At 72.6% G+C, this 56990-nt stretch carries 48 protein-coding genes, 1 tRNA gene and 4 pseudogenes (2 of these 53 cut by a window edge); 20 read left to right on the plus strand and 33 right to left on the minus strand.

Going from position 1 to position 56990, the window contains the following annotated elements; translation table 11 throughout:
- Positions 1 to 1393, plus strand: partial view of a trehalose-phosphatase gene (otsB, locus tag ACFYWL_RS18915; protein ID WP_386974312.1) — the 3' portion only. 1214 nt of this gene lie to the left of the window's left edge; the window shows 1393 of its 2607 coding nt (coding positions 1215-2607); its start codon lies beyond the left edge, outside the window; the stop codon is at positions 1391 to 1393.
- 115 nt (positions 1394 to 1508) lie between these two features.
- On the opposite strand, the gene cobA is transcribed toward otsB, so the two are convergent.
- The 3 genes from cobA to cobC are packed head-to-tail and all read right to left on the minus strand — an operon-like array spanning position 1509 to position 5079.
- Complete coding sequence (gene cobA, locus ACFYWL_RS18920; protein ID WP_386974315.1) at positions 1509 to 2771, minus strand: uroporphyrinogen-III C-methyltransferase; 1263 nt, start codon at positions 2769 to 2771, stop codon at positions 1509 to 1511.
- Complete coding sequence (cobT, locus tag ACFYWL_RS18925) at positions 2768 to 3877, minus strand: nicotinate-nucleotide--dimethylbenzimidazole phosphoribosyltransferase (RefSeq protein ID WP_386974648.1); 1110 nt, start codon at positions 3875 to 3877, stop codon at positions 2768 to 2770. The genes cobA and cobT overlap by 4 nt, the downstream gene beginning before the upstream one ends.
- Positions 3877 to 5079, minus strand: coding sequence for an Rv2231c family pyridoxal phosphate-dependent protein CobC (cobC, locus tag ACFYWL_RS18930; protein WP_386974317.1), 1203 nt, complete (start codon positions 5077 to 5079; stop codon positions 3877 to 3879). Before cobC ends, cobT begins: the two co-directional genes overlap by 1 nt.
- A 121-nt stretch (positions 5080 to 5200) precedes the next feature.
- Between cobC and ACFYWL_RS18935 the strand changes: the two genes are divergently transcribed.
- Positions 5201 to 7333 carry a transglycosylase domain-containing protein gene (locus ACFYWL_RS18935; RefSeq protein WP_386974320.1) on the plus strand — a complete coding sequence of 711 codons (2133 nt, stop codon included), beginning with the start codon at positions 5201 to 5203 and terminating at the stop codon, positions 7331 to 7333.
- Between the two features lie 47 nt (positions 7334 to 7380).
- On the opposite strand, the gene ACFYWL_RS18940 is transcribed toward ACFYWL_RS18935, so the two are convergent.
- On the minus strand, positions 7381 to 8790 hold the full coding sequence (locus ACFYWL_RS18940) for a cobyrinate a,c-diamide synthase (RefSeq protein ID WP_386974323.1): 1410 nt from the start codon (positions 8788 to 8790) through the stop codon (positions 7381 to 7383).
- Positions 8791 to 9023: 233 nt separating this feature from the next.
- Between ACFYWL_RS18940 and ACFYWL_RS18945 the strand changes: the two genes are divergently transcribed.
- Entirely contained in the window at positions 9024 to 9845 is an 822-nt protein-coding gene (locus ACFYWL_RS18945; protein ID WP_386974325.1) for an SURF1 family protein, read from the plus strand.
- A gap of 297 nt (positions 9846 to 10142) precedes the next feature.
- Positions 10143 to 10826: a hypothetical protein gene (locus ACFYWL_RS18950; protein ID WP_386974328.1), complete on the plus strand. Its 684-nt coding sequence runs from the start codon at positions 10143 to 10145 to the stop codon at positions 10824 to 10826.
- Positions 10827 to 10885: 59 nt separating this feature from the next.
- Here ACFYWL_RS18950 and ACFYWL_RS18955 read toward each other — a convergent pair whose 3' ends face one another.
- The 4 genes and pseudogenes from ACFYWL_RS18955 to ACFYWL_RS18970 form a co-directional block, all read right to left on the minus strand.
- Positions 10886 to 12529: an ATP-dependent DNA ligase gene (locus ACFYWL_RS18955; protein WP_386974331.1), complete on the minus strand. Its 1644-nt coding sequence runs from the start codon at positions 12527 to 12529 to the stop codon at positions 10886 to 10888.
- 289 nt (positions 12530 to 12818) lie between these two features.
- On the minus strand, positions 12819 to 13025 hold the full coding sequence (locus tag ACFYWL_RS18960) for a hypothetical protein (RefSeq protein ID WP_386974334.1): 207 nt from the start codon (positions 13023 to 13025) through the stop codon (positions 12819 to 12821).
- 102 nt (positions 13026 to 13127) lie between these two features.
- Positions 13128 to 14489, minus strand: coding sequence for a dipeptidase (locus ACFYWL_RS18965; protein WP_386974650.1), 1362 nt, complete (start codon positions 14487 to 14489; stop codon positions 13128 to 13130).
- Positions 14482 to 15155: pseudogene (locus ACFYWL_RS18970) on the minus strand (uridine kinase); the annotation flags it as partial. The gene ACFYWL_RS18965 and the pseudogene ACFYWL_RS18970, both read right to left, overlap by 8 nt.
- A 125-nt stretch (positions 15156 to 15280) precedes the next feature.
- Between ACFYWL_RS18970 and ACFYWL_RS18975 the strand changes: the two are divergent.
- Positions 15281 to 15682 (plus strand): rhodanese-like domain-containing protein, encoded by a 402-nt coding sequence (locus ACFYWL_RS18975; protein WP_386974652.1) that lies wholly within the window; start codon positions 15281 to 15283, stop codon positions 15680 to 15682.
- A gap of 94 nt (positions 15683 to 15776) precedes the next feature.
- Here ACFYWL_RS18975 and ACFYWL_RS18980 read toward each other — a convergent pair whose 3' ends face one another.
- The 4 genes and pseudogenes from ACFYWL_RS18980 to ssb form a co-directional block, all read right to left on the minus strand.
- Positions 15777 to 16838: a hypothetical protein gene (locus tag ACFYWL_RS18980; RefSeq protein ID WP_386974337.1), complete on the minus strand. Its 1062-nt coding sequence runs from the start codon at positions 16836 to 16838 to the stop codon at positions 15777 to 15779.
- Positions 16839 to 16847: 9 nt separating this feature from the next.
- Positions 16848 to 18557 (minus strand): annotated as a pseudogene (locus tag ACFYWL_RS18985) (cobyric acid synthase).
- The gene (locus tag ACFYWL_RS18990) at positions 18554 to 19645 is read right to left on the minus strand and encodes a cobalamin biosynthesis protein (RefSeq protein ID WP_386974340.1); all 1092 of its coding nucleotides are present in this window, start codon (positions 19643 to 19645) and stop codon (positions 18554 to 18556) included. The pseudogene ACFYWL_RS18985 and the gene ACFYWL_RS18990 overlap by 4 nt, the downstream one beginning before the upstream one ends.
- 489 nt (positions 19646 to 20134) lie before the next feature.
- Positions 20135 to 20824: pseudogene (gene ssb, locus ACFYWL_RS18995) on the minus strand (single-stranded DNA-binding protein); the annotation flags it as partial.
- A 340-nt stretch (positions 20825 to 21164) separates the two neighbouring features.
- Between ssb and ACFYWL_RS19000 the strand changes: the two are divergent.
- The 9 genes and pseudogenes from ACFYWL_RS19000 (at position 21165) to ACFYWL_RS19040 (ending at position 31803) form a co-directional block, all read left to right on the plus strand.
- On the plus strand, positions 21165 to 21611 hold the full coding sequence (locus tag ACFYWL_RS19000; RefSeq protein ID WP_386974342.1) for an HPF/RaiA family ribosome-associated protein: 447 nt from the start codon (positions 21165 to 21167) through the stop codon (positions 21609 to 21611).
- A 97-nt stretch (positions 21612 to 21708) separates the two neighbouring features.
- Complete coding sequence (locus tag ACFYWL_RS19005) at positions 21709 to 22818, plus strand: alpha/beta fold hydrolase (RefSeq protein WP_386974344.1); 1110 nt, start codon at positions 21709 to 21711, stop codon at positions 22816 to 22818.
- A 126-nt stretch (positions 22819 to 22944) separates the two neighbouring features.
- Positions 22945 to 23017: transfer RNA gene (locus tag ACFYWL_RS19010), tRNA-Arg, on the plus strand.
- Between the two features lie 41 nt (positions 23018 to 23058).
- Positions 23059 to 24549, plus strand: coding sequence for a tyrosine-type recombinase/integrase (locus tag ACFYWL_RS19015; RefSeq protein WP_386974346.1), 1491 nt, complete (start codon positions 23059 to 23061; stop codon positions 24547 to 24549).
- A 240-nt stretch (positions 24550 to 24789) separates the two neighbouring features.
- Positions 24790 to 25338 carry a hypothetical protein gene (locus tag ACFYWL_RS19020; RefSeq protein ID WP_386974348.1) on the plus strand — a complete coding sequence of 183 codons (549 nt, stop codon included), beginning with the start codon at positions 24790 to 24792 and terminating at the stop codon, positions 25336 to 25338.
- A 567-nt stretch (positions 25339 to 25905) separates the two neighbouring features.
- Complete coding sequence (locus ACFYWL_RS19025) at positions 25906 to 26583, plus strand: hypothetical protein (RefSeq protein WP_386974350.1); 678 nt, start codon at positions 25906 to 25908, stop codon at positions 26581 to 26583.
- Positions 26584 to 26747: 164 nt separating this feature from the next.
- Positions 26748 to 27782 (plus strand): annotated as a pseudogene (locus ACFYWL_RS19030) (NAD-dependent epimerase/dehydratase family protein).
- 1118 nt (positions 27783 to 28900) lie between these two features.
- Positions 28901 to 30463: an ATP-dependent endonuclease gene (locus tag ACFYWL_RS19035; RefSeq protein WP_386974352.1), complete on the plus strand. Its 1563-nt coding sequence runs from the start codon at positions 28901 to 28903 to the stop codon at positions 30461 to 30463.
- 776 nt (positions 30464 to 31239) lie between these two features.
- Positions 31240 to 31803: a dihydrofolate reductase family protein gene (locus tag ACFYWL_RS19040; RefSeq protein ID WP_386974354.1), complete on the plus strand. Its 564-nt coding sequence runs from the start codon at positions 31240 to 31242 to the stop codon at positions 31801 to 31803.
- Positions 31804 to 31944: 141 nt separating this feature from the next.
- On the opposite strand, the gene ACFYWL_RS19045 is transcribed toward ACFYWL_RS19040, so the two are convergent.
- From ACFYWL_RS19045 to ACFYWL_RS19075, 7 genes are all read right to left on the minus strand, one after another.
- A complete protein-coding gene (locus ACFYWL_RS19045) occupies positions 31945 to 32790 on the minus strand; it encodes an ABC transporter ATP-binding protein (RefSeq protein ID WP_386974357.1) in 846 nt (281 codons plus the stop codon).
- Positions 32791 to 32883: 93 nt separating this feature from the next.
- Positions 32884 to 33729, minus strand: coding sequence for an ABC transporter permease (locus tag ACFYWL_RS19050; RefSeq protein ID WP_386974359.1), 846 nt, complete (start codon positions 33727 to 33729; stop codon positions 32884 to 32886).
- Positions 33726 to 34580 (minus strand): ABC transporter permease, encoded by an 855-nt coding sequence (locus ACFYWL_RS19055; protein WP_386974361.1) that lies wholly within the window; start codon positions 34578 to 34580, stop codon positions 33726 to 33728. The genes ACFYWL_RS19050 and ACFYWL_RS19055 overlap by 4 nt, the downstream gene beginning before the upstream one ends.
- A gap of 40 nt (positions 34581 to 34620) precedes the next feature.
- On the minus strand, positions 34621 to 35586 hold the full coding sequence (locus tag ACFYWL_RS19060) for an ABC transporter substrate-binding protein (protein ID WP_386974364.1): 966 nt from the start codon (positions 35584 to 35586) through the stop codon (positions 34621 to 34623).
- Between the two features lie 1197 nt (positions 35587 to 36783).
- Positions 36784 to 37575 carry an inositol monophosphatase family protein gene (locus ACFYWL_RS19065; protein ID WP_386974368.1) on the minus strand — a complete coding sequence of 264 codons (792 nt, stop codon included), beginning with the start codon at positions 37573 to 37575 and terminating at the stop codon, positions 36784 to 36786.
- Positions 37576 to 37806: 231 nt separating this feature from the next.
- On the minus strand, positions 37807 to 38115 hold the full coding sequence (locus ACFYWL_RS19070; RefSeq protein WP_386974654.1) for a hypothetical protein: 309 nt from the start codon (positions 38113 to 38115) through the stop codon (positions 37807 to 37809).
- A 35-nt stretch (positions 38116 to 38150) separates the two neighbouring features.
- Entirely contained in the window at positions 38151 to 38447 is a 297-nt protein-coding gene (locus ACFYWL_RS19075; RefSeq protein WP_386974371.1) for a hypothetical protein, read from the minus strand.
- Between the two features lie 261 nt (positions 38448 to 38708).
- Between ACFYWL_RS19075 and ACFYWL_RS19080 the strand changes: the two genes are divergently transcribed.
- Together ACFYWL_RS19080 and ACFYWL_RS19085 are read left to right on the plus strand one after the other, a co-directional pair.
- Positions 38709 to 39593 carry a helix-turn-helix domain-containing protein gene (locus tag ACFYWL_RS19080; protein ID WP_386974374.1) on the plus strand — a complete coding sequence of 295 codons (885 nt, stop codon included), beginning with the start codon at positions 38709 to 38711 and terminating at the stop codon, positions 39591 to 39593.
- Positions 39590 to 39787 carry a DUF397 domain-containing protein gene (locus tag ACFYWL_RS19085; protein ID WP_386974377.1) on the plus strand — a complete coding sequence of 66 codons (198 nt, stop codon included), beginning with the start codon at positions 39590 to 39592 and terminating at the stop codon, positions 39785 to 39787. The genes ACFYWL_RS19080 and ACFYWL_RS19085 overlap by 4 nt, the downstream gene beginning before the upstream one ends.
- Before the next feature lie 148 nt (positions 39788 to 39935).
- Here ACFYWL_RS19085 and ACFYWL_RS19090 read toward each other — a convergent pair whose 3' ends face one another.
- Positions 39936 to 41366, minus strand: coding sequence for a glycoside hydrolase (locus ACFYWL_RS19090; RefSeq protein WP_386974380.1), 1431 nt, complete (start codon positions 41364 to 41366; stop codon positions 39936 to 39938).
- A gap of 96 nt (positions 41367 to 41462) precedes the next feature.
- On the opposite strand from ACFYWL_RS19090, the gene ACFYWL_RS19095 reads away from it, so the two are divergent.
- Complete coding sequence (locus tag ACFYWL_RS19095) at positions 41463 to 41963, plus strand: hypothetical protein (protein ID WP_386974382.1); 501 nt, start codon at positions 41463 to 41465, stop codon at positions 41961 to 41963.
- A 356-nt stretch (positions 41964 to 42319) separates the two neighbouring features.
- Here ACFYWL_RS19095 and ACFYWL_RS19100 read toward each other — a convergent pair whose 3' ends face one another.
- The 11 genes from ACFYWL_RS19100 to ACFYWL_RS19150 all read right to left on the minus strand — a co-directional run bounded on the left by ACFYWL_RS19100 (position 42320) and on the right by ACFYWL_RS19150 (position 53656).
- Positions 42320 to 43024: a dihydrofolate reductase family protein gene (locus ACFYWL_RS19100; protein ID WP_386974384.1), complete on the minus strand. Its 705-nt coding sequence runs from the start codon at positions 43022 to 43024 to the stop codon at positions 42320 to 42322.
- Between the two features lie 258 nt (positions 43025 to 43282).
- Positions 43283 to 44428: a hypothetical protein gene (locus ACFYWL_RS19105; RefSeq protein ID WP_386974387.1), complete on the minus strand. Its 1146-nt coding sequence runs from the start codon at positions 44426 to 44428 to the stop codon at positions 43283 to 43285.
- Positions 44429 to 44485: 57 nt separating this feature from the next.
- The gene (locus ACFYWL_RS19110) at positions 44486 to 45235 is read right to left on the minus strand and encodes a lysophospholipid acyltransferase family protein (RefSeq protein WP_386974389.1); all 750 of its coding nucleotides are present in this window, start codon (positions 45233 to 45235) and stop codon (positions 44486 to 44488) included.
- A gap of 85 nt (positions 45236 to 45320) precedes the next feature.
- A complete protein-coding gene (locus tag ACFYWL_RS19115) occupies positions 45321 to 47381 on the minus strand; it encodes a glycogen debranching N-terminal domain-containing protein (protein ID WP_386974391.1) in 2061 nt (686 codons plus the stop codon).
- Positions 47381 to 47752, minus strand: coding sequence for an SCP2 sterol-binding domain-containing protein (locus ACFYWL_RS19120; protein WP_386974393.1), 372 nt, complete (start codon positions 47750 to 47752; stop codon positions 47381 to 47383). The genes ACFYWL_RS19115 and ACFYWL_RS19120 overlap by 1 nt, the downstream gene beginning before the upstream one ends.
- Before the next feature lie 160 nt (positions 47753 to 47912).
- Positions 47913 to 48329, minus strand: a complete 417-nt coding sequence (locus tag ACFYWL_RS19125) for a CBS domain-containing protein (protein WP_386974395.1) — start codon at positions 48327 to 48329, stop codon at positions 47913 to 47915.
- A gap of 87 nt (positions 48330 to 48416) precedes the next feature.
- Positions 48417 to 49442, minus strand: coding sequence for an aspartate-semialdehyde dehydrogenase (locus ACFYWL_RS19130; protein WP_386974398.1), 1026 nt, complete (start codon positions 49440 to 49442; stop codon positions 48417 to 48419).
- Between the two features lie 78 nt (positions 49443 to 49520).
- A complete protein-coding gene (locus ACFYWL_RS19135) occupies positions 49521 to 50867 on the minus strand; it encodes a M16 family metallopeptidase (RefSeq protein ID WP_386974401.1) in 1347 nt (448 codons plus the stop codon).
- On the minus strand, positions 50864 to 52156 hold the full coding sequence (locus tag ACFYWL_RS19140) for a M16 family metallopeptidase (protein WP_386974403.1): 1293 nt from the start codon (positions 52154 to 52156) through the stop codon (positions 50864 to 50866). The genes ACFYWL_RS19135 and ACFYWL_RS19140 overlap by 4 nt, the downstream gene beginning before the upstream one ends.
- A 103-nt stretch (positions 52157 to 52259) precedes the next feature.
- Positions 52260 to 52475 carry a hypothetical protein gene (locus tag ACFYWL_RS19145; RefSeq protein WP_386974406.1) on the minus strand — a complete coding sequence of 72 codons (216 nt, stop codon included), beginning with the start codon at positions 52473 to 52475 and terminating at the stop codon, positions 52260 to 52262.
- A gap of 26 nt (positions 52476 to 52501) precedes the next feature.
- Complete coding sequence (locus ACFYWL_RS19150; protein WP_386974409.1) at positions 52502 to 53656, minus strand: alkaline phosphatase PhoX; 1155 nt, start codon at positions 53654 to 53656, stop codon at positions 52502 to 52504.
- Between the two features lie 312 nt (positions 53657 to 53968).
- Between ACFYWL_RS19150 and ACFYWL_RS19155 the strand changes: the two genes are divergently transcribed.
- From ACFYWL_RS19155 to ACFYWL_RS19165, 3 genes are all read left to right on the plus strand, one after another.
- Positions 53969 to 55078: a 3-deoxy-7-phosphoheptulonate synthase gene (locus ACFYWL_RS19155; protein ID WP_386974411.1), complete on the plus strand. Its 1110-nt coding sequence runs from the start codon at positions 53969 to 53971 to the stop codon at positions 55076 to 55078.
- Positions 55079 to 55736: 658 nt separating this feature from the next.
- Positions 55737 to 55991: a hypothetical protein gene (locus ACFYWL_RS19160; RefSeq protein WP_386974656.1), complete on the plus strand. Its 255-nt coding sequence runs from the start codon at positions 55737 to 55739 to the stop codon at positions 55989 to 55991.
- A gap of 33 nt (positions 55992 to 56024) precedes the next feature.
- A complete protein-coding gene (locus ACFYWL_RS19165; RefSeq protein WP_386974413.1) occupies positions 56025 to 56222 on the plus strand; it encodes a hypothetical protein in 198 nt (65 codons plus the stop codon).
- Between the two features lie 87 nt (positions 56223 to 56309).
- On the opposite strand, the gene ACFYWL_RS19170 is transcribed toward ACFYWL_RS19165, so the two are convergent.
- Together ACFYWL_RS19170 and ACFYWL_RS19175 are read right to left on the minus strand one after the other, a co-directional pair.
- Positions 56310 to 56846: a DUF1360 domain-containing protein gene (locus ACFYWL_RS19170; protein ID WP_386974415.1), complete on the minus strand. Its 537-nt coding sequence runs from the start codon at positions 56844 to 56846 to the stop codon at positions 56310 to 56312.
- 83 nt (positions 56847 to 56929) lie between these two features.
- Positions 56930 to 56990 carry the 3' portion of a hypothetical protein gene (locus ACFYWL_RS19175; RefSeq protein WP_386974418.1) on the minus strand. 275 nt of this gene lie beyond the right edge of the window, so the window shows 61 of its 336 coding nt (coding positions 276-336); its start codon lies beyond the right edge, outside the window; the stop codon is at positions 56930 to 56932.

Below are 56990 nucleotides of genomic sequence, written 5' to 3' on the forward strand. Positions count from 1 at the left end.
CCAGCCGGTCGGCGACGGGCTGCTGGTGCTCGGCTCCAACGAGCCGATCGCGCTCTACTCCCCGGGCGTGGAGTGGCAGGTCGACAACGACGGCGGGTACGAGACGGCCAAGGCCGTCGTCGACCTGTCCGCCGCCGGCGGGCAGGTGGTGCTGGAGCTGCGCTTCGGCACGCACAGCCTGGAGCACCACCGGCTGACGGTCCACGAGCGGCAGGCCGCCGCCGAGCAGCCGTGGAAGGACTGGGTGGCCTCGCTGCGGCTGCCCACCACCGCCCGGGACCTGGTCGCCCGCAGCGCGCTGACCCTGCGCGGCCTCTGCCACGAGGCCACCGGCTCGATCCTCGCCGCGGCGACCACGTCGCTGCCCGAGGAGCTGGGCGGCGTGCGCAACTGGGACTACCGCTACTGCTGGCTGCGCGACGCGGCGATGACCGCGCGGGCGCTGGTCGACCTCGGCTCCACCGAGGAGGCCGAGGCGCTGCTGCGCTGGGTGGACGGCTGCATCGAACGCACCGGCGGGCACCCCGAGCGGCTGCACCCGCTCTACACCGTCGACGGGTACGAGCTGGGCGCCGAGGCGGTCATCGACACCCTGCCCGGCTACGCCGGCTCCCGGCCGGTGCGGGTCGGCAACCTCGCCAACCACCAACTCCAGCTCGACGTGTTCGGCCCGATCGCCGACCTCATCGCCGCCGTCGCCGATGCCCGGGGCACCGTCCGCGAGGACGAGTGGCGGGTGCTGGAGAACATGGTCGAGGCGGTCCGCCGCCGCTGGCACGAGCCCGACCACGGCATCTGGGAGGCCCGCCTCCCCCCTCGGCACCACATCTTCTCGAAGGTGATGTGCTGGATGACCGTCGACCGGGCGCTGCACGTGGTGCGGCAGCACGGCGGCGAGGACCGGCCCGAGTGGGTGGAGCTGCGCGACCGGATCGGCGCCAACGTGCTGGAGTACGGCTGGCACGAAGCCGTGGAGGCATACAGCGTCGCGTACGGCGACGAGGACATGGACGCGTCCTCGCTGTGGATCGGCCTGTCGGGCCTGCTCCCCGGCGACGACCCGCGCTTCCTGTCCACCGTGCTGCGCATCGAGGCCGACCTGCGCAGCGGCCCGGTCGTCTACCGCTACCACTGGGACGACGGCCTGCCCGGGCGCGAGGGCGGCTTCCACATCTGCACGGCGTGGCTGATCGAGGCGTACCTGCGCACCGGCCGCCGCACCGACGCGGAGGAGCTGTTCGCCCAGATGGTCGACACGGCGGGCCCGACGGGGCTGCTCCCCGAGCAGTACGACCCGCTGGCCGAGCGCGGGCTGGGCAACCACCCGCAGGCGTACAGCCACCTCGGCCTGATCCGCTGCGCCCTGCTGCTGGACAACATGCTCAAGCAGTGACCGAGGTGTAAGGAAGGGCCCCCTGTTAACGCATTCTGCATAGCAGGGGGCCCTTCTTAACGCCCGCGCCCGATCCGGGGGGGGCCGGCGCGGGCGGGCCGGCGCGGGGCCAGCCTCAGGCGTCGGGCGGGAGCCAGCCGTCCAGCGCGTCCACCACGTCGCCGACGACCACGACCGCCGGGGGCCGCAGGCCCGCCTCGGCCACGTCGGCGGCCACCGCCCCGAGCGTCGAGCGCAGGCTCCGCTGGTCGCCGGTCGTGCCCTCCTGCACCACCGCGACCGGCGTGTCCGCCGGCCGCCCGTGCCCGATCAGCGCCCCGGCGATCGCGGCGAGGTTCTTCAGCCCCATCATGATCACCAGCGTGCCGCGCAGCCCCGCGAGGGCGTCCCAGCGCACCAGGGAGGCCGGCGAGTCGGGCGCGACGTGCCCGGAGACCACGGTGAACTCGTGCGCCACCGCCCGGTGGGTGACCGGAACGCCCGCCGCCGCCGGGGCGGCGATCGAGCTGGTCACCCCGGGCACCACGGTCACCGGCACCCCGGCCGCCGCGCAGGCCAGCAGTTCCTCGCCGCCCCGGCCGAAGACGTACGGGTCGCCGCCCTTGAGCCGCACCACGAACGCCCCGGCCAGGGCCCGGTCGACGAGGATCCGGTTGATCTCGTCCTGGGCCCGCGACGGCCCGTAGGGGATCTTCGAGGCGTCCACCAGCTCGACGTCCGGGCGCAGCTCGTCGAGCAGCAGCCCTGGCACGAGGCGGTCGGCGACCACCACGTCGGCCTCGGTGAGCAGCCGCCATCCCTTCACGGTGATCAGCTCCGGGTCGCCCGGCCCGGCCCCGACGAGCGCCACCCGCCCGCGCCCGGCCCCGGCGTTGTTAACAGGGGGCCCTTCCTCTACCGAATCCGTTAACAGGGGGCCCTTCCTTGCACCCAGGAGGGCGCGGATGGCGTCGCGGACCGTCATGGCGCGGCGGGGGTCGCCGCCGCCGAGGACGGCGACCGTGACCGGGCCGTGCCGGGTGACGGCCGGCGTCCACGCGGTGGCGGCGGCCCGGTCGTCGGCCCGGACGCAGAAGATCCGCCGCTCGGCGGCGGCGGCGCTGACCGCCGCGGCGGCCACCGGGTCGTCGATCGCCGCCTGGACCAGCCAGGCCCCGTCCAGGTCGGCGGGCTCGAAGCGGCGCGGCTCCCAGCGCAGCCGCCCGGCGTCGACGTGGGCGCGCAGCGCGGGGGTCAGCTCCGGCGAGACCAGCAGCACGTCCGCGCCGGCGTCGAGCAGCGCCGGCACCCGCCGGGTGGCGACCGCTCCCCCGCCCACCACGACCACCCGCCGGCCCGCCAGGCGCAGACCCAGGGGGTACGGGTTCGAGGCGCTCACTTCTCGGCCACCCCCGCCGAGTCGAACGTGGCCACCTCGTGCAGCACCCGGACCGCGCCGGTGACCACGGGCAGGGCCAGCAGCGCGCCGGTGCCCTCGCCGAGGCGCAGCCCCAGGTCGACAAGCGGGTCGAGCCCGAGGTGGCGCAGCCCCACCGTGGCCCCCGGCTCGGCGGAGCGGTGCCCGGCGACCAGCGCGCCGACCGCGTCCGGGGCGAACGCGACGGCGGCGAGCGCAGCGCTGACCGCGATCACCCCGTCGAGCAGCACCGGCACCCGGCGGGCGGCGGCGCCGAGGATCAGCCCGGCCAGGGCGGCGTGCTCCAGGCCGCCGACGGCGGCGAGGACGCCCAGCGGGTCGGTCGGGTCGGGGGCGTGCCGGGCCAGCGCCGCCCGCACCACCCCGATCTTGCGGGCGTACGTGGGGTCGTCCACTCCGGTGCCCCGGCCGGTCGCCTCGGCGGCGTCGACGCCGGTGAACGCGGCGACCAGGGCGGCGGCGGGGGTGGTGTTGCCGATGCCCATGTCCCCGGTGAGCAGGATGCCCGCCCCGGCGTCGATCAGCTCGCGGGCGATGCGGATGCCGGTCTCCACGGCGGCGAGCGCCTCGTCGCGGGTGAGGGCGGCGGTGACGGCGAGGTCGCGGGTGCCGGGGCGCACGTTCGCCGCCACGAGGCGGGGCGTCCTGGTGGCGGGGTGCCCGTCCGCGTCGCCGGGCGGGCCGTCGGCCTGGGCGGGGACGGCCGGCGGCAGCGGGGTGGCGACGCCGACGTCGACGACGGTGACCGAGGCCCCGGCCTGCCGGGCGAACGCGTTGACCACCGCCCCGCCGGCCAGGAAGTTGCCGATCATCTGCGCGGTGACCTCCTGCGGCCAGGGGGTCACCCCCTGGGCGTGCACGCCGTGGTCGCCCGCGAAGATCGCCACGGCGGCCGGCTCGGGCAGCGGCGGCGGGCAGGTGCGGGCCAGGCCGGCGAGCCGCACCGAGAGCTCCTCCAGGACGCCGAGCGAGCCGGCCGGCTTGGTGAGCCGGCCGTGCAGCTCACCGGCGGCGACCATCGCCGGCTCGTCGAGCGGCCGGATCGCCGCGATGGTGGTGTGCAGCATCATGCCTCCAGAATCTCCGCCAGCACCTGCGCGAAGGCGTCGGTGGTGGCCCGGTCGCGCACGGCCACCCGCAGCCAGTCTGCGCCGAGGCCGGGGAACGTGTCGCCCCGGCGTACCGCCCAGCCGCGCTCGCGCAGCCGCTGCCGCACCCCGGCCGCGCCGGGCAGGTGGACCAGCACGAACGCGCTGGCCGGGCGGCCCGCGACGCGTACGCCGGGCAGGGCCGACAGGCGGGTCACCAGGTGGTCGCGGTCGGCGGCCAGCTCGGCGGCGATGGCGCGCTCGGCCGCGACGGCGGCCGGGGACGCGCAGGCGGTGGCGGCGGCGAGCGCCGGGGTGGACACCGCCCACAGCGGCTGGGCGGCGGCGAGGCGGGCCAGCAGCGGGGCCTCGCCGAGCAGGTAGCCGATCCGCAGCCCGGCCAGCCCCCAGGTCTTGGTGAGGCTGCGCACGACGACCAGGCCGGGCAGGTCCCGCCGGGCGGCAAGCGACTCGGGCTCGCCGGCGACGCCGGGCGCGGCGGTGGTGTCGGCGAACGCCTCGTCGACGACGAGGACGCGGCCGGGGCGGGCCAGCGCGGCGAGGGCGGCGGCCGGGTGCAGCACGGACGTCGGGTTGGTGGGGTTGCCGACCATGACGAGGTCGGCGTCGGCGGGCACCCGGGCCGGGTCGAGGCGGAAGCCGTCGGCGGGATCGAGCAGCACCCGCTCGACGGGGTGCCCGGCGGCCCGCAGCGCGGCCTCCGGCTCGGTGAACTGGGGGTGCACGACCACCGGCCGGCGCGCGCCGGTGAGGGCGCGGGCGAGCAGCACGAAGCCCTCGGCGGCCCCGGCGGTGAGCAGCGCCTCCTCCGGGGGGCGGCCGTGCCGGGCGGCGACGGCCGCGCGGGCGGGCCGGGGGTCCGGGTACGCGGCCAGCTCGCCCAGGGCGGCGGTGATCGGGTCGGCCAGCCAGTCCGGCATCGGGGCCCGGCGGACGTTGACGGCGAGGTCGACCAGGCCGTCGCCGACCTCGGCGTCCCCGTGGTGCCCGAGGTCGGGGCCGTCGGGGCCGGCCTGGCCGGGGCCCGATCCGTCGGGACCGGGGTGGCCGGGGCCCGATCCGTCGGGGCCGGGGTGGCCGGGGGCGGGACCGGGGTCCGCCTCGACGGTGGCGTCCGGCTCGTCCCGGGTGGGTGGTGGCGGCGCCAGGTGAGCACGCATGTCCGCGATCCTGCCGGGAAGCCGCCGCGCGGGACAGCGCATCCCGGCGTGGGCCGCGTCACCCGCTGCCGGTTTATGAATTGTTCTCACGGACGAATCGGAAATGTCATAACTTGACCCCGTGAGTAACCGACCCCTTGCCTCAGTTGGTCGTCTCGTCCCTCTCCTGCGCGCCGGGCTGATCGCCGGCATCGTGATCGCCGGCGCGCTCTACCCGCTGGCCGCCGTCACCGGCCTCGGCGCCAAGGCCACCGCGCACGCCGGGGAGCACAAGGCCGACATCCTGCGCACCGCGCTGCCCGCCGAGACCTCCTACGTGTACGCGCCGGACGGCCACACGGTGCTGACGATGTTCTACGAGGAGTACCGCCGCTACACGAAGCTGTCCGACATGTCCCCGAACATCCAGCAGGCCATCGTGGCCGCCGAGGACAGCCGCTTCTACCAGCACCGGGGCGTCGACCCGAAGGGCGCCGCCCGTGCCTTCGTGGCCAACTCCCGCTCCGGCGGGGTGTCCCAGGGCGCGTCGACCCTGACCATGCAGTTCGTCCGGATGACCCTGCGGGACAGCGCCAAGACCCCGAAGGAGGTCCAGGAGGCCACCCAGCAGACCAGCCTGCGCAAGGTCAAGGAGATGCGGATGGCGATGGACGTCGAGAAGGAGCTGACCAAGGAGCAGATCCTGGAGCGCTACCTCAACTCGGCGTACTTCGGCCACCGGGCGTACGGCATCTTCGCCGCCGCGCAGATCTTCTTCTCCAAGACGCCGGCCACCCTCACCCCGGCCGAGGCGGCCACCCTCGCCGGCCTGGTCAAGTCGCCCTCCGAGTACGACCCGGCCACCTCCGACCAGAAGGACGCCACCGGCCGGCGCAACTACGTGCTGGACCGGATGGCGCAGCTCGGCTACCTCAGCCCGGACGCCGCCGCCGCGGCGAAGGGCGAACCGATCCGGCTCCAGCTCACCGACCCGCCCAACGACTGCGCCTCGCTGCCGGCGACGTACCAGACCTGGGGCTTCGCCTGCGACTACCTGAAGAACTGGTGGAGCGCCCAGCCCGCGTTCGGGGAGAACCGGCTGGAACGGATGGACAAGCTGCGCCGCGGCGGCTACCGGATCGTGCTCAGCATCGACCCGAAGATCCAGGCCGCGGCCGAGAACAACGTGGGGGCCAAGGAGAACACCGGCAGCCCGTTCGCCAACGGCATCGTCGTCGCCGAACCGGGCACCGGGCGGATCAAGGCGATGGCGGTGAACCGCAACTACTCGCTGGACGTCAGCGAGAACGGGCCCAGCTCCAACCCGGAGGCGTCGCCGAAGGTGAAGGCCAACTATCCGAACACCGTGGCGCCCCTGCTCGGCGGCGGCGACCTGCCCGGCTACCAGGCCGGATCGACGTTCAAGATGTTCCCGATGCTGGCCGCGCTCAACGCCGGGATGCCGCTGTCCACCACGTACGACTCGCCGTACCGGTACCAGTCCGCCGTGTACGACGGATGGGCCCCGTCCAACGCCAGCGCCGCGATGACCGGCCGGCAGACGATGTGGTCTGGGTTCGGAAAGTCGGTGAACACCTACTTCGTCCAACTGGAGGAGAAGGTCGGCGCGGACGCCGCCGTGCGGCTCGCCGAGCAGCTCGGGCTGCGCTGGCGCACCGACGTCGACCGGGAGCAGGCGTCGCCGGGCAAGGCCGAGAAGTGGGGCGCGTTCACCCTGGGCGTCTCCGACGCCACCCCGCTGGAGATGGCGAACGCCTACGCCGCGATCGCCGCCGACGGGCGGTACTGCGAGGCGATGCCCGTCCGGTCCATCAGCAAGCGGGACGGCACCCCGGCCACGTACACGACGGCCGGCGGGATCGAGCGGGAGGTCGCCAAGCCGCGCTGCCGGCAGGTGGTCAGCGCCGACGCGGCCCGCGCCGCCACCGACGCGGCCCGCTGCCCGACCGGCGACTCCCCGGCGAAGGGGAGCTGCGGCGGCTGGTCGACCGCCGACAGCGTCCGGGGCACGGTGGGGCGGCCGGTGGCCGGCAAGACGGGTACGACCGACAGCACCCGGTCGGCCTGGTTCGTCGGCTACACGCCGGAGCTGGCGGCGGCTAGCTTTATCGCGGACCCGGACAACCCGTTCAACGCCGTCGGCGACGGGCAGTCCGAGGTCCCGATCGCGGCGGTGGCGAACACCCTGCGCGACGGCCTGAAGGGCCAGCCGACCCGCGAGTTCACCCCGCCCTCCGACGCCATCGTCGGCTGACGCCGTCGCCGACTCACCCGGTGCCGCCGCCGGGTGAGCGGCGGCGGTCAGGCGGGGGCAGGGGCATCGAGCGCCGCGTGACCGGCCCGGGCCGCCGCGACGACCCGGGCCCCGATCCCCGGCTGCCCGGCCCAGTGCACCATCAGCTGCGAGGCGTGCACGCCCCGCCAGACGAACCCCTCGGGCGCGCCGCCGTCCCAGATCCACGCCGGGGCCTGCCCGGCCCGGGGGGTGAGCACCGCCCGGTGCTCCTTGTGGCCGACCACCGTCGCCCCGGCCGGGGCGAGCACGCTGTCGGTGCGGGCGGTCGCCGACCGGTAGCCGACCACCACGCCGTCGCGGCTGACACCCACCGCGTCGAGCACGCCGCACATCGGCAGCCCGTCCAGCTCCCGGGCCAGCCAGAGCAGGCCGGCACCCTCGGCGAGCACCGGCCGCCCGGTGCGGGCCAGCTCCGCCACCGCGATGCAGAGCCGGCGGTTGGCGGAAAGCTGCTCCGCGTACGACTCGGGGAGGCCGCCGCCGACGACCAGCGCGGCCGACCCGGCGGGCAGCGACTCGTCGCGCAGCGGGTCGAAGCGGACCACCTCGGCGCCGGCCGCGCGCAGCAGCTCGGCCGTCTCGGCGGGGCCGTAGTCGCCGCCCGGCCCGCCGGCCACCGCGATCACCGGGGACGCGCCGGCCGGCACGGGCCCCGACGGGTCCGCCGGACCGGCCGGCTCGGCCGGCTCCGGCGACCAGGGCTCGCCGGGCACCGGCGGGGCCGACCGGGCCAACGTCAGCAGCCGGTCCAGGTCGAGCGTGGCGGCCACCGCCTCGCCGAGCCGGCGGACCGCCCGCAGCGCGTCGGCGTCGCGGCCGACCACCGGGGCCAGGCCGTGCCGCCGGGCCGGCAGCACCGGGGGCAGCTCGTGGCGGCGCACCGCGCCGTAGACCGGCACGCCGACGTCGTCGAGCGCCTCGCGCAGCATCGCCTCGTGCCGGGGCGAGGCCACCCGGTTGAGGATCACCCCGCCCAGCCAGAGCTGCTCATCGTACGCCCGGAAGCCGTGCACCAGGGCGGCCACCGACTGCCCCATCGCCGCCACGTCGACCACCAGCACCACCGGGCTGCGCAGCGCGATCGCCACGGCGGCGGTGGACTCCGTCTCCGGCTGGCCGGCGACCGAGTCGTACAGCCCCATGGTGCCCTGCACCACGGCGAGCCCGGCACCGGCGGCACCGTGCCCGAACAGGGCCGGGACGCGGCCCGGCCCGACCAGCCGGGCGTCGAGGGTGCGCCCCGGGCGGCCGGCGGCGAGGCCCAGGTAGCCGGCGTCGACCTGGTCCGGCCCGACCTTGAACCCGGCGACGTCGAGGCCCCGCTCGGCGAAGGCGGCGAGCAGCCCGAGCGCCACCGCGCTCGTGCCGTGGCCCGAGGACGGCGCGCTGAGCACGAGGCGCGGCACGACGGTCATCAGCGACTCCTCCGGCGAGGGTGGTACGCGGCGGCGGTCGGCCCCCCGATCCGCCCGCGTGACGATACCCGTCCGGACGGGCCGCCCCGCCGCCCGCCGCACCGTCGCCCGGTCTCGCCGGCACCGTCGCCGGGTATCGCCGTACCGTCGCAACGGTCTGGCCGTACCGCCCGCCCGGCGGCGGGTCGGGGCCGGTCGCCGGCTGGTGGCGGTCCTGCGGGTAGCCTCGACGCGTGTACCGGTTCCTCCTGACGCCACGCTGGCTGGGCATCCTCGCGCTGACCCTGGTCGCCGCGGCCGTGATGGTGCTGCTCGGCAACTGGCAGCTGGACCGCTACCGGGGCCGCACCGCGATCAACGAGCGGATCGACGCCGGCAGCCGGATGACGCCGGTGCCGCTACGCGACGCCGTGCCCGCCCCCACCGGGGGCGGCGGCACGGCCGGCCCGGCCCCCGCCGACGAGGCCACCTGGTCGCGGGTCACCGTGACCGGGCGGTACGACACGGCGAACATCATCCTGGTCCGGGGCCGCACGGTCGACAACCGCGTCGGCTTCGAGGTGGTCACCCCGCTGGTCCTCGCCGACGGCACGGCCGTGCTCGTGGACCAGGGCTGGGTGCCGCCCGCCCCCGGCGGGGCCCTGGCGCAGCCGCAGTTGCCGCCGGTGCCGCAGGGCGAGGTGACCGTGGTGGGCCGGGTGCACCCGACCGAGAGCGGCGCGGGGGCCGTCAACCGGCGCGACGGCCGGCTGGAGACCCGGCGGGTCGGTGTCCCCCGGCTGGCCCGGGAGCTGCCGTACCCGGTCTACGGCGCGTACGTCCTGCTCGACGAGCAGACGCCGGCCGCCGACCCGGTCTTCCAGGCGGTGCCGATCGGGCACACCAACAACTGGCAGAACTTCGGGTACGTCGTGCAGTGGTGGCTCTTCGCCGCCATGACGCTCTTCGGCTACGGCTGGGTGGCACGGCGGGAGGCCCGCCGGGCAGCCGGGCTGGACGGGCCGGGCGAGCCGCTCGACCGGGCCGCCGAGCCGTCGCCGAGCGCCCCCGCCTGACCGTCGCCGGGCCCTCCCCGGTGCGGAAACCGGACACTCGGCGGGTCGCCGGGGCGCGACGGAAAGTTGTAGTGTCCGCCGGGTGATCGCCTACCGTGGGGGGTCGCGGTGACCCCTGATCCCACGCCGCCGCCACACCCGCCGGAGCCGCCCTCCTCGGGTCCGCCCTCCCCGAATCCGGTCCCAGGGCCGCCCTCACCGGAGGAGCCGGCTTCTCCGCAGGGACCGGCTCTCCCGCAAGGGCCGGCTTTCCCACAGGGGCCGGCTTTCCCCCAGGGGGCGGCTTTCCCGGAGCCGGTGACGGCGACGCATCCGTCGACCGACCCGTGGGCGGTCACGCCGCGCTCGACGACGTACTCGACCCCGCCGGCGGGCTTCCCGGCCACGGCTGACCCGTTCGCCCCGCCGCCGGCCACCGCGCCGTTCCCGGTGCCGCCGGCCGCCGCGCCGTACTCGGCGCCGCCGGGCACCGGCCCGTACTCCGCGCCACCCGCCACGGGCCCGTACTCCGCGCCGCCCGCCGCCGGCCCGTTCTCCGCGCCGCCGGGCCCCGGCCCGTACCCGGCGCCGCCCGCCGGGCCGTACCCGCCGGCGCTGGCGGCCCCGCTCGGGGGCCCGCAGTACGGTGCGCCCTCCGGGGTGGCGGTGCAGATCGGCGAGATCATGGTCGCCCCGCCGGAGATCCGCACCCCGGCCGGCGTGCTGCCCCTGGCCGGGACGCAGTGGCACGTCGCCGACTACTGGCAGACGGAGCAGAAGGTCGCCACCTGGGCGATCGTCTGCGCCGTGCTCGGGTTCTTCTGCCTCACGATCTTCAGCCTGCTCTTCCTGCTGATCAAGGAGACCCGGCACTACGGCACCGTGCAGGTGACGGTCAGCAACGGCCCCCGCCAGTACGTGGCCCGCATCCCCGTCACCGACCAGGGGCAGGTCATGCACATCAACAACCAGGTGAACTACGCCCGGTCGCTGTCCGCCTGACCGGCCGTGTCGGGCAGGTGGCGGCATCCGCAGCTCGGGATGCCGCCACCCGCCCGGCCTCATCCCGACGGGTGGCCGGCGTGGATGGCCCGGACGGCGTCGATCGTGTCCGCCTCGGCGGCGGTCTTGTCGCTGCGGTAGCGGACCACGCGGGCGAAGCGCAGCGCCATCCCGCCCGGGTAGCGGGAGCTGGCCTGCACCCCGTCGAACGCGATCTCGACCACCTGCTCGGGGCGGACCCGCACCACCCAGTCGCCGCGCTCCACGGCAAGGGCGAGGAACCGCTCGGTCTGCCAGCGCAGCACCTCGTCGGTGAGCCCCTTGAACGTCTTGCCGAGCATGACGAACTCGCCGGTAGCCGGGTCCCGCGCGCCGAGGTGCAGGTTGGACAGCCAGCCGCTGCGCCGGCCGCTGCCCCACTCCACCGCGGTCACCACCAGGTCGAGGGTGTGCCGCGGCTTCACCTTCACCCAGGCCGCGCCGCGCCGGCCGGCGTCGTAGGGCGCGTCGGGGTTCTTGACCACCACGCCCTCCTGCCCGGCGTCCAGCGCCGCGGCGAAGGCCGCCCCGGCCGCGTCGGTGTCGTCGACCGTCATCCGGCCGACCAGCAGCGCCGGGCCGACCGCGTCGGCCAGCGCCGCCCACCGCTCGTGGCCGGGCCGGTCGATCAGGTCGTCGCCGTCGAGGTGCAGCAAGTCAAAGAAGTACGGTGTCAGCACCGCCTCGCCCGTGCTCTCGGCGGCGGCGCGCACGGCCGGGGCGACCGAGGCGGTGCCGTCGGCGACGGGCGCCGACGCGGACGCGGGCGGGTCGCCGGCCGCGCTGCCCCCGGCGACCGCTGTGGCGCGGCGGGCCGCCCGGCTGGAGGTCTGCTGGAACGGCAGCGGCCGGCCGGTGGCGTCCAGGCCGATGGCCTCGCCGTCGAGCACCAACTCCCGGGCGGGCAGCGCCCGCACGGCGGCGACCACCTCGGGCACCCGGGCGGTGATCTCGTCCAGGCTGCGGGTGAAGACCGCGATGTCGGAGCCGCGGCGGTGCACCTGGATGCGGATGCCGTCGAGCTTCACGTCGACCACGGCGGGGACGCCGGTCGCGGCCAGCGCGTCGTCGACCGTGGGGGCGCTGGACGCCAGCATGGGGGCGAGCGGCCGGCCGACCCGGAGCCGGAACTCGGCCAGCGCCGCCGCGCCGCCGCCCAGGGCGGCCACCGCCACCGCCCGCAGGTCGCCGGCGAGCAGCAGCGCCCGGCGTACGGCGGCCAGCGGCACGTCGGCGGCGCGGGCGACCGCGTCGGCGAGCAGCCCGGCCTGGGCGCCCTGGCGCAGCTCGCCGCTGAACAGGCCGCGCAGCATCCGCTGCTCGTCGGCGGTGGCGGCGGCGAAGAGGGCGTGCAGCAGCTCCCGGCGGCGGGCCTGCGAGCCGGGGCCGGCCACCGACGCGATGTCGTCGATCGCGGCGTCGACCGCGCGGACGGTCAGGGTCGGCTCGGCGGCAGGCGGCGGCAGGTCACGCAGCCCGGCCCAGCCGACGCCGGTCTGCCGCTGCCGCAGCTCACCGGCGAGCCAGCCGGAGCCTGCCGGGACCTCGGCCGGATCGAGCGCCCGCAGCGCCGCCGCGAGCAGCTCCACCTTGGCCCGCCGGCCGGTGGTCGCGCCCACGGCGGCGGAGGTGGCCGCCAGGTCGAGGAACCGCACGCACCTCATCCTGCCAGCCACCCCCGACACCGCTGGGGATACGCGGAACGCCACCGGAAGTTGCCGCTTCCGGAAGCCGCCGCGTCACCCCGGCCCAGCACCCGTGCCGGATGCCTGGGCCGCCCGGCCCCCGACGCCCCCCAGCGTGCGGGGACCGGTGTCTCGGCGGAGCCCGGTCCGCGCCGACCGCGACCGGCCGGCGAGCCGCGACCGCGAACGGACGATCAGGCCGCAACCGCGGACGACCGGTCAGGCCGCGACCGCGGACGGCGAGCCGCGACCCGGATCAACCGTACGGTCATGCCGCCACGGGCTCCTCGATGCGCAGGCCGCGGGCGCGCACCTCGTCGGCGACGCGGGAGAGCAGCGTGTCGAGCGTCACCAGGGCGGTGGAGAGGTCACCGAGATGTTCCTTGAGCGTGTCCTCGGACCACGCGGAGACGTCCACGTCCCCCAGAGCGCTGACGGCGGCGTCGAGCCGCGCCATCACCTCGTTCGTACTCATGTTCGAAAGGCTATACCAGGATGTCCCGCGACACGCCGAAAACACCCCGATGAACTGGGACGTTACGATTCCGTCACCTGACTCCGGTTCGTGCCGGCGGCGTCACCTGAGCCTCACCGGCCCCGCTGCCACGGCGGCCACCTTCGCCAGCAGCAGCGCCTCGGCCACGCAGACCCGGGCGAACTCGCCCAGGTGCAGGCTCTCGTTCGGGCCGTGCGCCCGGGCGTGCGGGTCCTCGACCCCGGTCACCAGGATCGCCGCCTGCGGGAACATCTCCTGGAACGTGGCGATGAACGGGATCGAGCCGCCGATGCCGATGTCCACCGGGTCGGTGCCGTCCCAGGCCGTACGGAAGGCGTCGCGGGCCGCGTCGAACATCGGGCCGGACGCGTCGATGACGCACGGGGCCCCGTCGTGTTCCAGCGTCACCGTCACCCGGGCGCCCCACGGGGCGTGCTTCGTCAGGTGCTCGCGCACCGCCGCGTACGCCCGCTGCGGGTCGTCGCCCGGCGCGAGCCGCACGCTCAGCTTGGCCTTCGCCGCCGGAACCAGGGCGTTCGGGGCCTCGCCGGTGGCCGGGGCGTCGATGCCGAGCACGGCGAGCGCCGGCTTGGTCCAGATCCGGTCGGTGATCCGGCCGGTGCCGATGAGCGACACGCCGTCGACCAGCCCGGCCTCGGACCGGAACCGGTCCTGCGGGTAGTCCACGGTCGCGCCCGCCCGGCCGGCCAGCCCGGCGACCGCCACGTCCCCGGCGTCGTCGTGCAGCGTGGCCAGCAACCGGACCAGCGTCGTCAGCGCGTCGGGCACCGCGCCGCCGAACATGCCGCTGTGCACGGCGTGGTCCAGGGTGCGGACCTCCACGAAGCAGTTGACGATGCCGCGCAGCGAGGTGGTCAGCGCCGGCACGCCGACGTCCCAGTTGGCCGAGTCGGCGATCACGATCACGTCCGAGGCGAGCGCGTGGCGGTGCTCGGCGAGCAGCCGCTCCAGCGAGTCCGAGCCGTACTCCTCCTCGCCCTCGACGAAGATCACCACGCCGACGGGGAGCCGGTCGCCGAACGCGCGCAGCGCCGCGACGTGCGCCATGATCCCGGCCTTGTCGTCGGCCGCGCCCCGGCCGTAGAGGCGGCCGTCCCGCTCGACGGGCTCGAACGGGTCGGACTCCCACAGCGACAGGTCGCCCACGGGCTGCACGTCGTGGTGGGCGTAGAGCAGCACGGTCGGCGCGCCGGGCGGGGCGGCCCGCGTCCCGATCACCGCCGGCTGCCCGCCGGACCGCACGATCTTCACGTCGAGGCCGCAGCCGCGCAGCAGCTCCGCCACCGCCTCGGCGGACCGCTCGACGTGCGAATGGTCGAAGCCGTCGAAGGCGATGCCGGGAATGCGGACGAGTCGTTCCAGGTCGGCGCGGACGCCGGGCAGTTCCCGCGCAACGGCGGCCCGCACCTCGGCGTCGGACATGATCGGTGAGGTCATGACCGGCATCGTATGCCGGCCTTACCGAGGCCGGCGGCGGACGTACTCGGCGCCGGGGTCGTGCGGCACGCCCGGCGCGCCGTCGACGACCAGGTCGACCGCGTCGGCCGTGCCGTCGGCGGCGAAGTGCGCCCGCTCGCCGACGTGCCAGCGGCGCAGCTCGGGCAGGATCCCCGGCCCGTCCCGGGCGACGGCCCGGGTCAGCCGCAGCTCGGCGGGCGCGGTGACCAGCACCGACAGGGTCAGCTCGGGCCGGACGGCCGCCCGCGCCGCCGACACCCCCTCGACGATCACGACGGGGGCGGGCGGGACGGGCAGCTCGCCGGGCAGGAACCGACGCCGCACCCAGCTGTACCGCCGGTAGGACCCCGGCCGTCCGGCCCGCAGCGGGGCGAGCACCCAGCGCTCCAGCCGGGGCCAGAAGGTGAGCTGGTCGGCCCAGCCGTCGAGCAGGTCGTCGGTGTGCACCACCGGTGGCCGCCCGCCGCCGGGCAACGCCGCCAGGGCGTCCGCGAGGCGCGCCGCGAAGAGGCTCTTGCCCGCGCCGCTCGGCCCGTCGACCGCCACGAGTCGGGTACGCCCCAACCGCGCCGGCCCGGCCAGCACCCGCCGGCCCAGCCCGGCGTACGTCTCGACGACCGGCACCCCCACGGCCCCGACGCTAGCGGTCCGCCCCGGCGGGCACGTCGGCCGTACGTCGTCCGGTCGAACGGAGGCCGTTTCGTTGCGCGGAGTCCCGGGGCCGCAGGCATGATCGTGCCGTGCGCCACAACGTGATGAGCCCGGGCGTCGACGCCCTGCTGGAACAGGCCCGTTCGGGGGTCCGCCGGCTGACCCCGCACGAGACGGTCGAGGCGGTACGCCTCGGCGCGCTGCTCGTGGACACCCGCACCGACGTGCAGCGCCGGGAACAGGGCGACCTGCCCGGCGCGATCGTCATCGACCGGACGGTGCTGGAGTGGCGGCTCGATCCGGCCAGCGAGTGGCGCATCCCCGAGGCCACCGGGTACGACCGGGAGATCGTCGTGGTGTGCCGGCAGGGCTACAGCTCCAGCCTGGCCGTGGCGAGCCTGCGGACGCTCGGCCTGCACCGCGCGACCGATTTGATCGGCGGCGTCGAGGCGTGGCGGGAGGCGGGGCTGCCCATGTCGGACCGCCCCGCCGACATCCGCTACTGACCACCGGGCGGCGGTGCCACAGGCCGGGCGGCGGTGCCGGGGGCCGGGCGGCGGTGCCGGGGGCCGGGCGGCGGTGCCGGGGGCCGGGCGGCGGTCAGGCCGGCTCGGCCACCCGGCCCAGCCAGTCCGCGGCCTCGGCCTCGGTGAGCGCCCCGTCGACCGTCAGGGCCGCCGACATCAGCGGGAACCGCCGGATGTTGTTCCAGCTCCGCTGGTACGGCGGCGGGTCGAGGACCACGACGCGGGCGCCCTCGAAGAGGGGGATGTCCGCCGGGGCGCCCTCGTTCCAGATCCACTTGCCGTGCCCGTCGACCAGGTTGAAGCTGCCCACGACGGTGCCGCCGAACCGGTCCTCGGGCGCGTCGGTGGCCACCTCCACCCAGGCCGGGTCGACCGTCAGCCCCTCGATCAGCCCCCGCTCGGCCGGCCCGGCGAGCGCCCCGGCCAGCAGGGTGTGCAGCTGGAAGTTGTCGGCCACCCCGTCGATGGTGACCCGCCAGCCCCGGCCCGTGGCCCGGTGCAGCACCAGCAGCCGCTCGCCGTCGAGCACCCGCAGCAGCCCCAGGACGCACTCCAGGTCGGACCGCTCGCCGGCCAGCCCCGCCCCCACCTCCAGCAGCCGCTCCCGGTGCGGGAACGCGGCGCGCACCGACGCGGACTGCTGCAACAGGGTGATCACGGGCATCGCCCAGGTGCCGGCCGCGTACCAGCCCTGGACCGCGTCGAAGGCGGCGGCCTCGTCGTCGTACGACTGGGTCAGGGCGGCGAGCGCGTCGTCCATCGTGGCGGGATCGTCGGGGTCGGGCGGCGCGTCGTCGCCGCGTACCCGCTGCCAGCCGGAGCGGAAGCGGTGCGCGCCGGCCAGCGCGGCGGCGAGCCCGTCGGCCGCCGGGGCGACCAGTTCGTCGGGGCGGGCGCCCAACTCGACCAGCGCGCCGCAGAGGACGGAGAACTGGCCGCCCGCGCCGGTGCCGAGCTGCGGCAGCAGCGCCACGCACCGGGGCAGCACCGCGTCCAGCTCCGCGACGGACGCCTGCTGCGCCGCCTGCCAGACCCGCGCCACGGCCCTGGTCATGGCGTCGCCGTCACGCCCGCGCACAGCCGCCTCGACGTCGGCGACCCGGTCCGCCAGCTTCCCCCTGCGATTGAAGATCATCGGCGCAGCCTAGCGAGCGCACCGGCCCCCGCACGGCCACGGCCGGGACCGTGGCGACCCGGATTCCGGCTCGCGGTCGCCGACCTGCGCGTGTCCGGACATGTGCGACACATCACTGCCGGCGCACGACGGGACCCGGGTCGGCGCGACGCCCGCCGGGTGGGCGGCGCCGGGTCAGCGCGGGGCTCCGGGTGGCACGAACGGCAGCCCGACGGGCGGGCCGGACTCGACCAGCCGCCACAGGGCCGCCGTGTCCAGGTGCTCCTCGACCAGGTCGCCGAGCAGGTCCAGGGAGCGCTCGCGGGCGGCGGCGAAGCTGGTGTCCGGGGCGACCCGAAATCCGGTACGCCCGGCGAGGCGGGCCGCCTCGGTGAGGAACCGACGGCGGAACACGTCGGACTCGAAGGCCCCGTGCCAGTGGGTGCCGCACACCGCGCCGAGCACGGCCCCCTCGCCGGTGCCGTCGTCGTACGCCAGCAGGGGCGGCAGCCCCGGGTCGGCCGACGAGACGTGCCCGTGGTGGATCTCGTACCCCCGGACCGGGACGCCCGGGTCGGCGGCGGCGGTGCCGGCGGCCTGCCGGACGGTCTTGCGCGCGGCGAAGGTGACCTCGACCGGCAGCAGGCCCAGCCCCGCGACGCTGCCCGCGCGGCTCTCCACCTCGTCGTGCACGGCCCGGCCGAGCATCTGGAACCCGCCGCAGATGCCCAGCAGCGGCTTGCCGGCCGCCGCGTGCGCCGCCACGGCGTCGGCCAGCCCGGTCTGCCGCAGCCAGGCCAGGTCGGCCACGGTGGACTTGGAGCCGGGCAGCACGACCAGGTCGGCGGCGGCCAGCTCGGCCGGCTCCACGGTCAGCCGGACCCGGACGCCGGGCTCGGTGGCCAGCGCCTCCACGTCGGTGGCGTTGCTGATCCGGGGCAGCCGGACGACCGCCACGTCCAGCCAGTCCGTGCCGCGCGGGGCCGCGGGCCGGCCGAGCACCCGGCCGTACGCGAGCGAGTCCTCCGCGTCCAGCCACAGGTCCAGGTGCCAGGGCAGCACCCCGTACGTGGGGCGGCCGGTGACCCGGGCCAGCATGTCCAGCCCCGGCCGGAGCAGCCCGAGGTCCCCCCGGAACTTGTTGATCACGAAGCCCGCGACCAGCGCCTGGTCGGCCGGGTCCAGCAGGGCGACCGTGCCGAACATCGAGGCGAACACCCCGCCCCGGTCGATGTCGCCCACCACGATCGTGGGCAGCCCGGCGTGCCGGGCCAAGCCCATGTTCACGTAGTCGCCGGCCCGCAAGTTGATCTCCGCCGGGCTGCCGGCCCCCTCGCACACCACCACCTCGTACGCCTCCCGCAGCTCGGCGAACGCGCCGAACGCCGCCTCGGCCAGCCGGGGCCGCAGGGCGTGGTAGTTGCCGGCGGTGACCGTGTCGACGGCCTCGCCGAGCAGCACCACCTGGCTGGACCGGTCGCTGCCCGGCTTGAGCAGCACCGGGTTGAACCGCAGGTCGGGGGCGACGCCGCAGGCCGCCGCCTGCATCGCCTGGGCCCGGCCGATCTCCCCGCCCCGACCGTCCGGGCCGACCACCACGGCCGAGTTGTTCGACATGTTCTGCGCCTTGAACGGGGCGACCTTCACCCCGCGCCGGTGCAGCCAGCGGCAGATCCCGGCGGTGAGCACGCTCTTGCCCGCGTCGGAGGTGGTGCCGGCCACCAGCAGCCCCCCGCTCACCGGCCGCCCCCGCCGCTCCGGCCCACCCGCGCCGCCGCGGTCCCCGCGAAGGCCGCCACGGTCCCCGCGAAACTGGCCCCCGCCGGTTTGGTCCCCGCCGACCTGGCCCCCGCCAGCGCGGTCCTCGCCAGCGCGCCGACCGCTCGGCCGACCGTCACCGGGTACGCCGCGGCCAGCCCGAGCGCGGCCAGCCCCACCGCCGCGGAGATCCGCGCCGCGCGCTTCAGGTGCCGCGCCTCCGGGCGCGGCCCGTCGCCGAGGTACGGCCGCACCTCCGACCGCCCGAAGTAGACGTTGCGCCCGCCCAGCCGCACGCCGAGCGCGCCCGCCATCGCCGCCTCGCACTGCCCGGCGTTGGGGCTGGGATGGTCGTCGCGGTCACGCAGCCACACCCGCCAGGCCCGCCCCCGGTCGCCGTGCGCCGTCGGGGCCACGGCGACGGTAAGCAGGCCGGTCAGCCGGGACGGCACGAGGTTGAGCAGGTCGTCGAGGCGGGCGGACGCGGTGCCGAAGCGGGCGTACCGGGGCGACCGGTGGCCGACCATCGCGTCGAGCGTGTTCGCCGCCCGGTAGCCGAGCAGGCCGGGCAGCCCGGCGACCGCCCCCCACAGCAACGGGGCGACCACCGCGTCGGAGGTGTTCTCGGCGACAGACTCGACGGTGGCGCGCGCCAGCTCGGGCTCGTCCAGCGTCGACGGGTCCCGCCCGCACAGGTGCCCCAACCTGCGGCGGGCCGCCGGCACGTCCCCGCCGCGCAGCGCGCGGCCCATTGCCTTCGCCTCGTGGCGCAGGGTGCGCCCGCCGAGCACCGTCCAGGTCGCGGCGGCCATCAGCACGGCCCGGCCGACGGGCCGGTGCCGGGTGCCCAGCGTCGCCGCCGCCCCGACCAGCACCGGCACGCCCACGGCGAGCGCCGTGAACGCCGCGCCGGCCGCCCGCTCCGGCCGGTAGACGTGCCGCTCCAGCGCCCCGGCCGCCCGGCCGAACCCGGCCACGGGATGCCAGCGGCGCGGGTCACCGAGGAGGGAGTCCAGCGCGTACCCCGCCACCAGCCCTGCCGCGTTGGCCACGGCGATCGACTGCCGCACCTGGCACCACCTCCGGCCGGCAGCCTAGCCGCCGCTCCCCACCGCGTCGGCCAGAGCCGGGGCGCGGCCATGTCGGCGACATGGGGGTATCCCGGCGCCAGGACACCGCCATATCCCCGACATGATCACTCTTCCACCGGGACCCGCCCCGTGTCGGGCCGCCGGTCGTCAGGCCGGTACGCCGACCCGGCCCCGGCCCCGCCGACCGCGCCGGGGCGGGGTCACCCCGCCGGCCTCCTCGCCGGACGGCGCGGAGCCGTCGGATCCGGCCCCGGCGGACAGCTCGCCGTGCCCGGGCACGTCCCCGGCGGACAACTCGTCGTGCCCGGGCACGCCCCGCGGGCTACCCGACGGGGACGGGCCAGCATTGGCCACGCCCGCCTCGGTCAGCTCCTCGTCGTCACCGAACGCGCCGAACGCACCGAATGCACCACCCGCGCCGGAGTCGTCGCCGAGCCCGCCGTCCTCACCGAGCCCGCTCTTGCCGCCGAGCCCGTCGCTGCCATCGAACCCGTCTTTGCCATCGAACAACCCGTCGTCCTCACCGAGCCCGTCGTCCTTACCGAGCCCGTCGTCGTCACCGGAGCCGTCGTCCAGATCGTTCCGTTCGTCGAGTTCGTCCAGGCGCTGCGGGTCGAAGGAGGCGTGGGCCGGAACGAAGTCGTCCGGCTCGAAGTCCTCGTCGAAGGGGCGGCCCTCCGGCCCGGTGGGGGGCGGCCCGCTGGGCGCCTGCCCGCGCGGGACCCGCTCGGTCGGCTCGCCGTGCACCCGGCTCTCCGCCTCGGCGTCCTCGACCGTGCTGGTGGCCACGTTCGGCCGGTTGCGCAGGAACCGCCCCCGCCCCCGGGACAGGTCGTGGCCGACGGCGACCGCCTCCAACTCGTACACCGTGCGGTGGTTGCCGGCGTCGTCGGTCCAGTCGCGGGTGTAGAGCCGGCCGGCGACCACCACCGGGTCGCCGACCATCACGGAGGCGGCCACCCCCTCGGCCAGCTTCCGCCAGCAGTTGACGCGGACGCGGAGGCTGTTGCCGTCGACCCACCGGCCGCTGCCCCGGTCGAGGCGGCGGGCGGTGGAGGCCACCTTGAAGTTGGCCACGAGCGTGCCGCTCTGGGTGGTACGCCGCCACTCCGGCGCCGTCAGAACATTGCCGACGATCGTTACGTGCGTGTCAAACATCGTCCCTCCAGGGAAGAGATCGGAGCTTGCCGTGGTGAGTCGACTCGCCCACCGACACTGGCCGCTCCGACCCGCCCTCCGCCATCACGAGGCCGCCACCTGTGGACAACCAGGCGGCCTGTGGACAAGGACCTGATCAAGCCCGGATGTGCTAGACCCCGGCCAGGGAAGCGGCAGGGGCGACCCGCCGGAGGCGTTTCCGGACGGCCCGTGCCTGGGTACAGCTTTGATCAACCGAGCACCACCGACGGCACGCCGTCCGATCAGAAAGGCCACGGGACATGACTTCCTGCCGACCCCGTACGACCGGTTCCGTCCGCACGGACGGCGAGGCGCAGCGATGAGCGCCGTGGCGAACCCCGCGACCGTGGCCGAGTGCCTGCGCGTCGGGGCTGGTTTCTCCCAGGGTGACCGGAACTGGATCGCCGAGCAGTTCGCCACCCTCGACGCCCGGCTGGCCGGCTTCCACGCCGACGCCACCGAGCTGGAGGTGTCGGTGAAGGACCGGGAGGCCCGGGGGCAGAAGGTCACCCTGGAATGCTGGATCGCCGGCCGGCAGAAGATCGTCACCACCTCCGCCGAGGAGGACCTGCACGCCGCGCTCAACGACGTCCGCGACGACCTGCGCCGACGGCTCAACGACGCCAAGACCCGGCAGGAGCCGCGCAACAACAAGCGGCTGCGCGACACCGGCCAACCCGAGGCGGGCCAGCCCGAAACGGAGCTGGACGACACCGACACCGACACCGGCCGCGACGCGCCCCGGGCCGACGCCGAGACCGCCTGACCCGACCCCCGCGTGGGGAGGTGGCGTCCGCCACGGCGGTCCGCCATCTCCCCGGCGGGGCTGCCTTCGGGTAGCTTGCGGGCGTACCGTCGCGGTCGTGGAACCGGATGTGCTGGGGCCGCCGTACGAGCGGCAGACGATCGACCTGGGCACCGACGACGAGGGCCCGGTCGTCGCGACCCTGGTCCGCCGCCGGGCCGACCGGCCGACCCGCCGCGCGGTGCTCTACGTGCACGGCTACGTCGACTACTTCTTCCAGACCCACGTGGCCGACTTCTTCGCCGAGCGGGGCTGGGACTTCTACGCCCTCGACCTGCGAAAATACGGCCGCAGCCTGCTTGCGCACCAGACCCCCAACTTCTGCCGCGACCTGGGCGACTACTTCCCCGAGCTGGACGCCGCCGCAAAGATCATCCGCACCGACGACGGCCACGACACGCTGCTCGTCATGGGCCACTCCACCGGCGGCCTCCTCATCTCCCTCTGGGCGCACGCCCGACGCGACGCCGGCATCGTCGACGGGCTCGTCCTCAACAGCCCCTTCTTCGACATCAACGCACCCTGGGTGGTCCGCAGACCCCTCGCAGCCGCCGTCTCGCGCCTGGGCCGCAGCGCGCCGCGCCGCCGCCTCCCCTTCGGCCTCGGCACCGTGTACGGCGAGAGCCTGCACGCCGAGCACCGGGGCGAGTGGACGTACGACCTGGCGTGGAAGCCGCTCGCCGGCTTCCCGGTCCGGGCCGGCTGGCTGAACGCCGTGCGCGCCGGTCAGCGGCAGCTCCGCGCCGGCCTCGACATCCCGGTGCCGGTGCTGCTGGCCTGCTCGACCCGCACCTTCCGGGGCACGAAGTGGCACGACTCGGCGGCCCTCGCCGACGCCGTCCTGGACGTGGAGCACATGGTCCGCTGGGCGCCCCGCCTCGGCCGGCACGTGACCCTGGCCCGCTTCGACGGCGGCATGCACGACCTGACCCTCTCGGGTCCCGCCGTGCGGGAGAGGGTCTTCGTCGAGGTGGGCCGGTGGGCGGAGGCGTTCCTCGCCGCCGGCCCGACGCCTGAGGAGCCGACGCCTGGGGAGCCGACCTCTGGGGAGCCGGGCGGCGCACCGTCGGCCGAGGAGTGGACCGACCAGCCGACGCCAGAGGTGCCGGCCAGCCGGCCGCCTGCGGAGGCGACCACGCCGAGCGCGGAGGCCGCCGCAGCGAGCTGACCGGGCGAAACAGGGGTGCCCGCCGGCGGCAGGCCGTGCGACGCTGAACGCGCGTCGACGGGCCGCCCCGTCGCGCCGGGCACCCTCGGCGCGGCGGTACCCTCTTGGCGCGAGACCCACCAGCGCGCGCCCGTAGCTCAGCGGATAGAGCAGGGGACTTCTAATCCCAAGGCCGCAGGTTCGAATCCTGCCGGGCGCACAGCACTTCCTCTCAGCCGACCGGCTCGCGTAGAGCTATTCGTGGAGCCATCGACCTACCGTCGGCTCTGTGGCAGGCATGAAGCGACAGCGCAGCGAGATCATAGAGCTCCCCAGCGGTCACTCCGCGTAAGGATCTATGCGGGTGTCGACCCGCTCACCGGCAAGCGGCACTACCTCACCGAGACCGTCCCGGCAGGCCGGAACACCGAGCGCGAGGCCGAGAAGGTGCGGACCCGCTTCCTCAACGAGGTTGACGAGAAGCGCAACCCGCGCACCCGAGCGATGCTGAACCAACTGCTCAACAAGTGGTTGGACGTCGCCGACATCGAGCCGACCACCCGCATGGGCTACGTGAACAAGCTCAACAAGCATGTCCGGCCGGTGCTCGGCAAGCTGGCACTGACCCGACTCGACGCCGAGACGTTGGAGTCGTTCTACGCGAGCCTGCGTCGCTGCCGCGACTGGTGCGGCGGCAAGGCGTACGTGAAGCACCGGGTAGAGGGTGAGCACGCCTGTACGGCGAAGTGTCGGCCGCACGTCTGCAAGCCGCTCAGCGCGTCGTCAGTGCGCCAGATTCACTGGATTCTCAGTGGTGCCCTCAGCCGTGCCGTCCGGTGGCGTTGGATCGCCGTCAACCCCGCCGGGCAAGCCGACCCGCCAGCGCCGCCGCACCCCGACCCACAACCGCCTCACCCGACCGACGCCGCCCGCATCATCACCGAGTCATGGCGCGACCCGGACTGGGGCGCGCTGGTCTGGCTCGCCATGACCACCGGCGCACGGCGGGGCGAACTGGCCGCGCTGCGTTGGCACCACCTCGACCTGGCCGCCCTCCGGCGCAGCGCCTACCTCGACGCAGACGGCACGCTACAGGAGATGGACACCAAGACCCACCAGCAACGCCGGGTCGCCCTCGACCCCGAGACGGTCGCCGTACTCACCGAGCTGCACGCCCGGTACGTCGACCGCCTGGCGCAGCTCGACGCGACGGCCGACCCAGCCGACTACGTCTTCTCCCCCGAGCCGGACAACAGCCGCGGCTACCGCCCCGACACCATCACCCAGCGGTACGGGCGACTCGCCAAGCGACTCGGCATCGACAGCCACATCCACGCCCTGCGGCACTACTCCGCAACCGAGCTGATCAATGCAGGTGTGGACGTACGGACCGTTGCCGGCCGGCTCGGCCACGGTGGTGGCGGTACCACCACGCTCAGGGTCTACGCCGCGTGGCTGTCGGAGTCCGACCAGCGGGCCGCCGTCACCCTCGCCGCCCGGATGCCGACCCGCCCGACGTCGCCCACCCCGCCGAGCAGCCCGTACCGGGTCATTGCCGAGGAACTTCGCGAGCAGATCCGCACAGGAAGTCTAAAGCCAGGCGACCCGCTTCCTACGGTCACCGAGTTGGCTGCGGCGTATGGAGCCTCAGTCGGTACCGCTCACCGCGCAGTGGCTCTCCTGGCAGCAGCCGGCCTGGTCAACGTTGCCCGAGGCCGCCGGGCGACTGTTGCAGGATGGCACCACGAGTAGCGGCCGGACGAGACGGCCAGCGATCCGACAAATGTGGTCCAAATTTCCATATCGCTGCGATCTCGCTCCAACCGGTGCCGTCTGATGTCGCCGTATAAGTCAGGGCACCCGCCTGGGGGTCAGATGCAGCCCCTTTATCGACTTCTCGCTAACGCTGCGACCGGCTAGCATCCAGGATGCCTCCAGCGGGGCAGGTCAGTCTCCGGCCTATACCCGCTAAACGAACAAGCCGGAGCAAGAGTGACTCTTTGGATCCCCCCGAACGCCGATCTTGGAGAACTGGCAGGCCCAAGCCCAGACCCCCGGATGAAGAACTTCATCGGTGGGTTCGACGCTCAGGGACAGGTCCTTCCAATGACATACATGCGGATGCGGGCTGCCGCTGAGAAGTGGGTCATTACGAAAGCCACGCCCGAGGGGCCTGCGACGCTACTCAAATCCTCCCGCGACATGTTTTGCTTGGGCTACTACTCCTACGAGTTGGTAGCCTGCTCTAACTCATGGTCACTCTTTGCCGTCGAGGCGGCATTGAAGCTGCGGTTCAACGCCTCTAAGGGAACCTCCTTTAACCAGCTAATCAAGGCTGCTCACGATCAGGCTCTCATCAGCGACTACCTGGCAGACATCCTAGACACCGGCCGACAGCTCAGAAACCGCTTCGTTCACGAGGGCAAGCAACCAGTCTGGACATTAGGCATGACAGGCAAGGTCATCGGTGCATCATTCAGGATCGTGGCCGATCTTTACCCGGAGGATGAGGATGTGTCGGAATCGGTCGTCGCCGGCTAGCCAGGCAACCGCCATGCGGCACGCCGCCATGGCACTCGATGACTCCGCTCGATCAAGTTCGAGGGGAAGTACCGCACTCCATTAGATGCAAGCCTCTAGAGCGTCGGTCGCATCTCAAACGGCAGCCGAAAACCGGTAACGTGTTGATGTAGTTGATGTAAGAGCAATGGCGGTGTGACTAGCATGGAACATCCACTGCTCGCGCCAGACTGGAGGCGGGCCCCTTGTCTCGGTTGTGGCGAACTGGTGAAGCGCAACCGTGGGTCGTGGGTTGAGGTTGTAGGGCACCCCGACGGGCGCTGGCTCTGCGCCTTTCCGATTGAAGCCGGCCGGGGGCTTGCAACGGACAGTGAACGCTTCCCGATCAGTGACGTATTTCTTCTCGGCGCAGCACACCGTAGGTGCCTGGATGCGTCTTTCCGGCGCATCATCGCCGGCCAGATTCGGTTCCACGCTGGGCTTACCATGGTACGCATTGATTCGCCTCCTCGCGAGGAAATGCCCCCGCTATGGCTGCCGTCCAGAGATGGCGACTGCCCCTTCTGCGAGCGGCTGAGCGGTGCACCGATGACGGACGAACACGTCTGGCCGGAGTGGCTGCAGCGCGAACTCGTATCACTTGGAGCCCGCTTTCCGCAGTACGGCCCAGGACGCGAGAAATCACCCTTAGGTCCGACGGTGCCCGCCTGCGCCGAATGCAACAATCGCTGGTTGAGCATTCTAGATAATGACGTCAAGCCAGTCATTCTAGACATGTGGAAGCACCGTCGCATGCTGGATCCAGAAGAGCAGGAGCTAGTAGCGACGTGGGCGACTGGACGTGCCGTTGTGATGGATGCTCTCCAACCACAGCCAATCTTGCCGCGCTTCTTCGCACATGAGCTGCGCGTAAGCCGAAAACCAGCGGAGGGCACGTGGGTATGGGCCACGGGTTTCGTCGGACCAGAAAAATTTCTCCACACCTGGCATCGACCTCTACGGCTACAGCCACGCGGCGAAAGAATTCCAGATGAGCCAAACGGCCTGTGCGTCACGTTTACCGTATTTCGCGTGGCATTTCAGGTCGTATTCTCATTCTGGCGGGGCATATACGATACCACCCTGAACTATGACGTAGGTGAGCAGCTTACCCAGCTTTGGCCGATGGATGGTGCCGCACATCTGTGGCCCGTTGGCGGCTTCGACTTCGAGGCAATAGAAGACGTCGCGGAGCGGTTTCCGGACGACCTTACCGACGTCGCGTAGGCATGATCGCTACGCCGATCCAGGCCCGTTATAACCCGCTACCCCGATGCTCCTATTAGATCAATGGGTTAGAGCAACGGATGCATCAAACAGACAGAACCGGCTGCACACACCGAGGGACACCTCCTTGCATCCCTGGTGCGTCTTTTCGGCATGATGGTCCAATGAGCTTGCTGGTGCTTGGCGGAACCTGGTTCGTTGGCCACGCGATCGTCACGGCCGCCCTAGAAGCCGGATAGGACGTAACGACGTTCAACCGCGGCACTTTCGGGCCAGACATCGACGGTATTCGCGTGCTCCGAGGTGACCGGACGCGTCCAGCCGACGTCGCCGCCCTGGCCGCTGCCGGGCCGTGGGATGTCGTCGTGGACACCTCCGGCTATGTACCGAGGAACACCCTCGACGTGGCTCGCGCGCTCTCCCCCGTCGCAGGTCGATACGTCTTCATGTCGACGGTGAGCGTCTACCGGGACTGGCCGGTGAAGCCGCTCAGCGAGGAATCCGAGGTGCTCTACTGCCCACCGGACGCCGGGCCGGACTACGGCACCGACACCGAAGACGGGCCGACGCAGTACGGCTACCAGAAGTCAGGGTGCGAAGCTGCCGCGCTGGCCGCGTTCGGCCCGGATCGGACGACGGTCCTGCGGCCCGGTGTGGTGCTCGGCCCACGCGAGTACGTCGGCCGGCTGCCCTGGTGGCTACGCCGGGTTGCTACCGGTGGGACGGTTCTCGCGCCGGGGTCGCCGGATCGGTCGATTCAGCCCGTTGACGTTCGGGACCTGGCCGCGTTCGTCTTGCGCACCGCCGCCGAGGGCATCTCGGGTGCGTTCAACGTCTGCGCCCCAACCGACGGGGCTACGTTCGGGGAGCTGCTTGCCGCGTGCGCCGACGCGACCGGTGCCGCACCGCGGTTCGAGTGGGTGCCGGATGACGTGCTTCTCGACCAAGGCGTGAGGCAGTGGTCGGAGCTGCAGCTGTGGCGCACGTTTGAGGGCGTCTGGCGGGTCGACGCCGTCCGTGCGCATCGAGCCGGCCTGCTCTGCCGGTCGCTGGCCGAAACCGTCGCCGACACCTGGCGGTGGTTGGTCGAGACCGGGGAGGTAAGCGCCCACGACCGGGCCACCGAGATCGGGCTCAGCCGTGACAAGGAAGCGCGGGTGCTCGCCGCGTGGCGAGCGTCAGGAGAGCGGACGGGCTGACGTCTCCGCGAGCCAGACGGAGATTCGTTCGGCAAGCTGCTGCGCTTCCGAGTCCTCGCGCCACGCGGGCGTGGTCAGTAGCTGACCGACCTTCTCCAGCCGCCCGGTCAGCGACACGTTCGCTTCTGCGCCGGTAGGTCGACAACGCCTTGCAACGCTTCGGCCGCGCCGTCTCGGTCGCGCATCTGCAGGTGGGCAGCGGCCACGTCGATCTGCGTCCCGTTGATCTGCGAGTACGGCCGGCGGGACAGCGTTAGAGCTTGATAGACCTGCAACGCCTCACGGGCGTACTTCGCCGCCTGCTCGCCGTTACGCAGATCCAGCCAGGCCGCCGCCGCGCACGCCGCCGCTCTGGCTTCCCCGAAGGCGAACTCACCGCCGACCGACGCGCTGGATACAAGCCGGTTGCCGAGATGGGCTAGTCGACCCTGAACGATCTCGGCACACGTTTCCGCAGCTCACCAGCACCTTTGCCGAGTTGCCGAGACCCCGGGATGGTTCAGCCCTCCCGCAACAACTACCGACCACCCCGCCACCACCACAGCCGAAACAGCACCAGGGCGAGCTGTCGTAAGCCCGACATGTCGCAGAAGAAGACCGCACCTTGGGGCTGAACTGCGGCTATTGGCCTGCTTGACGAGCGGGGTTGACTATGTGGCTACCAAGGGCAGAACGACCGTCCATGTTGTTCGCAGTCGATAGCAGTTGCAGCGCTTCCAAGCGACACCCGCACAGCTTACAGTGTCGGAGCACACCACTCACTGCTTAGGTCAGCATGACAAACGAATGGATAACCCGTGACCGACGATAGATTGCTAGTTCGCGCGTTTGGAATCTCCGGCTATCGAAGCTTCCTCGAACCGCAGTTTCTCCAACCCCTAGGGAAAGTCACTCTTTTGGCGGGGCAAAATAACGCCGGCAAATCAAACGTACTGAGATTCGCAAACAAACACCTAAAAAGAGAGCCAGGGGCTTTCGATTCTATCGACCGCCCAAGGCGGACACTGCCTCAAAACTGGTCCCCATCTCTCTACCTTGCCACGTCACGCCCGCCAGAGGAGCAACTACAACAGAAGATCCGACCCGTCGGCTATCGGTCCAACGACGCTATAAGCGCGGTGCAGAGATTCCTGGATCTTCTGCAAAAGATTGGCCCTGGAGACTGGCTGTGGTTTCAATACTCCCATGCCACCAACAACTCAAGATACCGCACAGCAGGCGAACCCGAGCCGTTTATCTGGCAATTTCCTAGAGAAGCTATTGAGCAGATTTCCAGCTTCTTCTCGCAGAACGACTACAGCCCTCTTCAAATCGCTGGCAATGCACTCGCTGGAACACAGTTCTCCGGCGGCAACATACTTTCGCAAGTCGTAGGACGCCTCATCGATCATTTCATACCAAAACCGGACGACTTGCCGCCCGTAAGATCAATTGAGGCTTTTAGGCAGATTCGACCAATGAAGAACGACAAAGAGGCACTTGGTGATTTCAACGGGATTGGCCTTGTCCAACGCCTTGAGCAACTAGAGCGGCCAAGCCTTGAAGATAGGGACAATCGGGAGCAGTTTAACCGCATTAACGAGTTTGTAAAGTACATTCTTGATGACAGCACCGCCGTTCTCAGCATTCCCCATGATGCCAAAACCATCCATGTTGAGCGATCCGGCGACCTACTGCCGCTGGAGAGCCTAGGCACCGGTGTGCAGCAAGTCATCATGCTGGCCGCCGCCGCTACATTGCTCGACAAGCAGTTAGTCTGCATTGAAGAACCCGAAGTTCACCTGCATCCGCTGTTACAACGAAGGCTCATCAAGTACCTCTCTGATGAAACGACAAATCAGTATCTAATCGCCACGCATTCTGCTCACTTGCTCGACTACGAGGCCGGGCAGATCTTCCACCTCACCCATGGAGCAGGAAGTGGGACCAGGATAGAGCATGCGGTGACACCACATAAGATCGCTAGCCTTTGCGCCGACTTGGGATACAGACCATCAGACCTGCTTCAAGCGAATTGCGTGATATGGGTGGAGGGCCCATCTGACCGCATCTACCTACACCGCTGGATGTCGCTACTTGCCCCCGACCTGGTGGAAGGAATCCACTACTCCATCATGTTCTATGGAGGACGACTTCTCCGGCATCTCAGCCCGAATGATCCCGCCGCCGGCGGGTTAGCTAGCTCTACACAGGAGCACGAGATAGCAGAATTCATCTCATTGAGGAGGTTGAACCGTCACCTAGTAGTGGTCATTGATAGCGACATGACCGGCGCCCGCAAGAGATTGGACGCAACCAAGAAGCGCGTTCTGGATAGCTTCAACGAATCCAAGGGCCCTGGTTTTGCTTGGATCACGAAATGCTATACCATCGAAAATTACGTTAACCCGGACATTCTAAAGCAGGCGGTTAGGGTCGTCCATCCAAAGCTACAACTTGCGTCCCCACTTGGACAGTGGGACCCACCCCTGAGGATGAGAACTGGTTCCGCGCCCGATAAGGTCGCGATCGCCCACGAGGTGTGTCGCCACTTTAAAGTGAGCAATCTGGATAGGTTTGACCTGCGAGAACAGGTCGAACGGCTAATCTCCGTTATTGACAACGCTAATGGGCGAGCGCCTCGGTTCCCCCGCCGGCTACGTGATGCGATGCGCACTAGCGACGGGGCACCGAGTTCGTGATGGGGACGCTGCGCGAGCACACGGGCAGGCCCTGACCTATCGGCAACACCGGCCCGAGGGTGGTCCCAGGGGTGCAGCAGACCCCAGAGACCCAGGGTCAAGGGCTACCCGCAGAGCCGTCGCCAGCAACGCGAGGCGCCCTTGAAACCGGAGAAGCGGCCCGGTATCCGCCGCGCCACATCGCCACCACGGCCCCGGCGTCAGTCTCCCTACGGCGAGGCGGGAGTCGGCTGTTGCGCCAGCCGACCGGTGTTCTGCGTGGCCGGCGTAAAGCAACAGCAGAGGTCCGCATGCGCCCAAGCGGCGGCGCATGCGGACCGCCAAGAGCCGCTCTTGAGGCGATACAGAGACTTTGAACCACATCGCCAACCCTCGGGCGGTGGATCACAGCCGGTCACCACGCCATGGGACACCCCGGCTCACCTTTCCTGGCTGGCCGTGGTGCTATTCGTGGTGCGAAATACAGGTCAACAGAGCAGTCAGGGATAGCCAGAGCAAGAGTTTGCGCAGTTGGTGAAACTGATAAAGCCAGGGATCAGAACGTGAATGCCACTTCTATCCCAAGGCCGCAGGTTCGAATCCTGTCGGGCGCACCTCCCCCACCACAGGCCACCAACCCGGTGCCAGTGATCAGGACAATCGGACCGACGCCGACACCACCGACCGGTGCACGCCGCCTCGTCCTGGTGGGCGGGCCCTCGGTGGGGCCTGACCGATGATTGGTCCGCGCCGTGTCGGTCTGTGTGTGGCGTACCGATTCACGGGAGGCTGGCACGATGCGGAAACTGACCTTCGGCATGAACCTGAGCCTGGACGGCTTCGTCGCCGCGCCCGGTGGCGACCTCGACTGGGGCATGCCGAGCGACGAGTTGTTCCAGTGGTGGTCCGACCGGGTGGGGGCGACGGGCACGGCGCTGTACGGGCGCAGGCTGTGGGAGACGATGAGCTCCCACTGGCCCACCGCCGACCAGCAGCCGGGGGCCACACCGGCGCAGATCGAGTTCGCCCGCCGCTGGCGGGACATGCCGAAGGTGGTGTTCTCCTCGACGATCCGCACGGTCGACTGGAACGCGCGCCTGTTCACTGGCGACGCGGTCACCGAGATCGCGCGGCTCAGGGCCGAGGACGGCGGCTCCATGGACATCTCCAGCGCCACCCTCGCCGCCGCTGCCATGCGCGCCGGGCTGATCGACGAATACGCGCTCGTCACCCACCCGGTCCTGCTGGGTGGCGGCACGCCGTTCTTCACAGCCCTGGACAGCCGGGTGAACCTGACCCTGGTGGAGACCCGGACGTTCCCCGGCGGCGTGATCCTGACCAGGTACGAGACCAGACGCTGAGCACGGCCGCGGGTTCGGGTCCTGCCAGCCCTCCGACAGCCGGCGCGACACCCGGCGGCAAAGGGCGCGACGCCGACGTGCCCGGTCACGCTCCCGACAATGGTTGCCGAGCAGCGCGACCGGGCCTGCGCCCCACACGTGTCAGTGCGGGTCGCCGGACAGGGAGGTGCGCCGTTGTGACGCCATGACCAGGGAGTAGACGTTCTCGCGGAGTTCGCCGAAGAGCGGCGTCTGCTTGGTCGCGATCTGGTCGCGGGGCCGGTCGAGTTCGACCGGCAGGTCCTCGACGACGACGGACGGCCCCTGCGACAGCACGACCACCCGGTCGGACAGGTAGACGGCCTCGTCGATGTCGTGGGTCACGAACAGCACCGTCGTCCCCGTCTCCGCCCAGACCTTGAGCAGCAGGTCCTCCAGGCTGGCCCGGGTCTGGGCGTCCACCGAGGCGAAGGGCTCGTCCATGATCAGCATCTCGGGCCGTACGGCGAGACCTCGCGCGATGGCCACGCGCTGTTGCATGCCGCCGGAGAGCTGCCAGGGGTGCAGCGCCGCGGCGTGGGCCAGGCCCACCATTTCCAGTGATTCTCGTACGCGGTCGCGGACCTCGGTGCGGGGCAGGCCGCGGTCCCGCAGGGGGAGGGCGACGTTCTTCTCGACGGTCAACCATGGGAACAGCGACCGGCTGTAGTCCTGGAAGACGACCGCGACGCCGTCCCGCGGGCCCGACATGCGTTCCTCCCGGAACATGACGTTCCCGGTGGTGATGGGCAGGAGCCCGGCGATGCACATCATGAGGGTGGTCTTGCCGCAGCCGGAGGGGCCGACGACTGATACGAACTGGCCAGGGTGCACGGCGAAGTCGATGCTGCGGACGGCCAGCACGTCGCCCTTGCGCGAGGGGTAGGACTTGCCGAGTTCCTGCACGGCCAGCACGGGCGTGTCGGTGCCGGGGCCCGGTTGGTGCGGTGGGATCGTCACGGGATTCATCCGGGACTCCTCTACGTGGTGTCGTTGTCGTCGGCGGCGCGGAGAGTTGTCGGCGGGAGTTGTGGGTGCGGGGAGTTGTGGGTGCGAGACCCGCTAGTGGCTCTCCGCGCCTTCTGGCCGCACGTTGCGGTGCCACCTGAGCAGCAGCCTCTCGACGACGGCGAAGATGGCGTTGAAGAGGATGCCCAGCAGCGCCAGCAGCACGATGGCCGCCCACAGTTCCGGGAACCGGAACAGCCGCTGCTGGCTCACGATGTAGAAGCCGAGGCCGGCCGTGGCGGCGTACAGCTCGGAGATCACCATGAGCACCAGGGCGATACCGATGCTGATCCGCATCCCCGCGAAGATGGCGGGGCTGGCGCCGGGCAGCAGGACCTGAAGGAAATAGCGACGTCGGGTCAGCCGCAGGCTCTTGGCGGCGGTGACCACCGTGCGGTCGAGTCCCCGTACCCCGTCGTAGGTGTTGATCAGGATCGGCCACAGGCAGCCCAGCGCGATGAGGAAGACGTTCATTCCGCTGGTGATGCCGAAGAGCACGATGGCGATGGGCAGCAGCGCGGTCACCGGCACGGACATGCCCAGCCGGATCAGCGGGTTGAAGAACGCTCCGGCGGGTCGCCACACCCCGATCAGGATGCCGGCGCTGATGCCGATCGCCGCCGCCGCGCCGTAGCCGAGGCCGAGTCGCGCGAGGCTGGGCAGGACGTCGGCCCGGAACTGGTCGCTGAGGAAGAGCGACGACGCCGAGCCGGAGAGCCAGGTGTCGACGAACGCGACGAAGATCTGCGACACCGGCGGGACGAACAGGGACCCGGCCAGCCGGGCGGCGATCTCCCACACCACCAGCAGGGCCGCGAGCAGCCACAGCGACTGCACGCCGCGTCCCATCGCCTGCGCCGAGGCGGCCAGGCTCGGCCGCTTCGCACCGTGATCGCTCATCGTCCGCTCTCCCGTTGGGCCTGGCCCCAGGGGACCACCAGGCGTTCGACCAGGTTGAAGCCGTAGTAGAGGGCCATTCCGAGCAGGCCCACGAGGAGGATCCCCGCGTAGACGAAGTCGGGTCGTTGCGCCTGCTGGTACGTGGTGATGACCGTGCCCACTCCGCTGGTGGCGCCGAGCAGTTCGGCGGAGAGCACCACGATGAGGGCCGTCGAGCTGGCCACCCGCAGGCCGGTGGCGATGGAGGGGGCCGCCGAGGGCAGCACGACCCTCGTCAGCAGCCGCGTTCTGCCCCAGCCCATGCTCCGGCCGGTGGCCAGCATGAGCGGTTCGGTGTCGCGCACGCCGTACATGGCGTTGAGCAGGATCGGCCAGAAGATCGCGTAGATCGCCAGCGACACCTTCATCTGGGTGCCGAGGCCGAACAGCAGGATGGCGATCGGCAGGAACGCCGAGGAGGGGATCGACCGGCCGGCGTGCACCACCGAGGACGAGGGCCGGTAGAACGCGGAGAAGTAGCCCAGGGTCAGGCCGAGCGGAATGCCGACGGCGCTGGCGACGAGCATGGCGAGCAGCCAGGCCCACAGGGTCTGCGCCACCTCCGTCAGGAACGTCGCGTCGACGAGGAGTTCGCCGGCCCGCCGCATGGTGGCCGCCGGGTACGGCAGGGAATCCTGCGAGACCGCCCCGGTGCGTACCACGAGTTCCCACACCACGAACATCGTCACGATGCCCGCCAGCCCGTACGCCCAGTCGGGTGTCGGGCCCCTCCGGCGTGCCTTGGCGGGCACGCCGGAGGGCGACGGGGCGGGGACATCAACCTTGACCGAGTGACTCAACACCCCTGTCACGTCCTCTCCCTTGACGGTCGGTCGGTCGCCGGCAGACGGTTCAGGACCGGGCGAAGTCGGTGACGAAGGGCTCAAGATCGGGCTTCTTCTGCATCATCTTGAGGTCGACCATCTGCTGCGCCATCCGGTCCAGCGCGCCGAGGTCGACGGCGGCCTCGATGGCGTTCTGCGGCTGGGCGGCGAGGGTCTCCGCCGGCACCTTCTGGCACTCGGAGAGCAACCGGAACGACTCGTCCTTGTTGGCCGGGTCGTTGAGCTGCTGGGCGGTCTCGGTCATCGCCTCGTGGAAGCGCTTCGCCGCGTCGCCCTTGGCCACGAAGTTCTTGGCGGCGACGTAGGTCGCGATGTAGACCTTGTTGCTGCTGGCGAAGGGGTCCGCCAGGCTGCGTACGCCGTCGTTGTTGTTGCCGAGCAGCGAGTAGCCGAGTTGGGCCGCGTCGACCCGGCCGCTGAGCACTGCGGGAATCTGCTCGGCGAAGGGCAGCGCCACGAAGCTGACGCTCTCCGGCTCGACCCCGTTGGCCTTCAGCCAGCTCGCGGTCACGATCTGGTTGATACCGTTGATCTCGTTGACCGCGATCTTCTTGCCGGCGAGGTCGGCGGGCGACTTGATCGGGGAGTCCTTGCCGACGAAGACGCCCTGCGCGGGCTTGGCCGGCGGCAGCGCGTTGATGTTCGCGCCGGACACCATCTGGATCGGGAAGCCGGTGTTGTAGGCGTTGATGGCGGTGTATCCGTTGACGTAGCCGAAGTCGGCCGCCCCGGAGAGCACCGCGGCCACGGCCGCCGACCCGCCCCCGGACCGGACCAGCTCGACGTCGAGGCGGTGTTTCGCGTATACGCCTTTCGAGATCGCCCAGGTGTTCCAGATCTCGCAGCCGAACGTCGTGACGGAGACCTTCGTCGTGGCGTTCGCGGCGTCGGCGGCGTCCTCGCCCCCGCCGCAGGCGCTCACGAAAAGCAGGGCGGTGACGGCCGCCGCCGCGCCGATACGTCGTGAAATCATCTTGTCACTCCTATGTGTTCGCATGTGACCCGGCATTCCCACCACTGCTGGCAACGGCGGGTATTGGTGGCGGGTAGGCGCTTGTCGGTTACGGCGCGATCTGGGCTCCACCGCTGCGAACTCGCCCGCCTGGCGCATGCAATCGCCCTGCGGTCTCGATCCGACGTGTCTTGCCCTGGCTTGGAAGGGGGTGGGTGACCGCGTGCCCGCTTCGGCTGGAGCCGGCCCGACGCCGCGGGGGCCCCGGTGGATTCACGGCATGGCCGAGCAGGTTGGTCGCCGGTCGGTGCAGGCTGTCGGGCTGCACCCCAGCAGCACCCTGACGCCTCGCCGACTTGGAGCGAACGTACGTGGCACCACGAAGGCTGTCAAGATGCGGAATGGGATCTCGCATCGCGTGAAGACGCGAGCCAGATGGAGCCGGCCGCTCCCACTTCCGACAGACGCGGTGAGCAGGCGTAACGATACGTCCTCACCGGTTGACGGGGCAGGCGGCAGCGGCTAGCTTCTCCAGCAGATAGCGCCGGCCCGTCGATCCGGGAGTGGACATGAGCTTGGAGACGCCCCCCGAGGCAGTTCCAGCCATCTCCCGCGTGCCGATCGGCCATTGGAAGGGGCCGGAGTTCCCCGCCATCCGCCCCGGCACCGGGGCCGGGAAGGCGCTCGTCCCGTTCTGATCGGGATCCCCGCGTTTCGGAGCACCCTGCCCACCTCCGGCTGGGCCATTCGCACCGGCCACCGCTCAGCTTGCCCACGTGGTGAGCGGACCGGCGCTGGCGGTCGAAGGGGCACGAGACGCTGAGCAGCACGACGCGCGGCCCCGGCACACCCCTCGCCGTCGAAGGCGAGTCGGTGGCTGACGCGACGTACCTGCATCTCCAGCCCGGGAGGCCCCGGCGCACGGAGGCCGAACCCGCTCCCGAAACCCCAGCCGGGCAGGCGGATCGGTTCCCCCACCCCAGTACGCGCGGCGGCCGGCGACGTCCGGGACACCACCTGCGGTCGGCCCCGCCCGGCGGTCTCGGTACTGCCACCGGCACGACGGCGAGCCGGGATCGGGAAGACAGCGCTGCCGGAGGCGACGGCCGCGGCGGCGGAACAGGAGGCGCTGCTCCAGGCGTTCCTGCGCGCCCCCGAGGACGAGCGGGAACATGGCGCACGTGCGCCGGAGATCGTGGGCGCGGGAGCCACCGAGGCTCACGCGCCGCCACGGATGAGGGCCAGCAAGGCGGCATGCGTCCGCTCGTCGGCGGCTACGACAAGCCCGCCGGCGCCCGTGTGCAGCGGCCGGCCGTCGATCCCGGTGACGACGCAACCGGCCGCCCGGCAGAGGGCGATCCCGGCGGCGAAGTGGACGCTGTCGCGCAGGTGGCCATCCGTGACGTACGCGGCGCGGCGTCCGGCGGCGACCCAGGCCACGGCCAGGGTCGTGGACACCACGCGGGGGCGGAACTGCTCGATGAAGCCCTCGTCGGCCAGCATGCGGGCGGCCATGAAGGTGTCCCTGTTCGGGAACGGCGGGTCGAGGTTGACGTCGACCAGCCTGGACTCGGCCGACGGGACGAGTCGCTCGTCCACGTCCCGGCGGCGCACATACGCGGCGTCGCCGTCGGTCCAGAACACCTCCTCGGCGAACGGGTCCGCCGAGGCGGCCACGGCCACCGTCGCGCCGATCTGTAGCGCCACGTTGACCGAGACCAGCATGTTCCTCGCGGCGTAGTTCACCGTTCCGCACAGCGGGTCGACCAGCCACACTCGGCCGTTCCCCTCCCGGCCCGTACGTCCGCCTTCCTCACCGAGCACGACATCGTCCGGACGCGCGGCGCGCAGGACGTCGACGATGGCCGCCTCGGCAGCGATGTCGGCGGTGGTGGCGAAGTCGCCTCCGGCCTTGTCGATGCGCCCCAGCGCTGATCCGTAGTGGGACCGGACGACCGCAGCACCGGCTTTCGCCGCGTCGAGGACCAGCGCCTCATCGGTGATCGACATGAATCCACCCTAGACGGGTAGCGCCGACCTCCAGCCCCCACCAGCACCCCGCTCCCCACCCCCACCCCCGCCCCTCCCCTCCGCCGCCCGCGCCCCCACCCCCGCCCGCGTCGATCTTGCACTTTCGGCCCCACGGAAGGGCGCTTCACCCCTTTTGCCCGGGCCGCAACTGCATGATCGCCGCGGGAGGGCGGGGGGCGGGGAGGCGGGGGGCGGGGAGGCGGGGGGCGGCTACGACCGTTGGCCGGCGTTCGGGACGACTCGTCTGGATGCCACGCCGCCGCCAGTCGCAGGCCGGCCGGGGGCTGGGCGGGGCGCAGGGGCAGGGGCAGGCCGCAGCATGCGCAGCCCCGCCGGCCGCACGAAGATCGACCGGCGGGCGACGGCATCGCCCTTGCCGTCGAGCTGGTACACGTCGAGCCACACCCAGCCGTCGAAGGTGATCCAGTCGAGCACCCGGATGACCCGGCGCCTGATCGGCTCGACGAACTGCACGCTGGCGGCCCGGCTCACCTGCACCAGGTCGCCCGGCTTCGGCAGCGGCGCGCCCGTCGCCGGCACCCGGCGACCGCCGGTCACGACCCCTCCCCCGACCCGCGCCGACGTCCCTCCCCGGGCCGCAGCCGGCCGCCCTGCCCCGGCCTGGGCCGAACAACGTCCCCCGGCCCGGGCCGAACAACCTGCCCCGGCCCGGGCCGGCCGCTGCCCTCCCCCGGCCAGTGCGCGCGGCCGATCGGGATGCGGTGCCGGGCGTGGCAGGGCAGCTCCGCGCCGCAGCGGCACACCCTGCGCCAGCGTTTCCAGCTCCAGACCGGCCGGTGCCGGCGGGCCAGGGTCAGGGCGACGGCGACCACGTATTCCTCGTACGTCACGCGCACCCGGCGTCCTTTCCGAAGAATAGCGCCGCCCCGCCCGCGCGTGACTCGCTACGAGCGGGACAGCGGGCTATTGCCGACGCCATTTCTGACGCCCCTCGCCACCTGCCGACATTCGACATCCTGTTACCCGACCACCACCTTGCGCAACACAACCCACCCCCTCTAGCCTCAATTCGAATCACCCCCCGAGGAATGGAGGAGACAAATGCGCGGGAAGAGGATCGGCATGTTGCAGGGAAACCGCGGTGATGTTGCATGACGGATGAAACAAGCGGGTCGACGGTCCCCCGGCGGCAGCTCGGCAGGCTGCTCACGCAGCTTCGCGAGGACGCCTCGGTCTCGCTGGACGCCGCCGCCGAGGGGCTGGACTGCTCGCGGCAGAAGGTGTGGCGCATCGAGAAGGGACTCGTTCCGGTGCGGGTGGTGGACGCCCGCGCCATGTGCGAGATATACCGCGCGCCGGAGGACATGAAGGCGATCGTCACCGGCCTGGCGAAGGAGACCCGCGCCAAGGGCTGGTGGCACTCGTACGGCGAAATTGTCCCGCCCTGGTTCTCCCTCTACGTCGGGCTGGAATCGACCGCCGCCCTCATGCGCCATTACGACGCCGAACTGATCCCGGGGCTGCTCCAGACCCGCGAATACGCCGCCGAACTCTTCCGCCGCAAGAATCCCACGATGAGCGAGGTCGAGCGGGAGAAGCTCGTCGAGGTGCGGATGCACCGCCAGCACGTGCTGACCCGGCGGCTGCCCAGCGCGCCCACGCTGAAGGCGGTGCTCAGCGAGGCCGTGCTGCGCCGCACCATCCCCGACCGGCGGGCGATGACCGGGCAGTTGCGCCACCTGCTCGACATGGCCGCGCTGCCCAACGTCAGCCTGCGCATCCTCCCGCTGGCCGCCGGCCCGCCGCTGGCCAGCGAGACGGGCACCTTCGTGGTGCTGGACTTCCCGCAGGCGTTCGGCCGGGCCGCCACCGAGCCGACGACCGTCTACCTGGAGAACATCACCGGCGCGCTCTACCTCGACCGGCCGGCCGAGGTCGCCGCCTACGAGCATGTCTGGTCCGACCTGGAAACGCTCGCCTCGGATGAGGCAGAATCAGAAAAAATGATCAACATGATCATCGAGGAGCGCGCATGACTGACCTTGCCGGTGCCGTCTGGCGCAAGAGCACCCGCAGCGGCGGCAGCGGCGGCAACTGCGTCGAGGTGGCCGCCAACCTGCCGGGCGTCGTGGGCGTACGCGACAGCAAGGACCCGGCCGGGCCGGCGCTCCGGTTCGCCCCGACGGCCTGGACCACCTTCGTGGGCCGGGTGCGGCACACGCCGCGCTGACCGCGACCGGGGCCGCGACCGCGACCAGAGCTGAGGGCCGAGGCCGGGCCGCGACCGGGGTTGTAGCCGCGACCGGGGTTGTAGCCGCGACCGGGGCCGCCCACCCTGCCGGCGGGCGGCCCCGAAGCCACGACGGATGCGGGACGGGTCAGTTTCGCCCGGGGTGCCCGACCAAAGTGGTCAGCGAGCGCGGCGGCAGCTCGACCGTCGGGTGCGCGCCGCGCCCCGAGACGAGCCCGTCGACCTTCTCCAGCCTGTGCGTCGAGTCGGTGAGGTAGGCGGTCGGCCTCCGCAGGTCGACTGTGGTCCGCACGGTCTCGGTCGAGTTGTTGATGACCTGCACCACCTCGGTGCCGTCGGCGTTGCGGTAGGCCGACACCGCCAGGCCCGCCGGCGCGCCGTCGACGCCAATCCGCACCGCGCCGGGCCGGATGAACCTGCTGTACGCGGCGAAGGCGTACAGCCGGGAGGACACCCGGTAGCTGTCGGTGGCGTTGTCGACCTGCACGAGGGCCGCCGTCCCGCCTCGGGACGACCCGAGCCAGTAGACGAAGGCGCTGGCGTCGGCCTTGGCGAGGGTGTCGTGGATGCGCTGGGCGACCGCGATGCCGTCGGTGCCCTTGCCGCTGTCCCACGCCTCGTTCCAGCCGTCGGCGGTGCTCGACGGGGCCCACTCCGTCATCCAGGTGCGTGCCGTGGTCGGCAGCGGGCGATCCGAGGGGCTGGCGTAGCCGTGCCCGGTGAACAGGTCCAGGTGGCGGCGGGCCTCCGGGTCCGCCTCGATCGCCTGCGCGTAGGAATCCGACTGCTGCCAGCCGAACGAGTCGCAGCAGGCCAGCCCCACCCCGGCCTGCTCGGCGACGGGGCCGAGGACCTTCACGAACTCGGCGGCCTGCGCCGGGGTGAAGCGCATCGAGGCGTACGGGGCCGTCCAGTCGGGTTCGTTGGTGAACCCGATCTCGTCGATCCGGATGCCCTCCTGCCGGTAGAACCTGGCGTACTGCACGAGATAGCGCGCGTACGCCTCCCGCCAGTCGCCGCTGGCGCAGGTCACGCCCGACAGGCCGCAGAGGCTGCCGCCGTTGGCGTCGGTGCCGTTGTCCTTCATGTATCCCGGTGCGCTCCACGCGTCGGCGTAGAACCGGTTGATGCCGCGCTTGCGCGCCTCCTTGGCGTACCACACCTGGCCGCCGTCCCAGCCGTCCCACCGGTAGTTCGGGGTGGCCGCCGGCCCGCCCGGGTCGGTCGGCTGGATGGACAGCATGTTGTCGTACACGTCGGTGGCCGACGAGCCGATGCCGAGCCGCAGGATCGTCGGCGCGGCGCCCTTGCGCCGGTCGAGGAGCAGGTCGAGGACCTCCGCGCGCTTCGCCTCGGACAGGTCGTGCACCAGCGTGGCGCGCTGGAAGGCGATCGAGTAGCCGAAGCCGTCGATGCTCTGGTGGATCTCGGCGCGGTCGAGGTCGAGGCTCAATTGTGGACCGGGTCGGAGGCCGGCGTGGGCGGGCGGGCCGGCCAGGACGGTGACGGCCGCGACGGCGGCGGCGACAGCGCTGGCGACCATGCGGGATCGAAACACGAAGTTCTCCTTGACGTCGCGCGGGAGACACTTCGGGCATACTACAGACATTGACGCTAGTCGTCGGGTATCGAATCTTCTGAGACGGGAGCAGAAATGCGAACCACCGCGCACAGGAAGATCGGAAAGCTGGCGGGGGCCCTGGCCGCCACGGCCGCCCTCGTCACCGCCACGGCCACGCCGGCTCAGGCCGCCGCGCCGGCCCGGGCCGGTACGGCAGCGCAGGCCGGTACGGCAGCGCAGACCGGTGCGGCAGCGCAGACCGGTGCGGCAGCGCAGACCACCGTGCCGGGCCGCGTCCACGTGGCCACGATCGTGGTGGCCGACTCGACCACCCAGCCCTTCCGTATCCCCTACGGCGCGTCGATCACCGAAGGCACCATCACCTTCTACAACCGCAGCCTGGACATCACCGGCTACGTGAAGGCGGTCAGCGCCTCGCGCACGGTCGAGTTCATCGGCTACAACGGCAACCTCAGTTGCTACTTCGACGAGACGCGCACCGCCTCGGCGGGCACCACCCGCACGTTCGGGTTCGGCGAGACGTGCGACGTGGCCGGCGGTTTCACCGCAGTCGAGGTCTACTTCCCGGTCTAGCCACCACTCCGCCCCGAGCGACCGCGCCTCACCCACCCGGATCTTGGACACCTGACGTACGCCACGAACAGCAAGTGTCCAAGGTCCGGGGAAACGGCGGCGGCGGCCAGCCGGCGTCCCGTCAACGGAGGGCCCCCGAAGGCGCTCGCGCCTCGCGGGCCGAAGATCGTGCTCGATCCCGGAAAGAGTGGCCACTGACGGGGAGTGGGACCACTCATTCCCTGATCGAGCACGATCTTGTCGGGCCGCCGCCAGGCGAGCAGGCGTCAGGCGAGCGGGTGCCAGGCGAGCGGGCGTCAGGCGAGCAGGCATCAGGCGAGCAGGCATCAGGCCAGCGGGCGCCAGGCCAGCGGGCGTCAGGCGACGGTCGTCGTCGGGCCGCCGCCGCTGCCCCGGTCGTCGAGCACGAGGGGGGCGCGACCGCGCACCGCGTACCGGATGTGGGTGACCTCCGGCGTGGCGACGACCCGCGTCGGGGTCAGCTCGATCGCCTCCTTCTCCCCCAGGTCGAGGTCGGCGTCGAGCAGCCGCAGCCCCGCGCCGAGCACGACCGGCACGATGTGCAGTTCCAGCTCGTCGAGCAGGCCGGCCCGAAGCACCTGCCGGACGAGGCTGCCGCCGCCGGCCACGGCGACGTCCCGGCCGCCGGCCGCCGCGCGGGCCTGCTCGACGGCGCTGGCCACGCCGTCGGTGACATAGGTGAAGCTGGTGCCGCCCCCGCGCACCAGGGTCTCGCGGGGGCGGTGGGTGACGACGAAGACGGGCGCGCGGAACGGCGGCTCCTCGCCCCACGGGATCTCGCCGCCGTCGGCCATTCGCCGCCCCATCACGTACGCGCCGGCCGCGCCGAAGGACTCGGCGACGATGTCGGAGTTGGCGTCCCGCTCGCCACCGGCGAAGCCCTGCCGTTCGCGCCACGCCATCGCGTTGGTCACCCAGCGGGTGACCCGGAAGAAGCCGGCGCTCTCGGCCGAGTCCATCCAGTCGCCGTCGCCGGCGTGCCGGGGGCCGGCGTAAAAGCCGTCCAGCGACACGGACAGCTGCGCGGTCACCTTCGTCATCTCGCGGTCTTCCTCTCCGTCGGACGGCCACCGGCTCCGGTGCCCCTGCGGCCACCGGTTCCGGTGCCCCTCACGCAACGGTCGGAGCCGGCCGGGGAACACGGACAGGAGTCCACCGTGACGACCGTCACACCTTAGGGCGTTCGCCGACGGTCTGGCCGCCGCTGCGCTCCCCCGTCGGGCGGAACCCGAGCCGCAGGCAGGACCCCCTCCCCCGGCTGCCGGCTGCCGGCTGGTGAGGATGCGCCGCTCGCCAGGTCAGGGCGTGCGGGGGCCGATGCCGTCCTTCGGCGTGGGCGCCACCAGCAGCCCCACCTGGTGGCCGATGAACCGGTAGACGACCTGGCTGGCCGCCCACATCAGGTAGCCCCGGTCGTCGCGGCCGACCGCCCGCCCGTCGGCGTGGCCGACGCTGACGAACAGCACCCAACTGCCCGACGTCGACACCACGTCGACCGTCTCGCCGTCGAGCCCGGCCTGCGCGGTGCCGGAACGCAGCGGGCCCCGGCGCTCGCGGGCCACGGCCTCGGTCGGGAACAGCACCGCCGCGAGGCGCACCACGGCGTCACTGTCGTCGGTGGTCCAGCTTCCCCGCACGGTACGCACGCAGCCGTGCAGCCGCGCGTCGCCCGCCAGCACCCCGGCGCAGCCCCGCCGGTCCTCGGTCGACGTGCGGGTGAGCGTGTCCCCCGCGGCGGTGAACGTGCGCTCGGGCAACGCCAGCTCGGCGGTGACCGGCACGGGGTCGGCCCGGCCCAGGGCCACCCCGAGCATGGCCAGGCACGCCCCGGCCGCAACCAGCGACGCCCAGACGGGCGGCAGCGCCGCCTTCCTGCTGTCGGCGAGCACCGCGACGACGAGGAGGGCGAGCAGTGCCAGCGCGAGACCCGCCCAGGCCCAGGTGATGCCGGTGGCCGTCGCGTACCGGGCGGGGCCGTCGAGGAGGTCGTCGAGATCGCGACGCCGGCCGGGGATGAAGAGGTAGGCGCCCAGCACCAGGGGCACGGCCACCACGACCACCGCCAGGCGGGCCCGGGCGGGCAGCCGGGACCAGAGCGCGACGGCGGTCACCACGTAGAGGAACGGCACGGTGATCAGCAGCCAGCCCGCCGTGGCCATGCCGGGCCCGGTGCAGCCGGTGACCGCGCACGCGTACCCCTCGATCCGCTCCCGGGTGGCGGGGCCGATCACGACCGAGGCGATGGGGAAGGCGACCAGGCCGAGCACGAGCAGGACGCCGATCAGCGCCCCCGAGCGGGCGGACCGGGCGGCCGCCGGCGTGGCGCCACGCTCGGCCTGCGGGGCGGCGTGGGCCTGCGGTCGGCCGTGCCGCCGTTCGGCGTCCGCGCGGGCCTCCGCGACCAGGTCGACGGACCGGCCCCGGCCTCCCTTGAGGTTCCACATGAGCGCGAGGCTAGAACAGCCGCGCACCCCGCGGCCGGCCCGGCCGGGCGGCCCCGGTCAGGCGGTGGCGGCGCGCCGGCCGCCCCGGTCGAGCGCGAGGGCCTCCTCCGGCGTGGGCGCGGTGCCGCCGAGGTGGGCCGGCTGCCACCAGGTGTCGTCCGGCCCGGCCGGGGTGTCGGGGTACGTCCGCTGGGCGTGGTCGACGAGGGCGCTCAGCCGGGTCTTCAGCTCGGCGCTGAGGGCGTTCGCGTCGGCGTGGTCGGCCGGGTCGATCGGCTCGCCCACCAGGATGGTGATCGGGGTGTGCCGGCGGGTCAGCGTCCGCGGGCGGCCCTTCGTCCACAGCCGCTGGGTGCCCCACAGCGCGACCGGCAGCAGCGGCACGGCGGCGTCCTGCGCCATCCGGGCCGCCCCGTTCTTGAGGTCCTTCACTGTGAACGAGCGGCTGATGGTGGCCTCGGGAAAGACGCCCACCACCTCGCCGCGGCGCAGCGCGTCGACCGCCGTGCTGTACGACCCCGCGCCGGCCCGCCGGTTGACCGGGATGTGCTTCATGCCGCGCATCAGCGGGCCGGAGACCTTGTGCGCGAACACCTCGTGCTTGGCCATGAACCGCACCAGCCGGCCGGACGCGTGCGCGCCGTATCCGCAGAAGATGAAGTCCAGGTAGCTCACGTGGTTGCTGGCCAGCACCGCGCCGCCGGTGCGCGGCACGTGGTGGCTGCCCTCGACGGTCAGGCGCAGGTCGAGGACCCGGAACATCGTCTTGGCGGCGGCGATCACGGGCGGATACACGAGTTCCGGCATTCGGCGACTTTACCCTGCTGGGGGTGGGGACACGCCAGAGCCCGACGCCCCGTCCCGCGCGTGCCGCCACCCCCGGGAGACCCCGTCAGTCGGCCAGGTTGTGCAGGTCCAGCCGGCCCCGGGCGAACGCGTCGACCTTTCCCCACCGGCCCGGGATGTCCAGCACCTCGATCCGGCCCATGCCGATGGGCAGGCGCGGCTCGACCGACAGGTGCCCGTCGTGCGGCTCGATGCCGAGCATGGTGCGCAGCAGCAGCATCGGGGCGCCCGTCGACCAGGCCTGCGGGCTGCACGCCGTCGGGTACTCCACCGGGAACTTGGTCAGCTCCCGCTGGTAGCCGCCGAACGCCTCCGGCAGCCGCCCGTCGAAGTAGCGGGCCGCGTCGAGGATCCCGTTGGCGATGACGGCGGCCTCCTCGGCGAAGCCGTACCGGCGCAGCCCCCACGCGATGAAGGAGTTGTCGAACGGCCAGATCGTGCCGTTGTGGTAGCCGATGGGGTTGTAGCGGACCTCCCCCTCGGCCAGCGTCCGCACCCCCCAGCCGGAGAACAGTCTCGGCCCGACCAGGTGCTCGGCGATCCGGCCGGCCCGGTCGTGGTCGACGATGCCGCTCCACAGCAGGTGGCCGATGTTGGAGCTGAGCACGTCGGCCCGGCGGCCGTCGGGGTCGAGGGCGAGCGCGTAGAACTGGCCGTCGTCGACCCACCAGTCCCGGTTGAACCGCTCCTTGAGCTGCGCGGCCTCCCGCTCCAGCCGGTCGGCGTACGCGGGGTCGCCCCAGAACTCGCGCGCCATCCGGGCGGCCCGCATCTTCGCGTCGTACGCGTACCCCTGCACCTCGCAGGTGGCGCGGGGGAAGGGCAGCAGGGTGCCGTCGCGGTACGAGATCGAGTCCCAGGAGTCCTTCCAGCACTGGTTCTCCAGGCCGGTGTCGGTGTTGCGCCGCTCGTACCAGATGTAGCCGTTGCCGACCAGGTCGGCGTAGTCGTCGATCCACCTCAGCGCGGCCCGGCACTCCTGCTCCAGCTCCCGCACCAGCGCCTCGTCGCCGCTCCACCGCTCGTACTCGTCGAGCAGCACCACGAACAGCGGCGTCGCGTCGACCGAGCCGTAGTACGGCGAGTGGGGTTGTTCCTCGAACGCGGCCGTCTCGCCGTAGCGCATCTCGTGCAGGATGCGCCCGGGGTCCTCGTCGCGGAAGTCGTCGAACCGGGTGCCCTGCAACGAGGCGAGGATGCGCAGCGTCGTCTTGGACAGCGCCGGGGCGAACGGCAGCACCTGGAGGCAGGTCAGGATGCTGTCCCGGCCGAACATCGTCATGAACCAGGGCAGGCCGGCCGCGGGCAGGGTGGTGCCGCCCAGCGACAGGGGCGAGAAGCGCAGCGCGGCGAGGTCGACCAGGCTCCGCTGGTACGTGCGGGCCAGGTGCTCGCACTCGGTGTTCACCTTCGGCGCGGCGGCGATCCACTCCGCGAGGTCCTGCTGGAGGGCCAGCCGTTCGGTGCCGTGTGCCCGTACGCCCATCCGCAGGTCCCGCCCGCCCGGCCCGAGGGCGAAGGTCTGCACGTCGATGCCGGTGCTCCACTGCTCGTTCGGTTCGAGGTGGATGCTGAACTCGAAGCCGTTGCGGTCGTACGTGGCGGTCCGCGAGCAGCAGATGACCGTCTCGCGCCGGAAGTTGCCCCGCCGGTAGCCCAGGCGCAGCCGGTCGGCCTCGGCCTCGGCGTACAGCTCGCCCTTCTTGTTGACGATCTCGTCCTTGACCTGGAACAGGTCGGCGAAGTCGGAGCCGGCGTCCATCCGGACCCGCAGGTCGACGGGCTTCTCGTCGTGGTTGAGGATGGTGAGCTCCTCGCGGAAGCTGCCGCCGACCATCCGCTCGCGGATGATCGACAGCTTCGCGTCGACGTAGTGGGTGGCCATCCCCGGCACCAGGAAGAACCGCGCCTCGTAGTACTGGAGGTCGTCGTAGGACAGCGCGTTGAGCCGTTCGCCGTTGACGGTGAGCACCCAGCGGGACAGGAACCGGGTGTCGAGGGAGAACATGCCGGTGGGCTCGCTGGGGGTCGCCTCGATGTCGCCGGTGTCCTCGGAGACGACGAAGGTGCTGCCGTCGAGGATCCGGATCGTGTTGCCCTCCGTCATCAGCGTGCCTCCTTCTGGAACAGCCGGCGCGGTCCCTGGCTGGTCGGCGGGCCGGGAAAGAGCCGCTCCACCTGCACCACCAGCCGGGCGTCGCCGCTGACCGTCATGTCCCCGCGCAGGATCGCGGCGATGCCGTCCTCCCGGCCGGCGGCGAGGTCCTCGAAGAGGACGGGGTTGGTGTTGACGACCGTGTCGGCCTCCCGGTCCTCCCGGCTGACGCTGATCCGGCCCCGGTCGATCGCGACCAGCCAGTGGGTGGTCTGCGGCCCCTCGTGCAGGTCGAAGCGGATGGTTCCGGAGGTCTTGACCAGCAGCGGCTCGTATCCCCGCCGGTCCAGGTCCTCGAAGAATCTGGTGGTCGCGTCCGGCATCGGGCCCCTCCCCTCCCGTCGACCCGCGGCGTTCGACGTCACGGAAGGGGTCCCCGTCCGGTACGGGGTCAACCTCGCCCGGATGGGGTGAGGCGGCGGTGCGCGGGCACGACGCGACGCCGGCCCCCGGGGTCGGGGGCCGGCGTGCCGCGGCGGACGGTCAGTTGTTCGGGTCGTCGGCGCTGACGTCCGCCAGCACCGACTGCGGTTCCCGCTCGACCGCGAGGTCACCCATGGAGACCAGGCCGACCAGCCGGCCGTCGTCGATCACCGGCAGCCGACGTACGGCGTACGTGCGCATGAGGTCGGCGGCGGCCACGGCGTCGTCGTACTGGCTCACCGTGATCACGTCCCGGCTGGTGATCTGGTTCAGCCGGGTCGTGTTGGGGTCCATCTCCTCGGCGACGCCCCGGACCGCGATGTCCCGGTCCGTGACGATGCCGACCACGTCGTCACCGGCAGTGACCACCACATCGCCGATGGCGCTGTCGCGCATCTCCCGCGCGGCGGCGGTGAGCGTCTCGTGGCCGTCCATCGTCACCAACCGGGTCGTCATGAACTCTCCGACCGTTGTCATGGTGCTCCCCTCTCGGTGTCGGCACCGCCTCGTCTACCCGCCGCCCCGGCGGGGTAACGCAGCACGCGACGGGGGCGCGGCCGACGGTCAGCGCAGGTCGGCGGCGACGAGTTCGGCGAGCTGGACGGCGTTGAGGGCGGCACCCTTGCGCAGGTTGTCGTTGGAGCAGAACAGGGACAGGCCGTGCTCCACCGTCTCGTCTGCGCGGATCCGGCCCACGTACGTCGGGTCGTGGCCGGCGGCCTGCAACGGGGTCGGCACGTCGGACAGGGCCACGCCGGGCGCGCCGTCGAGCAGCTCGTGGGCCCGCTGCGGGGTGATCGGCCGGGCGAACCGGGCGTTGATCTGGAGCGAGTGCCCGGTGAAGACGGGCACCCGGACGCAGGTGCCGGAGACCTTCAGCCCGGGGATCTCCAGGATCTTGCGGCTCTCGTTGCGCAGCTTCTGCTCCTCGTCGGTCTCCGCCGAGCCGTCGTCGACGATCGAGCCGGCGAGCGGGAGCACGTTGAACGCGATGGTCCGGGCGAAGACCCGGGGGGCGGGGAACTCGACGGCGCTGCCGTCGAAGGCCAGCCCGGCGGCCTGCTCGGCGACCTTGCGGACCTGCTCCTCCAGCTCGGCCACGCCGGCCAGGCCGGCCCCGGAGACCGCCTGGTAGGTGGAGATGACGAGGCTCACCAGCTCCGCCTCGGCGTGCAGCGGGCGCAGCACCGGCATCGCGGCCATGGTGGTGCAGTTCGGGTTGGCGATGATGCCCTTCGGGCGGCGCGCGGCGGCGTGCGGGTTGACCTCGGCAACGACCAGCGGCACGTCCGGGTCCATCCGGAACGCCGACGAGTTGTCGATCACCACCGCGCCGGCCTCGGCGACCCGGGGGGCGAGCTCCAGGGCGGTGCCCTTGCCGGCGGAGAAGAGCACGATGTCCAGGCCCGCGTAGTCGGCCGTGGCCGCGTCCTCGATCGTCACCTCGCCGCCGCGCCACGGCACGGTCCGTCCGGCCGACCGGGCGGAGGCGAACAACCGCACCTGCTCCGCCGGGAACTCGCGCTCCGCCAGCACCTGCCGCATCACGCCACCGACCTGGCCGGTGGCCCCCACAATGCCGATCCTCATGCCCGCGAGGCTACCCAGGTCGCCGCCCGGGCCGGGAAGGCTTTCCCACCGCCCGGGCGGCGACGCGGGTCACACCTCCTACGGCCGGACGTCGACGATCTCCCCGAGGCCGGTGGCCGCCAGCTCGTCGCGGATGACCGCGGCGTCGCCCTCGACCACCAGGGTCAGCGACTCCGGGTGCAGGTGGGTCGCGGCGGCGGCCGACACGTCGGCCACGTCGGCGGCGAGCAGCGACTCGCGCAGCCGGGCGTGGTAGTCGTCCGGCAGGTCGTGCACGACAAGGGTGGTCAGCGCCGACGCGATCGCCCGGGGGCTCTGCAACTCGACCGAGAGCTGCCCGGCCCGCCACGAGCGGGCCACCGCCAGCTCGTCCTCGGTCACCCCGCCGGCCCGGGTACGGGTGATCTCCCCGACCGCCTCGACGAGGGCCGGCGCGGTCACGGCCGTCTGCACCCCGGAGCTGACCGCGAACCGGCCGAACCGGCGCGACGAGGCGAAGTCGCCCCGGATGCCGTACGTGTAGCCGCGCACCTCGCGGATCAGGTGGTTGAGCCGGGAGGTGAACGCCCCGCCGAGCACCGTGCCGGCCAGGGCCATCGGCACGTGGTCGGGGTGCGCGCGGTGCGGGGCGGCGTGGCCAAGCCGCAGCGTGGACTGCACCGACCCGGGACGGTCGACCAGGATGATCCGCCGCCCGGCGCGCAGCGGCACGTCGATCGGGCCCTCGACCGGGGTCGGGCCGCCGCCGGTGCCGGCGAACGCCGCCGCGCCCAGCGCGTCCAGGTCGAGCCGGTCCAGGTCACCGGCGACGACCAGGGTGCCGGGGCGCAGGAACCACTCGGAGTGGAAGACGGTGACGTCCTCCGGGTCCAGGGCCGCCACCGAGTCCGGGTCGCCGTACATGGGCCGGCCCCAGCGGTTCTGCGCGCCGAACAGGTCGGCCCGCAGCGCCGCCTCGGCCCGGGGGCCGGGGTTGGCCCAGTCCATCCGCAGGGCGGTCGCCTCGTCGTCGCGGACCCGCCGCACGTCGTCCGGGTCCAGCTTCGGCGTGCGGACGGCCTCGGCGAGCAGCCCGACGGCGGCGCCGAGCCGCTCCACCGGGACCTGGACGCTGACCTGGAACGAGTCCCAGTCGAGCCCGGTCACCAGCTCGGTGCCGAGCGCCTCGATGGCCAGCGCGTACGCGGTGGCGTCCCGCTGCGCGGTGCCCTCCTCCAGGGCCTTGGCCAGCACCGCGCCGAGGCCCTCCCGGCCGGCCGGCTCGCGGCCCGCCCCGGCGTCGAGCAGCAGCAGCGCCACGGCCAGGTTCTGCCCCGGCAGGTGCGCGGCGACGACCCGGCCGCCGGCAACGTCGCGGCGCGTCACCTGCGGGAACCGGTACGGCCGGGCCAGCCCCGGCCCGGGACGGTCGGCGATCAGGCTCATGCGGTCTCCTCGGGCAGGTAGGTCAGGGTGACCCGGTCGTCGGCGCGCAGCGCCTCGGCGGCGAGTTCGGCGATCTGGTCGGCGGTGACCGCGAGCCAGGCGGGCAGCCGCTCGGCGGCCCTCGCCGGGTCGCCGAACTGCGTGGCGTACCGGCCGAGGGTGTCGGCGCGGCCGTCAACGGTGGACATCTGCCGCCACCACGCGGTGCTGAGCAGCGCCTTGGCCCGGTCCAGCTCGGCGGCGGTGACCGGCACGGTGGCCAGCTCGTCGACGACCTCGGCCACCCCGGCGGCCAGCCGCTCCCCGGTCACCCCGTCGCGGGCGGTGGCGGTGACGATCAGCGGGGCCGGCGCGTGCCGCAGGTCCACCCCGTACGCGCCGACGAGGTCGGGCTGAGCGAGCCGCTCGCCGTCGGCGAGGCGCTGGTAGAGGCGGCTGCCCCGGCCGCTGCCCAGCACGGTGGCCAGGACGGTCAGCACGTCGTACCCCGGGGTGCCGAACGGGTGGGTGCGGTGCGCGACGAACACGCGGGGCGCGGGCACGGCGGCGGTGACGGTCTCGGCGACCGGCGCGCCGGCGCGGGGCACGTGCCGGCCGTCCGGCGCGGCCGGGATCGACTCCAGGGCCGGGATCGCGCCGAAATACTTGTCGGCCAGGGCGAACACCTCGGTCGCGGCGGCGTCGCCGACCACGGTCAGCACGGCGTTGTTCGGCGCGTAGTACGTGCGGTGGAACGCCTGGAAGGTGGCCAGGTCGGCGGCGTTCAGGTCGGCCATCGACCCGATCGTCGCGTGGTGGTAGGGGTGCCCGGGCGGATAGAGCAGCGGCAGCAGCCGCAGCCACGCGTCGCCGTACGGGACGTTCTCGTAGCGCTGGCGGCGCTCGTTCTTGACCACGTCCCGCTGGTTGTCCAGGGTCTCCTGGGTCAGCGCCGGCACCAGGCCGCCCATCCGGTCGGCCTCCAGCCAGAGCGCCAGCTCCAGGTGCTCCGCCGGGACGGTCTCGAAGTAGTTCGTCCGGTCCGGGTTGGTGGTGGCGTTCAGCGAGCCGCCGGCGCCCTGGACGAGCTTCATGTGCTCGGTCTTCGCCACGTTCACCGAGCCCTCGAACATGAGGTGCTCGAAGAGGTGGGCGAACCCGGTCTGCCCGTCGGGCTCGTGCCGGGAGCCCACGTCGTACCAGAGGTTCACCGCGACCGCCGGCGCGGTGCGGTCCTCGCTCACCACCACACGCAGGCCGTTGTCCAGTCGGGTCGTTTCGATCGGCCAGGGGAAACCGCTGTCGGGCATGGCCCGACGCTATCCGATCCCGAGGTCGCAGACGTGACGCGCGTGGGTCGGCGCGGCGCAGCCGGCACGCCGCCGGCCTGGGGCGGCGGCGTGCCGGCTGGGCTCAGTCCGGGGGCTCGACCGTGGTCACCGTCTCGTCGGAGGTGCGCCGCTCCCGCACGGTGTCGGGGGCGGCGGCGCGGTCGGCCTCCCGCCGGTCGGACTCGTCGAGGATCGCCTCGGCCTGGGCGTACGCGTCGTCGCTGCCTACCGCCGCCTCCTCGGGCAGCAGGTGGGCGCGGGAGGAGATCCGGTCGGCGTCGCTGCGTTGGTGGGTCATGCCGGAGTCTCTACCCAGCGGGCGGCTCAGCGGAACGGGCCGCGCACCTCGTAGGTGATCCCGCCCGACGACGCGCCGGAGGCGCCCCGCTGGGAGGAGAAGTAGAACCGGGCGCCGTCCGGGGAGAACGCCGGCCCGGTGATCTCGGAGGAGCCCTGCCCGGTGACCCGGAGGAACGGCGTGACGACCCCGGCCGGAGTGATCATGTTGACCTCCATGTTGCCGCCGTCCTCGGCCACGTACAGGTCGCCGGAGCGGGCCCCGACGATGTTGTCCACCCCGGTCAGGGGCGCGCTGCCGCCGGTGACCAGCGAGTCGTCGTACGCCAGGTCGATCCGCTGCGCGACCGCGTCGTACGCCCAGACCCGGTTGTCGCCCTTGGTGGTGAACCAGCAGGTCCCGTCGGCGTACCAGCAGCCCTCGCCGCCGTCGAACCGCTTGGCCCCGGAGACCTGCTGGCGGGTGTACGTCGGCGAGCCGTCCGGGTCCGGCACCCGGGCCCAGGTGACCGGGCCGCTGGTGGCGGTGCCGGCGACCAGCACCTCCAGCGTGCCGGCGGACAGGTCGCCCCAGACGGTCGGCCGGAACCGGTAGAAGCAGCCGTTCGGCTCGTCCTCGGTCAGGTAGATCACCTGCCGGACCGGGTCGGCCGCCGCCGCCTCGTGCTTGAACCGGCCCAGCGCCGGGCGCTGCACCGCCGCCGTCCCGCCCTGCGGGTACGTCTCGTAGACGTACCCCCGGCTGACCTCCTCGCAGGAGAGCCAGGTGCCCCACGGGGTCGCGCCGCCCGCGCAGTTCTGGTTGGTCCCCGACAGGATCCGGTACGCCGAGGCGATGCTCCCGTCGGCGGCGAACCGCACCGCCGACGCCCCGCCGCCCGGGGTGATCTCGGAGTTCGAGACGTAGATCCACCCGGTTCCGGCCGGGAAGCAGGCCCCGCCGTCGGGGGCGTCGTGCCAGGCGTACGAGGTGCCGGCGACCGCCTGCCGGGACCGGGCCACCACCCGGCTGGTGAACCCGGCGGGGAGCTGGATGCCGTTGCCGTCGGCGGCGCCCAGCGGCCCGTACGGACCCACCCCGGGCTGGGCGGGAGCGGCCGACGCGGCGGACGACCAGAGGCTGCCGGCGAGGGCGGCGGCCCCCGACGCGGCGGTGGCGCGCAGCAGCGTACGACGGTCCATGCGAACCTCCAGGCGATGGTGTGTGCCGCCGAAACTACCGACGAATACATCGATGAAAGTGAACGCAAGGCGAGGCTTTCCCGACGACGGGGTGAGGCTTTCCCGCCGCGTCGGGTAGGCTGGTCGGCGTGACGCGGTCGTATCGATGGTTTAGACAGCCGGCTGGAGGAGCCGGTGACTTCACCGTGATCTGACGTCACTCCTCTTCGAGCCGGCTGGGCAGGGGCCTGATTCCCTGCCCTTTTGCGTACGAGCAGCCGGCTCGACCTCGGGCGCCGGCCCCGGGGCACGGTCGGCGGAAGGAATCCCACCGTGACGTCCCCGGACAGCCATCGCGTGATCGACCAGCGGATCGACCGCGTCGTGCCGTTGACCACCCCGGCCCTGCTCCACCACCACCTGCCCCTGGACGCGGCGCTCACCGAGGCCGTGCTCGACGGCCGGCGCGCGGTCGCCCGGGTGCTGGACCGCGCCGACGACCGGCTGCTGGTCGTGGTCGGCCCGTGCTCGGTGCACGACCCGGCCGCCGCCCTGGAGTACGCGGCCCGGCTGCGCGCCGTCGCCGACCGGCTCGCCGACGACCTGCTGATCGTGATGCGGGTGTACTTCGAGAAGCCGCGCTCCACGGTGGGCTGGAAGGGCCTGATCAACGATCCGGCGCTGGACGGCTCCGGCGACGTGAACACCGGCCTGCGCACCGCCCGGGCGCTGCTGCTGGACGTGCTGCGGCTGGGCCTGCCGGTGGGCTGCGAGTTCCTCGACCCGATCACCCCGCAGTACATCGCCGACACCGTCGCCTGGGGCGCGATCGGCGCCCGCACCGTGGAGAGCCAGGTGCACCGGCAGCTCGCCTCCGGGCTGTCGATGGCGATCGGCATGAAGAACCGCCCCGACGGCAGCATCGGCACGGCCGTGGACGCGATCCGCGCGGCCGGCGTCCCGCACGTCTTCCCCGGCATCGACGTCTCCGGCACCCCGGCGATCATGCACACCCGGGGCAACGCCGACGGCCACCTGGTGCTGCGGGGCGGCAACGACGGCCCGAACTACGACGCCGCCTCCGTCGCCGCGGCGCTGGCGCAGTTGCGGGCGGCCGGCCTGCCGGAGCGGGTCGTGGTCGACGCGAGCCACGCCAACAGCGGCAAGGACCACCGCCGCCAGCCGCTGGTCGCCGCCGACGTCGCGGCCCAGCTCGCCGCCGGCCAGCGCGGCATCGTCGGCGTCATGCTGGAGAGTTTCCTGCTCCCCGGCCGGCAGGACCTGGACCCGACGCGGGAGCTGGAGTACGGCCGCTCGATCACCGACGCCTGCCTGGGCTGGGACGACACCGAGGAGGTGCTCGACGCCCTGGCCGCCGCCGTCCGCGCCCGCCGCACCACCCCGGCCACCACCGCCGCCACCCCGACCTCCACCCCCGCCTGACGCGAAGCGGGGCACGGCACGTTCACCGAAGGTGACTGCGGTCCCCGGCGGACAGGGATGCGGGGCGGTCTCACGCTGCGTGTCGGCCGGCGGACCCCGCGCCACCCCCCGCATCCCCTTTGCTCTGCACCCACCGGCGCAGCACCCGGCCTGAACAGCGTTTGTTCGCCGTCCGCACGGGCCGGGCCCGGGTGGCGTGATGACGCTGCGCAACCGTCGCGTCGGCGGGTGCAGAGCAAAGGGGTGGGAGCGGGTGGCGGACGCCGGCCGGCAGACGCCGGCGAGCCGGTAGCAGTGCGTCACACTCCGACGGCGCAACCAGGCGCGGCGAGAGCAGGGGCGGGAAAGCCAGCGGCGCCCCGACCGGAGGCCGGGGCGCCGCTGGCGTCGGTGTGCAGGTCGCCTCTCGGCGCGTGGCGCGACGCGGCTCCAGCCGAGCGGTATTCCGCGAAGGCATTTCAGGTGAGGCCCGGGGACACTGGGCACACCGACACCCGTCACAACCGGCGGGGGCCGGCCAGTGTTCCGGCCGCCAACGTGATGCACGTCACTCCACCGGCGCGATTGCCCGGCCCGACCCGGCCGCATGTCAGCGCTCGGCCGTTGCGGGTTTGGTCGTTTCCGCCCCGGGTAGCTGATCGTCGTGACCGACGAAGCAGTGACCGACGACGCAACCGTGACGGTGGCGCCCGTGAGCGACGCCGGGCCGGTCGAGGAGCCGGACACCCGGCCGCTCGACGAACTGCTCGACGACGTCTACCGCGGCCAGGAGCGGATCAGCCAGGCGGACATCTACCGCCGGGCCGTCGCCGCCGAGCTTCCCGCGGCGCTGCTGACCCGGATCGCCGCCCTCCCCCAGGGCGAGTACGCCGTGGACGAGGCGGCCGACCTCCTGGGCGGCTCCGCACCCTGACGCCCGGCCAGGCAACCGAGAGGACAGCGCGACATGACCGATCGCCAGGAGCAGCACCACAAGCACGTCGAGGCGCTCAGCCAGCCGCCGGCGGGCCAGGACACCACGCCCGAGGCGGACTTCGCCGACGAGCACGACACCACGGCCGTCGACGCGGACGTGATCACCGGCGAGGACGAGGACGAACGCGAGCCGGAGTCGCCGCACGGCTGGTCGGGCATGCAGCGCTGACGCAGGGGCGCCGGGGGCGGCAGCCGCGAACGCAGGAAGGGGGCCGGTAACGGCCCCCTTCCTTGGCATCTGACGTACGGCGGACGATCACTCCTTGTGGCGACCCTCGGCCGCCTGCTGGGCCACGGCGTAGCCCATCTGGAGGAAGTCGGACGCCGCGACCGCGGTCAGGGCGGTGGCCACCAGCCGGGTCAGCCGGGGGGCCAGGACGAGCCCGCCGGTGAGCCCGGTGGCCACCCAGACGGCCAGGCAGAACGGGCAGCTCAACAGCTCGCCGATGGCGTGCCGGGTGGGGCTGCCCGAGTCGCGGACCTGCTCCATCACCTCGCCGCTGCCGATCGGACGGTCGTATCGGGTGAACGGGGCGCGCAGCGGGCTGGTGACGGCGTCCTTGGACAGCAGCCGGCTGAGCTTGTGCGTGGCGATGGCGAGCAGCACCACGTCGGCGGTGGCGGGCCGCTCGGGCACGGGGCGGCCGGTCGCCCGGACCAGGCCCGCGATCGTGGCGGTCACGCCCGCGTAGGTGCCCATCGCCGCGAGGTAGCCGCCCAGCGGGCGGTGCTCGTGCGGCGCGTACGCCTGGCGCAGTCGCGCCACCTTCTGCTTCAGGCTGCTCTCAGTCAACCCGCTCTCCCCATCGTCTGCGCGTCGCGGCCCCGCCAGGGCCCGCCCGCCGGCCGTCCGGCACGGCAGTTCGGCACGGCCGTTCAGCCGGCGGTCAGGTTGTCGGCCACCTCGCGGGCGAGGTTGGCCAGGGTCTCGTCGGCG

This window comes from Micromonospora sp. NPDC002575, assembly GCF_042889525.1.
Taxonomy (GTDB): domain Bacteria; phylum Actinomycetota; class Actinomycetes; order Mycobacteriales; family Micromonosporaceae; genus Micromonospora; species Micromonospora carbonacea.

Excerpts from the sequence above, each read along its gene's own strand:
- cobT (WP_386974648.1), bottom strand. The coding sequence starts at position 3,877 with ATGCTGCACACCACCATCGCGGCGATCCGGCCGCTCGACGAGCCGGCG.
- ACFYWL_RS19050 (WP_386974359.1), bottom strand. The coding sequence starts at position 33,729 with ATGAGCGATCACGGTGCGAAGCGGCCGAGCCTGGCCGCCTCGGCGCAG.
- ACFYWL_RS18960 (WP_386974334.1), bottom strand. The coding sequence starts at position 13,025 with ATGAGTACGAACGAGGTGATGGCGCGGCTCGACGCCGCCGTCAGCGCT.
- ACFYWL_RS19040 (WP_386974354.1), top strand. The coding sequence starts at position 31,240 with ATGCGGAAACTGACCTTCGGCATGAACCTGAGCCTGGACGGCTTCGTC.
- ACFYWL_RS19120 (WP_386974393.1), bottom strand. The coding sequence starts at position 47,752 with ATGCCGGACGCGACCACCAGATTCTTCGAGGACCTGGACCGGCGGGGA.
- ACFYWL_RS19145 (WP_386974406.1), bottom strand. The coding sequence starts at position 52,475 with ATGACCCACCAACGCAGCGACGCCGACCGGATCTCCTCCCGCGCCCAC.
- ACFYWL_RS18955 (WP_386974331.1), bottom strand. The coding sequence starts at position 12,529 with ATGAGGTGCGTGCGGTTCCTCGACCTGGCGGCCACCTCCGCCGCCGTG.
- ACFYWL_RS19065 (WP_386974368.1), bottom strand. The coding sequence starts at position 37,575 with ATGTCGATCACCGATGAGGCGCTGGTCCTCGACGCGGCGAAAGCCGGT.
- ACFYWL_RS19025 (WP_386974350.1), top strand. The coding sequence starts at position 25,906 with ATGACGGACGAACACGTCTGGCCGGAGTGGCTGCAGCGCGAACTCGTA.
- ACFYWL_RS19045 (WP_386974357.1), bottom strand. The coding sequence starts at position 32,790 with ATGAATCCCGTGACGATCCCACCGCACCAACCGGGCCCCGGCACCGAC.
- ACFYWL_RS18975 (WP_386974652.1), top strand. The coding sequence starts at position 15,281 with ATGAGCCCGGGCGTCGACGCCCTGCTGGAACAGGCCCGTTCGGGGGTC.
- ACFYWL_RS19100 (WP_386974384.1), bottom strand. The coding sequence starts at position 43,024 with ATGACGAAGGTGACCGCGCAGCTGTCCGTGTCGCTGGACGGCTTTTAC.
- ACFYWL_RS19150 (WP_386974409.1), bottom strand. The coding sequence starts at position 53,656 with ATGGACCGTCGTACGCTGCTGCGCGCCACCGCCGCGTCGGGGGCCGCC.
- ACFYWL_RS19060 (WP_386974364.1), bottom strand. The coding sequence starts at position 35,586 with ATGATTTCACGACGTATCGGCGCGGCGGCGGCCGTCACCGCCCTGCTT.
- ACFYWL_RS18980 (WP_386974337.1), bottom strand. The coding sequence starts at position 16,838 with ATGATCTTCAATCGCAGGGGGAAGCTGGCGGACCGGGTCGCCGACGTC.
- ACFYWL_RS19000 (WP_386974342.1), top strand. The coding sequence starts at position 21,165 with ATGAGCGCCGTGGCGAACCCCGCGACCGTGGCCGAGTGCCTGCGCGTC.
- ACFYWL_RS19110 (WP_386974389.1), bottom strand. The coding sequence starts at position 45,235 with ATGCCGGAACTCGTGTATCCGCCCGTGATCGCCGCCGCCAAGACGATG.
- ACFYWL_RS19125 (WP_386974395.1), bottom strand. The coding sequence starts at position 48,329 with ATGACAACGGTCGGAGAGTTCATGACGACCCGGTTGGTGACGATGGAC.
- ACFYWL_RS18965 (WP_386974650.1), bottom strand. The coding sequence starts at position 14,489 with ATGTCCGACGCCGAGGTGCGGGCCGCCGTTGCGCGGGAACTGCCCGGC.
- ACFYWL_RS18940 (WP_386974323.1), bottom strand. The coding sequence starts at position 8,790 with ATGACCGTCGTGCCGCGCCTCGTGCTCAGCGCGCCGTCCTCGGGCCAC.
- ACFYWL_RS19130 (WP_386974398.1), bottom strand. The coding sequence starts at position 49,442 with ATGAGGATCGGCATTGTGGGGGCCACCGGCCAGGTCGGTGGCGTGATG.
- cobC (WP_386974317.1), bottom strand. The coding sequence starts at position 5,079 with ATGCGTGCTCACCTGGCGCCGCCACCACCCACCCGGGACGAGCCGGAC.
- ACFYWL_RS19085 (WP_386974377.1), top strand. The coding sequence starts at position 39,590 with ATGACTGACCTTGCCGGTGCCGTCTGGCGCAAGAGCACCCGCAGCGGC.
- ACFYWL_RS19165 (WP_386974413.1), top strand. The coding sequence starts at position 56,025 with ATGACCGATCGCCAGGAGCAGCACCACAAGCACGTCGAGGCGCTCAGC.
- ACFYWL_RS19115 (WP_386974391.1), bottom strand. The coding sequence starts at position 47,381 with ATGACGGAGGGCAACACGATCCGGATCCTCGACGGCAGCACCTTCGTC.
- ACFYWL_RS19135 (WP_386974401.1), bottom strand. The coding sequence starts at position 50,867 with ATGAGCCTGATCGCCGACCGTCCCGGGCCGGGGCTGGCCCGGCCGTAC.
- ACFYWL_RS19140 (WP_386974403.1), bottom strand. The coding sequence starts at position 52,156 with ATGCCCGACAGCGGTTTCCCCTGGCCGATCGAAACGACCCGACTGGAC.
- ACFYWL_RS19080 (WP_386974374.1), top strand. The coding sequence starts at position 38,709 with ATGACGGATGAAACAAGCGGGTCGACGGTCCCCCGGCGGCAGCTCGGC.
- ACFYWL_RS19095 (WP_386974382.1), top strand. The coding sequence starts at position 41,463 with ATGCGAACCACCGCGCACAGGAAGATCGGAAAGCTGGCGGGGGCCCTG.
- ACFYWL_RS19105 (WP_386974387.1), bottom strand. The coding sequence starts at position 44,428 with ATGTGGAACCTCAAGGGAGGCCGGGGCCGGTCCGTCGACCTGGTCGCG.